At 70.4% G+C, this 57,671-nt stretch carries 37 protein-coding genes and 3 rRNA genes (2 of these 40 running past the window's edge); 12 read left to right on the top strand and 28 right to left on the bottom strand.

Annotated features, from left to right (window positions below):
* The 9 genes from PS467_RS17285 to mtnA all read right to left on the bottom strand — a co-directional run.
* Positions 1 to 416, bottom strand: partial view of an ABC transporter ATP-binding protein gene (locus tag PS467_RS17285; protein ID WP_311036049.1) — the beginning only. Its footprint begins 739 nt before the window's first position; only the first 416 of its 1,155 coding nucleotides appear in the window; its start codon is at positions 414 to 416; its stop codon lies beyond the left edge, outside the window.
* A gap of 6 nt (positions 417 to 422) precedes the next feature.
* Positions 423 to 2,150: an ABC transporter permease gene (locus PS467_RS17290; RefSeq protein ID WP_311036050.1), complete on the bottom strand. Its 1,728-nt coding sequence runs from the start codon at positions 2,148 to 2,150 to the stop codon at positions 423 to 425.
* An 88-nt stretch (positions 2,151 to 2,238) separates the two neighbouring features.
* A complete protein-coding gene (locus PS467_RS17295; RefSeq protein ID WP_311036051.1) occupies positions 2,239 to 3,327 on the bottom strand; it encodes an ABC transporter substrate-binding protein in 1,089 nt (362 codons plus the stop codon).
* A 5-nt stretch (positions 3,328 to 3,332) separates the two neighbouring features.
* Entirely contained in the window at positions 3,333 to 4,217 is an 885-nt protein-coding gene (locus PS467_RS17300; RefSeq protein WP_311036052.1) for an amidohydrolase family protein, read from the bottom strand.
* A gap of 42 nt (positions 4,218 to 4,259) precedes the next feature.
* The gene (locus PS467_RS17305) at positions 4,260 to 5,165 is read right to left on the bottom strand and encodes a substrate-binding domain-containing protein (protein WP_311036053.1); all 906 of its coding nucleotides are present in this window, start codon (positions 5,163 to 5,165) and stop codon (positions 4,260 to 4,262) included.
* 442 nt (positions 5,166 to 5,607) lie between these two features.
* Positions 5,608 to 7,485, bottom strand: a complete 1,878-nt coding sequence (locus PS467_RS17310; RefSeq protein WP_311036054.1) for an LpqB family beta-propeller domain-containing protein — start codon at positions 7,483 to 7,485, stop codon at positions 5,608 to 5,610.
* Entirely contained in the window at positions 7,475 to 9,529 is a 2,055-nt protein-coding gene (gene mtrB, locus PS467_RS17315) for an MtrAB system histidine kinase MtrB (RefSeq protein WP_432280595.1), read from the bottom strand. The genes PS467_RS17310 and mtrB overlap by 11 nt, the downstream gene beginning before the upstream one ends.
* Position 9,530: 1 nt before the next feature.
* Complete coding sequence (gene mtrA / locus PS467_RS17320; protein WP_014061181.1) at positions 9,531 to 10,208, bottom strand: two-component system response regulator MtrA; 678 nt, start codon at positions 10,206 to 10,208, stop codon at positions 9,531 to 9,533.
* Entirely contained in the window at positions 10,205 to 11,362 is a 1,158-nt protein-coding gene (mtnA, locus tag PS467_RS17325; RefSeq protein ID WP_311036056.1) for an S-methyl-5-thioribose-1-phosphate isomerase, read from the bottom strand. The genes mtrA and mtnA overlap by 4 nt, the downstream gene beginning before the upstream one ends.
* 149 nt (positions 11,363 to 11,511) lie before the next feature.
* Between mtnA and PS467_RS17330 the strand changes: the two genes are divergently transcribed.
* The gene (locus tag PS467_RS17330; RefSeq protein ID WP_311036057.1) at positions 11,512 to 12,783 is read left to right on the top strand and encodes a hypothetical protein; all 1,272 of its coding nucleotides are present in this window, start codon (positions 11,512 to 11,514) and stop codon (positions 12,781 to 12,783) included.
* Between the two features lie 295 nt (positions 12,784 to 13,078).
* Here PS467_RS17330 and rrf read toward each other — a convergent pair.
* The 5 genes from rrf to ahcY all read right to left on the bottom strand — a co-directional run bounded on the left by rrf (position 13,079) and on the right by ahcY (position 21,085).
* A 5S ribosomal RNA gene (rrf, locus tag PS467_RS17335) occupies positions 13,079 to 13,195 on the bottom strand.
* A 72-nt stretch (positions 13,196 to 13,267) separates the two neighbouring features.
* Positions 13,268 to 16,386, bottom strand: a 23S ribosomal RNA gene (locus tag PS467_RS17340).
* A gap of 288 nt (positions 16,387 to 16,674) precedes the next feature.
* Positions 16,675 to 18,201, bottom strand: a 16S ribosomal RNA gene (locus tag PS467_RS17345).
* Together the 16S, 23S and 5S rRNA genes form the textbook arrangement of a ribosomal RNA operon.
* 652 nt (positions 18,202 to 18,853) lie before the next feature.
* On the bottom strand, positions 18,854 to 19,471 hold the full coding sequence (locus tag PS467_RS17350) for a hypothetical protein (protein ID WP_311036058.1): 618 nt from the start codon (positions 19,469 to 19,471) through the stop codon (positions 18,854 to 18,856).
* A gap of 156 nt (positions 19,472 to 19,627) precedes the next feature.
* Positions 19,628 to 21,085: an adenosylhomocysteinase gene (gene ahcY / locus PS467_RS17355; protein WP_268972461.1), complete on the bottom strand. Its 1,458-nt coding sequence runs from the start codon at positions 21,083 to 21,085 to the stop codon at positions 19,628 to 19,630.
* Between the two features lie 409 nt (positions 21,086 to 21,494).
* Between ahcY and PS467_RS17360 the strand changes: the two genes are divergently transcribed.
* Positions 21,495 to 23,669, top strand: coding sequence for a fructose-specific PTS transporter subunit EIIC (locus PS467_RS17360; RefSeq protein WP_311036059.1), 2,175 nt, complete (start codon positions 21,495 to 21,497; stop codon positions 23,667 to 23,669).
* A 535-nt stretch (positions 23,670 to 24,204) separates the two neighbouring features.
* Here PS467_RS17360 and PS467_RS17365 read toward each other — a convergent pair.
* The 7 genes from PS467_RS17365 to PS467_RS17395 form a co-directional block, all read right to left on the bottom strand.
* Positions 24,205 to 25,140, bottom strand: a complete 936-nt coding sequence (locus tag PS467_RS17365) for a cation diffusion facilitator family transporter (protein ID WP_311036060.1) — start codon at positions 25,138 to 25,140, stop codon at positions 24,205 to 24,207.
* 126 nt (positions 25,141 to 25,266) lie between these two features.
* Positions 25,267 to 26,466, bottom strand: a complete 1,200-nt coding sequence (gene manA / locus PS467_RS17370) for a mannose-6-phosphate isomerase, class I (protein WP_311036061.1) — start codon at positions 26,464 to 26,466, stop codon at positions 25,267 to 25,269.
* A gap of 61 nt (positions 26,467 to 26,527) precedes the next feature.
* Positions 26,528 to 27,817, bottom strand: coding sequence for an SIS domain-containing protein (locus PS467_RS17375; RefSeq protein WP_311036062.1), 1,290 nt, complete (start codon positions 27,815 to 27,817; stop codon positions 26,528 to 26,530).
* A gap of 88 nt (positions 27,818 to 27,905) precedes the next feature.
* Positions 27,906 to 28,088 (bottom strand): Trm112 family protein, encoded by a 183-nt coding sequence (locus PS467_RS17380; RefSeq protein ID WP_268972466.1) that lies wholly within the window; start codon positions 28,086 to 28,088, stop codon positions 27,906 to 27,908.
* 697 nt (positions 28,089 to 28,785) lie between these two features.
* Complete coding sequence (locus PS467_RS17385) at positions 28,786 to 30,144, bottom strand: phosphomannomutase/phosphoglucomutase (protein WP_311036063.1); 1,359 nt, start codon at positions 30,142 to 30,144, stop codon at positions 28,786 to 28,788.
* Between the two features lie 136 nt (positions 30,145 to 30,280).
* Complete coding sequence (locus PS467_RS17390; protein ID WP_311036064.1) at positions 30,281 to 31,897, bottom strand: L-lactate permease; 1,617 nt, start codon at positions 31,895 to 31,897, stop codon at positions 30,281 to 30,283.
* Between the two features lie 216 nt (positions 31,898 to 32,113).
* The gene (locus tag PS467_RS17395; RefSeq protein ID WP_268972469.1) at positions 32,114 to 32,581 is read right to left on the bottom strand and encodes a DUF3499 domain-containing protein; all 468 of its coding nucleotides are present in this window, start codon (positions 32,579 to 32,581) and stop codon (positions 32,114 to 32,116) included.
* A gap of 341 nt (positions 32,582 to 32,922) precedes the next feature.
* Here PS467_RS17395 and PS467_RS17400 point away from each other — a divergent pair, with 341 nt between their 5' ends.
* Positions 32,923 to 33,342, top strand: coding sequence for a metallopeptidase family protein (locus PS467_RS17400; protein ID WP_268972470.1), 420 nt, complete (start codon positions 32,923 to 32,925; stop codon positions 33,340 to 33,342).
* 100 nt (positions 33,343 to 33,442) lie between these two features.
* Here PS467_RS17400 and PS467_RS17405 read toward each other — a convergent pair whose 3' ends face one another.
* The 3 genes from PS467_RS17405 to PS467_RS17415 all read right to left on the bottom strand — a co-directional run bounded on the left by PS467_RS17405 (position 33,443) and on the right by PS467_RS17415 (position 39,581).
* Positions 33,443 to 35,014, bottom strand: coding sequence for a DUF5719 family protein (locus PS467_RS17405; protein WP_311036065.1), 1,572 nt, complete (start codon positions 35,012 to 35,014; stop codon positions 33,443 to 33,445).
* Positions 35,011 to 39,030 carry a glycosyltransferase family 2 protein gene (locus tag PS467_RS17410; RefSeq protein ID WP_311036066.1) on the bottom strand — a complete coding sequence of 1,340 codons (4,020 nt, stop codon included), beginning with the start codon at positions 39,028 to 39,030 and terminating at the stop codon, positions 35,011 to 35,013. Before PS467_RS17410 ends, PS467_RS17405 begins: the two co-directional genes overlap by 4 nt.
* A gap of 287 nt (positions 39,031 to 39,317) precedes the next feature.
* Complete coding sequence (locus tag PS467_RS17415) at positions 39,318 to 39,581, bottom strand: WhiB family transcriptional regulator (RefSeq protein WP_004952403.1); 264 nt, start codon at positions 39,579 to 39,581, stop codon at positions 39,318 to 39,320.
* Positions 39,582 to 40,248: 667 nt separating this feature from the next.
* Between PS467_RS17415 and PS467_RS17420 the strand changes: the two genes are divergently transcribed.
* From PS467_RS17420 to PS467_RS17435, 4 genes are all read left to right on the top strand, one after another.
* The gene (locus PS467_RS17420) at positions 40,249 to 40,794 is read left to right on the top strand and encodes a cysteine dioxygenase (protein ID WP_311036067.1); all 546 of its coding nucleotides are present in this window, start codon (positions 40,249 to 40,251) and stop codon (positions 40,792 to 40,794) included.
* 57 nt (positions 40,795 to 40,851) lie between these two features.
* Positions 40,852 to 41,814, top strand: coding sequence for a 2-phospho-L-lactate transferase (gene cofD / locus PS467_RS17425; RefSeq protein WP_268972479.1), 963 nt, complete (start codon positions 40,852 to 40,854; stop codon positions 41,812 to 41,814).
* Positions 41,811 to 43,220: a coenzyme F420-0:L-glutamate ligase gene (locus tag PS467_RS17430; RefSeq protein WP_311036068.1), complete on the top strand. Its 1,410-nt coding sequence runs from the start codon at positions 41,811 to 41,813 to the stop codon at positions 43,218 to 43,220. The genes cofD and PS467_RS17430 overlap by 4 nt, the downstream gene beginning before the upstream one ends.
* A gap of 1,158 nt (positions 43,221 to 44,378) precedes the next feature.
* Positions 44,379 to 45,290, top strand: a complete 912-nt coding sequence (locus tag PS467_RS17435) for a DNA-3-methyladenine glycosylase family protein (RefSeq protein WP_311036069.1) — start codon at positions 44,379 to 44,381, stop codon at positions 45,288 to 45,290.
* A 476-nt stretch (positions 45,291 to 45,766) separates the two neighbouring features.
* Here PS467_RS17435 and manB read toward each other — a convergent pair whose 3' ends face one another.
* Together manB and PS467_RS17445 are read right to left on the bottom strand one after the other, a co-directional pair.
* The gene (gene manB, locus PS467_RS17440; protein WP_268972482.1) at positions 45,767 to 46,873 is read right to left on the bottom strand and encodes a mannose-1-phosphate guanylyltransferase; all 1,107 of its coding nucleotides are present in this window, start codon (positions 46,871 to 46,873) and stop codon (positions 45,767 to 45,769) included.
* Between the two features lie 72 nt (positions 46,874 to 46,945).
* Positions 46,946 to 48,685 (bottom strand): peptidoglycan recognition protein family protein, encoded by a 1,740-nt coding sequence (locus PS467_RS17445; protein WP_311036070.1) that lies wholly within the window; start codon positions 48,683 to 48,685, stop codon positions 46,946 to 46,948.
* 128 nt (positions 48,686 to 48,813) lie between these two features.
* Here PS467_RS17445 and PS467_RS17450 point away from each other — a divergent pair, with 128 nt between their 5' ends.
* From PS467_RS17450 to PS467_RS17465, 4 genes are all read left to right on the top strand, one after another.
* Positions 48,814 to 49,566: a TIGR03089 family protein gene (locus PS467_RS17450; RefSeq protein WP_268972484.1), complete on the top strand. Its 753-nt coding sequence runs from the start codon at positions 48,814 to 48,816 to the stop codon at positions 49,564 to 49,566.
* A gap of 324 nt (positions 49,567 to 49,890) precedes the next feature.
* A complete protein-coding gene (locus PS467_RS17455) occupies positions 49,891 to 51,060 on the top strand; it encodes an LCP family protein (RefSeq protein ID WP_432280596.1) in 1,170 nt (389 codons plus the stop codon).
* Positions 51,061 to 51,321: 261 nt separating this feature from the next.
* Positions 51,322 to 53,007: an LCP family protein gene (locus PS467_RS17460; RefSeq protein ID WP_311036071.1), complete on the top strand. Its 1,686-nt coding sequence runs from the start codon at positions 51,322 to 51,324 to the stop codon at positions 53,005 to 53,007.
* Between the two features lie 67 nt (positions 53,008 to 53,074).
* On the top strand, positions 53,075 to 54,727 hold the full coding sequence (locus PS467_RS17465) for an LCP family protein (RefSeq protein ID WP_311036072.1): 1,653 nt from the start codon (positions 53,075 to 53,077) through the stop codon (positions 54,725 to 54,727).
* 79 nt (positions 54,728 to 54,806) lie between these two features.
* Here the strand turns inward: PS467_RS17465 and PS467_RS17470 are convergent, their stop codons facing one another.
* Complete coding sequence (locus tag PS467_RS17470; protein WP_311036073.1) at positions 54,807 to 55,823, bottom strand: glycosyltransferase family 2 protein; 1,017 nt, start codon at positions 55,821 to 55,823, stop codon at positions 54,807 to 54,809.
* Between the two features lie 220 nt (positions 55,824 to 56,043).
* Between PS467_RS17470 and PS467_RS17475 the strand changes: the two genes are divergently transcribed.
* Positions 56,044 to 57,498, top strand: coding sequence for an LCP family protein (locus PS467_RS17475; RefSeq protein ID WP_311036074.1), 1,455 nt, complete (start codon positions 56,044 to 56,046; stop codon positions 57,496 to 57,498).
* A gap of 22 nt (positions 57,499 to 57,520) precedes the next feature.
* On the opposite strand, the gene PS467_RS17480 is transcribed toward PS467_RS17475, so the two are convergent.
* Positions 57,521 to 57,671 carry the end of an acyl-CoA thioesterase gene (locus tag PS467_RS17480; RefSeq protein ID WP_311036075.1) on the bottom strand. It continues 428 nt past the right edge of the window, so 151 of the gene's 579 nt are visible here — the last part of the coding sequence; its start codon lies off the right edge, out of view; it ends in the stop codon at positions 57,521 to 57,523.

Raw genomic sequence — 57,671 nt, forward strand, 5'->3', positions numbered from 1 at the left:
GCCAGGACACGCCGCTTGATCTCGGCCCGGGGATAGGTCGTGCGGCCGTACCGGAGCGGGAACGCGGCGTTTTCGAACACCTTCATATGCGGCCAGATCCCGTAGGACTGCGGCACCATCGCGATCGGCCGGTCCTCGGGAGAGACGTCGCGGCGCGCCGCGGCGGAGAAGACCGACTGGCCGTTCATCGAGATCTCGCCGCGGTCGGCCGTCTCGAGTCCGGCGAGGCAGCGCAGTGTGGTCGTCTTACCGCACCCGCTGGGCCCCAACAGGGTGAAGAAGCTGTTGCGCGGCACGGTGAAGCTGACGTCCGCGACAGCGAGGCTCATCTCGCCGCTCTGCTGGCGGTGGAATCGTTTCTCCAGGCCGGAGATCTCCACGGAGTGGTCGGAAGCAACGAGGTTCTGCACGGTCACGACACCTCACATGTGTTGTTGGAAGCCACGACGGTTGACCCACCAGACGGAGACGGCCGAGAGGGAGAGCAGGAGGACCGCGAGGGCGCTGGCCTCGGGATAATTCGCACTTTCGCCGATCATGTCCCACAGCAGCACCACGACGGTCCGGTTGTCGGAGCTGGACAGCAGCAGCGCGATGGGCAGTTCGCCCAGCGCGTTGGCGAACACCCACAGCCAGGTCCGCGACACCGCGGGCGCGGCGAGGGGGAAGATCACCCGGCGCAGCACGGTGCTGTTCGACGCCCCGGAGACGCGGGCCACCTCCTCCAGTCCGTTGTCGAGCTGCAACAGTGCCGTCTGGATCATGCGCGAGCCGCGCGGGATGTAGCGGGTGGTGAGCGCGATGATGATGATCCAGACCGTCCCGTAGACCGGGATGGGCAGGTACAGGTAGAGGAACAGCACCGCCACCCCCAGCACGATGCTGGGGATGGCGAAGACCAGGAAGGACAGGTCGAACAGGGCCCGGCCGATACGGCCGCCGCGCGTCGAGGCCAGCGCCAGCCAGAGGGCGAAGCCGGCGGTCAGCGTCGCGGTGACGAAGCTGATCACCAGGGTGTTGAAGAGCGCGTGGCTCAGGTTCGGGTCGCTGAAGATCGCGGTGTAGTTGTCGAGGCTGAGCGCGCCCAGGTTGTCGAAGCTGATCGGCTGGAGGTACGGGGTCAGGCTCGTCCAGACCAGGGTCAGGATGGGCACGAGGATCGCGACGAGCACGTAGAGCGTCACGATGGCGACGATCGGGATGCGCCACCGTCCCAGCCGCACCGGCATGGCCCGGTACCCCTTGCCCGCCACCACCCGGAACCGGTGCGACTCGCGCGTCTGGCGCCGGTAGACGGCGATCATCACCAGGGACAGCAGAACCAGGAGAATGCCGTGGGCGCTGGCCTGGCCGTAGTTGGGTATTCCCGACGGCGGCTGGAGCGCGGCCTGGACGTAGCTGCTGAACACGAAGATCTGGTCCGGCATCCCGAGCATGGCCGGGATCGCGAACTCCTCGATGGCGATGACGACCAGCAGCATGCTGGCCGCGGAGATCCCCGGCATCGTGAGGGGCAGTACCACCTTGCGGGTTCGCGTCAGCCACCCGGCGCCCGAGGTGGCCGCGGCCTCCTCGAACTCGAGGTTGAGCCGGGCGAACGTCGGCGCGAGCATGATGTACATGCCCGGTACGCCGAAGATGCCGGCCACCATGATCATGCCCGGCAGCGAGTAGATGTCGATCGAGTACCCGGAGATCCGCTCGACGGCGAGGGCGATCGGGCCGTTGGCGGGGTTGGCCGCCAGCACCCAGGCCACCGCCATGACCGCGGCCGGCACCGCCATGGGGGCCAGCGTGCTCGGCGCGAGGAAACGGCGTCCGGGGATGTCGGTCCGTTCGAACAGGTAAGCCAGACTGACGCTGATGACCAAGGCCACGGCCACGGTGCCGACCACGAAGATCAGCGAATTGAGAGCGACCTCCGCCAAGCGTTCCGAGGAGAAGATCCTGGTGAAGTTGGCGGACGTGAACCCGGGGATCTGGAAGGGCAGTTTGAACTCGCTGTCCTTGAGGCTGCTGTAGACCAGCATTCCCAGGGGAAAGAGCACGAGGTAGGCGAGGACGGCGCCGATGGCGATGTTGACGCCGGTCAGGACGCGGTCCCGGCGGTGAGGACGCCCGCCGGCGGGTAGTTCGGTGCCAGACTGCATCGCTGAAGTCTCCAAGGGTGGGCGGAAGAGCCCACTGCCCGCGGCTGCCGGCCGGAGGCCGCGGGCAGTGGTGCGTCAGTGACGGCCGTCAGTTGACATCGGTGCCCAAGGCGTCTTCGACCTTGGGAAAGAAAGCCGAGAACTGCTCGTACTGCTTGATGTCGGTTTCGCTGAACCACTCGACACCGGCGTCACACAGGGCGTCGATGACACGGTTCTTGGCGGCGTCCGTGCAGTCCGTGTTGGTGGGGATGATCGAGTTGTAGGTGTCGACCAGGGCGGATTGGCCTTCCTTGGAGGCGAGGAAGGCGGTGAGCAGGCGGCCCGCCGCCGGATGCGGGGCGCCGTCGGCCACGAAGAGATAGGACTTGTTGGCGTTCGTGGGGCCTACCGGTGCGACGGCGATCGGCGCGCCCTTGGCCTTGTCCTCCAGCACGAGGTTGATCAGGTCGGTGCCGACCGGTGTCTGGCCGGAGACGATGTTCGTGTGGGCCTGCGTGGTGTTCTCGGTGTAGTGGGGCCGCAGCCGGGCCAGCCGGGAGGCGTACGTGAGACCGGCGTCGGTGCCGAGCGAAGCGTCCCGGGCCCATACGGTCATGAAGGAACCGCGCGACTCGACGGTGAGCTTGCCCCCTTTCCACCGCGGAGCGAGCAGGTCGTCCCAGCTCGCGGGCGCGTCGCCGGCGGCGACGGCGTCGGTGTTGTACGCCCAGACCTTCGGTACGGCCCAGACGTAGACGAAGTTGTCGGCGAAGATCTGCCCGGCGGGCACCTCGTAGTCGGCCCAGTTCACCTTCGCCGCCATGTCCTGCGACGGCAGCACCGTGAGCCCGCCGGCGTTGGACACGTCGAAGCTCACGCGGTCCGCGGCCTGCTCCACATTGAGCTGTGTGACGAGGTCCGGAGCCTTCTTGTTCGTGTACTTGACCTTGATCCCGGGGTACTTCTTCTCGAAGGCGTCGATGGCCGGCCGCATCTGCGCCTCCGGTTTCGGCGCGAACCACACGACCTCCCCCTCGGCCTTGGCCTCCTGGTACAGCGCGTCCAGGTCCTTGGCCTTCGGAGCGGGCGGAGGACCGCCCCCGCACGCGGCCGTGACGAGGGCGAGCACCGTGCCCAAGGCGGCCGCGACGGCGGCGCGGCTCCGGCGACCGGCCCGTTGCCGCACTCCGTTCATGGCACTCACCGATCCTCGGCGCCAGGACCCGCACCGCGGCCGAGCCCGTACAGCCGGCCGGCGGTGCCGCCCGCGATCAGTTCCAGGTCGGTGGCGTCGAGCGTCGGCAGCTGCGCCCTGATGAGGTCGGCCAGCTCGGCCAACGACCCGGCCGAGGCGGGAAAGTTCGAACCCCACATCACGTGCGCCGCGCCGAACTCCTCGATCAGCGCGCGGACCACCGGCGCCGCGGATCCGGCCTCGCGTTGCGCGCGCAGCACGGCCGGCGGCGTGAGCTTGATGAAGACCCGGCCCGTCTCGCTGAGCCGGGGTACCCCGGCGGCACTCGGGTACAGCACCGTGTCGTCGCCCACCCGCGGCCGCCCCGCGTGGTCGAGGATCACGGTGAGGCCCGGGTACTGCTGGAGGAGCCCCGCGAGGATGGGGGCGTGCTGGGCGTGCATCTGGATGCAGACCGGCACCCGGCGGTCGGACAGGAACTGCCAGACCGGGGCCATGCGCTCGTCGTCGAGGCCGCGGCCGGGCGTCGGGACGGCCGTCGTCCCGTCGGCGGCGCGGATGCGGACTCCCGAGAAGCCCCGCTCGTCGATCCAGTGCTGGAGGTCGTCGACCGCCTTCGGAGAGAGGAAGTCCACCGAGCAGACCCCGCTGATGCGGTCGGCGTGCCGGGCGAGCTGATCGGCCACGTAACTGTTGTCGAACCCGTAGACCGTGGAGGCCTGGACGACGACGAGGTGGTCGACGCCGGCGGCGTCGGCCTGACGCAGGAGGCCGTCGATGTCGGTGGGCCGTTCCTGGGACCAGGTGGAGCGGTGGCCGCCGAGCGGAGCCGCGGGGTAGGAACCGGTGTCGGGCGAGATGATGTGGGTGTGCGTGTCGACGTTGAACATGTGCACCTCAGAACTGGTGGATGGCGCGGCGAGCGGGTGTGATCAGGCAGGCTCACCGAGGTGCCGGGTGAAGTCGTCGAGGAGCTCGGCCGCGGTGACCGGCGTACGGATGACGTTCTGCTGGAGGGCGTAGTCGATCGCGACCTGGAGGCCGGCGACGAGTTCCTCGGTCACCCCGAACCGCAGGGCGCGCACGCGGGGACCGGGCGCGGCCTCGGCCGCCTTACGGGCCTCGATCTGGGCGCCGAAAGCCTGGTAGAGCGCCGAAACCGTCCGGGGCTCGGCCTCCAGGAAATCCCGCCGGACGGTGAGCATGTGGTTGATCGGCACCGTCCCGTGCCGGGCGCCCCAGGCCTCCTCGGCCTCACGCCAGTTCGGGATGATCGGCACCAGCGGTCCCTGCGCCCCGTCCAGCGCCGGCGGGCCCAGCACAGCGGCCACGGCGTCACCGCGCTCCAGCACGTCGAGCACCCTGCCCGTCGTCCGTTCGACGTTCGGCGGCTCGACGTAGCTCGCGACGTGCGGCTCCTCGGTGGTGACCCAGGTGACGTCCTTGGCGTCGACGCCGAACTCCTCGTGCAGGATGCCGCGGACCCACAGGCCGGTCGTCTGGCTGTAGGCCCGGACACCGACCCGCTTGCCGGCCAGGTCCGACGGGCTGATCTCGGCCGAACCGGGCCAACGGGTGAGGGAGTGGTGGTGGAAGTCGCCGCTCAGTACCACCGGCAGCAGTGCGATCGGGGCACCGGCCTCGTGGGCCTGAAGGAAGGTCGCGATCGCGAGTTCGCTGACGTCGTAGCGGAGCTCACGCACCATCGGAGCGAACGCCTTGTAGATCGGATCAGCCGCCGCGAGCTCGATGCCGTACCCCCCGACGCTGAAGCCGGGATCGCCGAGGAACGCCGTGTGCGGGTAGGACTTCGCCGCGATGGACAGGGTTTTGGCCATGAAGCAACTCCTGCGTTACAGACGAATACAGAGAGTGCACTGGTGCCGTCACTCCACCGACGGTGAACACCAGTCCGTTGAACAGTCTTGGCGCACCGTACGCACGATTCACGCCTGGATCAACCCTCTGAGCGCCAGATCGTTTAACAATGCCACCCACGGATGGTCTGACGGACCACGACGGCACCCTGCCCGAACCGGCGAAGCCACCCAGACCGGCCGAGCGCGTCCGCGTTTTCTCGAAGCGACCACAGGGTGGCCACACCTCATGGATTGTTATACAAAGAAAGCTGTACCAAGCAGCGAACCGAGCACGGTCACATGGGCACGCGGTCGCCGGATCATGGACCGCTTCGCGCCTCCGCGCGCCCACGCCTGCCTCGACCCGGTCCGCGTGGTCCCCGTCGCCGCCCCGCCCCTCGCGTCGGGAAGCGACCCCCGCCTAACCCGGGTAGACCGGAGCCGTACCGTCCTGGTCCACGGTCTTCCAGTCGGTGTTCGGCAGCAGCCGCACGATGCCGTTCTCCCTGGTCTCGGCGATCAGCGGCCGGGTCTGGTCCTCCGAGGCGCCGATCGACTGCACACCGTTCGGCCCCGGCACCTCCGGGACGTTCGCCGGGGAACCGTCCGTCTCCACGTACTGGAGCTGCTGCACCCCGTCCGACTCCCGGCCCGCGACCACCAGCCTGCTGTCACCCGCCCAGGAGAAGGTGTCGACGTCCTCCAGCTTCGGCGCGATCGCCTGCAACGCCCGCACCGACAGCTTCGGGTCGGCCGCCGTGCCCCGCCGCTCGATCCGGCCGAGCCGCAGCGTGCTGTGGCCGGACCGCTCGACCAGCATCGCGATCCTGGAACCGTCCGCGGACACCCGCAACGCCGTGATCCGGCCACCGCCGAGCTTCGGCAGCTCCACCTCGTCCACCGGCCCGGTACCGTCCCGCAGCCGCAGCAGCCGCGGCCGCTGCGGATCCCGGTCGGCCACCCACAACCCGCCCAGACCGTCCCAGCTCGGCGCCGTCAGGCCGTGCGCCACGCTGCCGCCCTGGCTGCGCAGCCGCACCTTGCCGCGCTCGGCGTCGGACGCCAGCTCGGTGACGTACAGCGACTGGCCGTCGGCCGTGACCCCGGCCGCGTGCCGCTCGTCACGGGAGACCGCCACCAGGCCCAGACCCGCGTCATCGGCGCCGAACGGCCCCGGAACGGGCTGTGGCCGGTCCTCGTCGTCGGTCAGCCGGACCATCCGGTGCTGGGAGTCGACGAAATACTGGTGCAGCGGATGGCCCTCGACCCCCTCCGGGGCATACGCACGCGCCGCGTCCCTGGAGAGGGCACACAGCTCCGAGCCGTTCTGCCGCTCCAGACGCACCCCGCTGACCTGGGACGATCCCTCACCCAGATCCTGGACCGTGAACAGCGTCTGCGCCGCCATCCGGGCACAGCGCGCCCCGCTGACGCCGGCCGCCCGGTCGCTCAGCCGGACCTTCAGCGCCTTCGAGTCGTCCAGCGACAGCCGCTCGCCCCGGCTGCCGAGCGCCGTACCGCTCGGGAAGGAGCTGCTGACCACCGGCTCCAGCCACCCCGTCGGACCGTCCAGCAGCGCCTTGACGGTCGCGGTGACCGGGTCGATCCGGCGCCGCACATAGACCGGATCGGCCACCAGAACGTGGTTCGCGACCTTCGACTCCTCGGCATCCGGGCCCGGATCGGCGAAGTAGTACTTGTTGACCGAGCGATAGATGCGCTGGAAGTCGGACTCGCCGAGGATCAGCCCCCGCGGCGGCCCGTCGATCCGCCACTCCGAACCGCTCAGAGTGAGGTGGATGCGCTCCTCGTACGGCTGCTCATCGGGCTTGTAGGCGTGCGTGTCGTCCACGACCGCGATCCGCTTGCCCGACAGCACGACCGTCTTACCGTTGCCGTCCCGGTCGCCCGGGTCCGTCTCGACCCGGACGTCCGGCGCCTGCTCCAGCACGGTGGTGGCCGCGAACGGCTGCCACCGCTTGGCCGCGCTCTTGGTCAGGTACTCCTTCGCCGTGCCGAAGTTCTCCTCGTCGCTCGTGGTGGCCTCCAGGAAGCCGGAAACCAGCTCAGCGGGCTGCTCGCCCTTACCCGGACTCACCCCGTACACCCGGACCTGCGCATCGGCGTCGGAGCGCGGTGAGGAGTCCACCCGCCGCACATCGCCGCTGCCGGGCATCGAGGCGCAGCCCGACAGCAGCAGGGCGCCACAGGCCAGCAGCGTGGGCGTGCTCAGGGCCCGGCGGCCCGGCCGGCGCACCCGGCGGCGGAAACGGTGACGGTCGCCACGATCAGTGCCCACGAGGTCGGCCCTCCCCTTCGGTCGGTGTCGTCTGCCGGGCGGACGGCGCCCGGCCGCCCGACGGCCCGTCGGACGGCGTCTCCGGGGCGCCGCGCACCACCCGCGACCCATTGCCCGGCAGCGCCGTCGGACCGGCCGACGACGGCGACGGCGCCGCGGCGTCGGCGGACGGCAGCGCGGACCGCGGCTGCGCGGGAACCGCTGCCGCCGACCGCTCCGCCAGGGGCCGCGGGGCCTCGACGTCAGCCGGCCGGCGGTTGCGCCGGGAGTCCTCGGGCTCCAGCGGGATCGGCGAACCACGCAGCACATCGCCCGCCGTACGCGGCAGCGTCAGGCGGAACTGCGAACCGCCACCGGGCTCGCCCCACGCCTGTAGCCAGCCGCCGTGCAGCCGCGCGTCCTCCACCGCGATCGACAGCCCCAGACCGGTGCCGCCAGTGGTGCGCGCACGAGCCGGATCGGCCCGCCAGAAGCGGTTGAACACCCGGGTCGCCTCACCGGGCTTGAGCCCCACGCCGTAGTCCCGCACCGCGACGGCCACCGCACCGCCCGCCGCCGCGAGCCGCACGACCACATCGCGGCCCTCACCGTGCTCCACGGCGTTGACCACCAGATTGCGCAGCACCCGCTCGACGCGACGGGGGTCCGCCTCCGCGACCACAGGCGCCTCGGCGCCCCGCACCAGAATCCGGGTGCCCTTGGCTTCGGCGAGCGGCTCGGCACCGTCCACCACCCGGTGCACCACATCCCGCAGATCGATCGGCTCGGCCTCCAGCGCGGCCGCGCCCGCGTCGAACCGGCTGATCTCCAGCAGATCGCTGAGCAGCGACTCGAAGCGGTCGACCTGGCCCCACAGCAGCTCGGCGGAGCGCGCGGTGATCGGATCGAAGTCCTCACGCGCCTCATGGATGACGTCCGCCGCCATCCTTACGGTCGTCAGCGGGGTGCGCAGCTCATGGGAGACATCGGAGACGAAGCGGCGCTGCATCCGGGAGAGCTCCTCCAGCTGCTGGATCTTGAGCTGGAGGTTCTGCGCCATCTTGTTGAACGACTCGCCGAGACGGGCGATGTCGTCCTCCCCAGTGACCTTCATCCGCTCCTGGAGCAGACCGGCCGCCAGCCGCTCCGAGATCCCCGCCGCCATCCTTACGGGCGTCACGACCTGCCGGACCACCACCCAGGCGATGGCGCCGAGCAGCACCACCACGAACACCCCGGCCGTGGCCAAAGTGCCCTTCACCAGGCTCAGCGACTTCTCCTCCTGGGTGAAAGGGAAGAGGTAGTAGAGCTGGTAGGCGTCGCCGTTGTTGTCGTCCAGACGCTTGCCGATGATCAACGCGGACTCGGAATCGCCGGAGCCCGCGTGCACGATCCGCCCGTACCGCTCGTACGGCGCGGTCCGCCCCTCGTCCACCCGTCGGCGCAGATCCGCGGGCACACTGTCCGGCTGCACATCGCCGGAGGCCCGCGGCCCCCGGCTGGCCACATACGGCGTCTCACCCGAGTCGGAGCTGAGCGCCACCACCGAGTACGCGCCCTTACCGCCGCTGGCGAGCTGCTCCACCAGCGCGTTCAGCCAGGAACCGGAATCCTGGGCGCCGGCCCCCGCACCGTCCTGGCCACCGGCATCGCTCTTGCGGTCGGCCATCTGCTCGGCCACCTCGAACCCACCGACGGCCTGCCCCTGCGCCGCATGGCGCTTGGCGTCCAGCAGACCGTTGCGCACCTGCCCGATGACCACCAGACCCAGCAGCAGCACCACGCCGAGCGACATCAGCAGCGTGGTGGCGACCACCCGCAGCTGGATGTTCCGCCGCCACAGCCGGGCAGCGGGCACCAGCGGACGGCGCACCCACCGGCCGAACAACCGGACCAACGGATGGGCCGGCCCTACGGACGCCCCGTCGGGCAGCAGATGCCCACCGCTCCACAACCTGCGCAGCAGCGGTATCTCACCCGCCGGGTCGGGCCGCCCCATCCGGGCACCCTCCGGAGCCCCGCCTCCCGGCCCACCGGGCTGCGGCGCCGTACCGCCACCCGTCATCTCAGCTGGGCCCGGCCTTGTAGCCGACACCGCGCACGGTCACCACGATCTCCGGCCGCTCCGGGTCCTTCTCGACCTTCGACCGCAGTCGCTGCACATGCACATTCACCAGCCGGGTGTCGGCAGCGTGCCGATAGCCCCACACCTGCTCCAGCAGCACCTCCCGGGTGAACACCTGCCACGGCTTACGGGCCAGCGCCACCAGAAGGTCGAACTCCAGCGGCGTCAGCGCTATCGACTGCCCGTCCCGCTTCACCGAGTGCCCCGCCACGTCGATCACCAGATCGCCGATCGCGAGCTGCTCCGGCGCCGGCTCCTCGGAACGCCTCAGCCGCGCCCTGATCCGGGCCACCAGCTCCTTGGGCTTGAACGGCTTGACGATGTAGTCATCCGCCCCGGACTCGAGCCCGACCACCACGTCGACCGTGTCACTCTTGGCCGTGAGCATGACGATGGGCACCCCTGACTCGGCCCGGATCAGCCGGCAGACCTCGATGCCGTCCCGTCCGGGCAGCATCAAATCGAGCAGCACCAGATCGGGCTTGGTCTCGCGGAAGGCGGCAAGAGCCTTGTCGCCGTCCGACACGAACGACGGTTCAAAGCCTTCGCCGCGCAGCACAATGCCGAGCATCTCTGCCAGTGCGGTGTCGTCGTCGACGACAAGGACGCGTCCCTTCATGTCGACATCATCCCATTACCCGATCGTGACCTGGAGCACAGCTCGGCGATACCGTCCGCGGTGACCGGAGAGACCGCCCCGTGCTCGGTGACGATCGCCGTCACCAACTCCGGTGGTGTGACGTCGAAAGCCGGATTGTGGGCCTGTGTCCCCAGGGGAGCCACCGGCACTCCGGTGCCCGCCACATGTCCGACGGCGGGGACATATGGAATTGTGATGTCTGTCACCTCATGTCCGGGGCGCTGTTCGACCTCGATCGCGGCTCCATGGGGAGTGGCCGGGTCCACCGTGGTGGTCGGGGCGACCACCACGAACGGCACATGGTGATAGCGAGCCAGCACCGCGAGCGGATAGCTGCCCACCTTGTTGGCCACCGAGCCGTCCGCGGCGATCCGGTCCGCCCCGATCAGCACCGCGTCCACCTCGCCCGCCGCGAACAGGGAGCCCGCCGCGTTGTCGGTGAGCAGGGTGTACGCCATCCCGGCGCGCGCCGCCTCATACGCGGTCAACCGCGCCCCCTGGAGCAGGGGTCGGGTCTCGTCCACCCAGAGCCGTCGCAGCTGTCCCGCCCGGTGCACCGCCTTGACCACGGCGAGGGCGGTGCCCTCACCCCCGGAGACCAGGGCGCCGGTGTTGCAGTGGGTGAGGATCCGATGGCCGCCGGCCGGCAGCAACTCATCGAGGAGCGCCTGACCGTGGGCCGCCATGCGGTCACTGGCCTCGGCATCCTCCCGGTGCAGCGCGCGGGCCTCGGCGAGGGCGACCGCGGCGGCCTGCGCATCGTCCGCGCCCTCCCGGATCGCGGCCTGGTACGCGGCGGCGGCCCGGCGAACGCCATAGGCGAGGTTGACGGCCGTGGGACGGGCGTGGGCGAGCGCGTCGGCGGCCTCGTCCACATCGAAACCCCGGGCCGCGGCGAGCGCGACACCGTATGCCCCGGCGATGCCGAGCAGCGGGGCGCCGCGCACGGCGAGGGAGCGGATCGCCTCCACCAGCGCCGGCACATCGGTGCACACCAGGTCGACCTCTTCGGCGGGCAGCCGGGTCTGGTCGAGGAGTACCAATACGGGCCCCTCCGGGGGTTCCTCCCAGCGCAGCGCCAAAACAGCGGGAGGTATGGGGCCTTCCGGGGACAGCGGATGCTGATCAGCCATCCGCCCAGTCTGCCCTGTACGCCACCGACTATTGAAGTGCCGGACCGTCCCCAGTGGCCGGTACGGGGGAGAACGCACCGTGGCACGATGGCTGCCATCCGTCCGCCGCGGACGCCGCGGCCGGCCAACGAACGACCTACGGAGCGACGATGAATGACTCTCCGGGCTGGGCCCCGCCCGGATCGTCCCCTTCCGACGAACCGGACCGCGGCGCTCAGCAGCAGGGCGAGCCCGCCGACCAGCCCGCACCGGAGCAACCCGCCCGGGGCGCCACCTGGGCCCGCCGCCAGCCGCCGCCCGGTCACTGGACCGTATCGGGCAGAGGCCCCACGCCACCGCCGCCGGTCCGGCCCGCCGCGGCGCCCACCGGCGGATGGGGCACCGGCCGGCGTCAGCCGCCCGCTCCCCGACCCGGTGTCATCCCCCTGCGCCCGCTGGCCGTCAGCGAGATCCTGGACGGCGCGGTGGGCATCATGCGCGCCCACTGGCTCACGGTCCTCGGCATCTCGCTCGTCGTCTCGATCGTCATCCAGGGTCTGATCACGGCCGCCACGGGACTCTGGTTCAACAAGGCTCACGGGAACGAGACCCATGTCCTCGACGAACGGGACGTCACCGTCAGCGAGGCGATGCGCGCCGTCGGCAACGCCTTCGGAGACAGCGGAGTCGCCCTGCTGATGGGCGTCCTCGGAACGATCGTCACCACGGCCCTGATGACCGTGGTCGCCGCACGGGCGGTGCTGGGCCGATCCGTGACCATCCGGGAGGCCTGGGCCGGCGCCCGGCCGTACCTGCTTCAGCTGTGCGGGCTCCTGCTTCTGGTCCCCGCCATCGCCATGGCCGTCATCGCCGCCGGTATGACGCCGGGTCTGCTGCTGGCCGCGGCGGGCGTGCCCAGCGAAGGCGCCGCACTCGCCTCTCTGGGCGGACTCGCCGGAGCAGGTGTCGCCGCCTGGCTCTGGATCCGCTTCAGCCTCGCACCGGCCGCGCTGATGCTGGAGAAGCAGGGGATCATCCCATCCCTGCGACGCTCCTCCAAACTGGTGCGCGGTGCGTGGGGGCGCGTCTTCGGCGTTCAACTGCTGGCCGTCGTCCTGGTCTTCATCGTCGGCGCCATCGTGGAGATTCCCACCAGTCTGGTCGCCATGCTGATCGGCGGGGACAACGCCATGGACTGGCTGTCCGGTGAATCCGTCTCCGTCAGCTGGACCTTCCTGGCCGTGGTCGGTGTCGGCGGGGCGATCAGCTCGACCATCACCTTCCCGATCAGCGCGGGTGTGACGGCCCTTCTCTACATGGACCAGCGCATCCGGCGTGAGGCGCTCGACCTCGAGCTCGCCCGCGCCGCGGGGATGCGGGGAGACCATCCGGAAGGCCACGGCACGGACCAGCCGACCGTCGGCTCCACGTCCGGCAACTGATGGCACCACACACGGAGACGAACGGGGTGTCACCCTACGGGCCCTCACCACACGAGTCGTCACCATCACGGGCCATCACCTCCCCCATCGCCCGTTCGGCACAGCCCAGGGCCTGTTGACCAGACGTCAACGGGCCCACCGGACCGCCTCACTGACAACTCTGCGCGCCCTCCCCCTCGCCACGCCAGGGGCACTGATGCCTTTTCACTCGATCCGGTGGAACATCCGATCGAATGGGAACGCAAAAATGCCTCGGTCCCGAGCACAATATACTCGGGACCGAGGCTAAAAATTTGTTCGGCGGCGTCCTACTCTCCCACAGGGTCCCCCCTGCAGTACCATCGGCGCTGAAAGGCTTAGCTTCCGGGTTCGGAATGTAACCGGGCGTTTCCCTAACGCTATGACCACCGAAACACTATGAAGATAACAACCGGAAACAACACGGTTCATTACTTCAGAACCAACACAGTGGACGCGAGCAACTGAGGACAAGCCCTCGGCCTATTAGTACCAGTCAACTCCACCGGTCACCCGGCTTCCATATCTGGCCTATCAACCCAGTCGTCTACTGGGAGCCTTAACCCCTCAAGGAGGTGGGAGCCCTCATCTCGAAGCAGGCTTCCCGCTTAGATGCTTTCAGCGGTTATCCCTCCCGAACGTAGCCAACCAGCCATGCCCTTGGCAGAACAACTGGCACACCAGAGGTTCGTCCGTCCCGGTCCTCTCGTACTAGGGACAGCCCTTCTCAAGACTCCTACGCGCACAGCGGATAGGGACCGAACTGTCTCACGACGTTCTAAACCCAGCTCGCGTACCGCTTTAATGGGCGAACAGCCCAACCCTTGGGACCGACTCCAGCCCCAGGATGCGACGAGCCGACATCGAGGTGCCAAACCATCCCGTCGATATGGACTCTTGGGGAAGATCAGCCTGTTATCCCCGGGGTACCTTTTATCCGTTGAGCGACGGCGCTTCCACAAGCCACCGCCGGATCACTAGTCCCGACTTTCGTCCCTGCTCGACCCGTCGGTCTCACAGTCAAGCTCCCTTGTGCACTTACACTCAACACCTGATTGCCAACCAGGCTGAGGGAACCTTTGGGCGCCTCCGTTACCCTTTAGGAGGCAACCGCCCCAGTTAAACTACCCACCAGACACTGTCCCTGATCCGGATCACGGACCCAGGTTAGACATCCAGCACGACCAGAGTGGTATTTCAACAACGACTCCACCACAACTGGCGTTGCGGCTTCACAGTCTCCCACCTATCCTACACAAGCCGAACCGAACACCAATATCAAGCTGTAGTAAAGGTCCCGGGGTCTTTCCGTCCTGCTGCGCGAAACGAGCATCTTTACTCGTAGTGCAATTTCACCGGGCCTATGGTTGAGACAGTCGAGAAGTCGTTACGCCATTCGTGCAGGTCGGAACTTACCCGACAAGGAATTTCGCTACCTTAGGATGGTTATAGTTACCACCGCCGTTTACTGGCGCTTAAGTTCTCAGCTTCGCCACACCGAAATGTGACTAACCGGTCCCCTTAACGTTCCAGCACCGGGCAGGCGTCAGTCCGTATACATCGCCTTACGGCTTCGCACGGACCTGTGTTTTTAGTAAACAGTCGCTTCTCGCTGGTCTCTGCGGCCACCACCAGCTCCGAGTGCAAAACTCATCACCAGCAATGGCCCCCCTTCTCCCGAAGTTACGGGGGCATTTTGCCGAGTTCCTTAACCATAGTTCACCCGAACGCCTCGGTATTCTCTACCTGACCACCTGAGTCGGTTTAGGGTACGGGCCGCCATGAAACTCGCTAGAGGCTTTTCTCGACAGCATAGGATCATCCACTTCACCACAATCGGCTCGGCATCAGGTCTCAGACATAAGCAAGACGGATTTACCTACCTTGCGTCCTACACCCTTACCCCGGGACAACCACCGCCCGGGCTGGACTACCTTCCTGCGTCACCCCATCACTCACCTACTACAGGTCTGGACCGTCGGCTCCACCACTCCCCTTCACCCGAAGGATCCAGGGCGGCTTCACGGACTTAGCATCGCCTGGTTCAGCGTTGGCGCTTCAAAGCGGGTACCGGAATATCAACCGGTTGTCCATCGACTACGCCTGTCGGCCTCGCCTTAGGTCCCGACTTACCCTGGGCAGATCAGCTTGACCCAGGAACCCTTAGTCAATCGGCGCACACGTTTCCCACGTGTGAATCGCTACTCATGCCTGCATTCTCACTCGTGAACCATCCACAACTCGCTTACACGGCTGCTTCACCCGGCACACGACGCTCCCCTACCCATCACAACAGCCGTTAGGCCTTACGCTGCAATGACACGACTTCGGCGGTACGCTTGAGCCCCGCTACATTGTCGGCGCGGAATCACTTGACCAGTGAGCTATTACGCACTCTTTCAAGGATGGCTGCTTCTAAGCCAACCTCCTGGTTGTCTCTGCGACTCCACATCCTTTCCCACTTAGCGTACGCTTAGGGGCCTTAGTCGATGCTCTGGGCTGTTTCCCTCTCGACCATGGAGCTTATCCCCCACAGTCTCACTGCCGCGCTCTCACTTACCGGCATTCGGAGTTTGGCTAAGGTCAGTAACCCGGTAGGGCCCATCGCCTATCCAGTGCTCTACCTCCGGCAAGAAACACACGACGCTGCACCTAAATGCATTTCGGGGAGAACCAGCTATCACGGAGTTTGATTGGCCTTTCACCCCTAACCACAGGTCATCCCCCAGGTTTTCAACCCTGGTGGGTTCGGTCCTCCACGAAGTCTTACCTCCGCTTCAACCTGCCCATGGCTAGATCACTCCGCTTCGGGTCTTGAGCGCGCTACTCAAACGCCCTCTTCGGACTCGCTTTCGCTACGGCTCCCCCACACGGGTTAACCTCGCAACACACCGCAAACTCGCAGGCTCATTCTTCAAAAGGCACGCAGTCACGACGCAGAGACAAGTCTCTGCGCGACGCTCCCACGGCTTGTAGGCACACGGTTTCAGGTACTATTTCACTCCGCTCCCGCGGTACTTTTCACCATTCCCTCACGGTACTATCCGCTATCGGTCACCAGGGAATATTTAGGCTTAGCGGGTGGTCCCGCCAGATTCACACGGGATTTCTCGGGCCCCGTGCTACTTGGGAAACAAGCAAGCAAGCCACCACGATTTCAGCTACGGGGGTCTTACCCTCTACGCCGGGCCTTTCGCATGCCCTTCGCCTATCGCAATGGTTTCTGACTCACCCAGCCGCCGGCAGACGACTGAAGCTCACTCCCACAACCCCGCATGCGCAACCCCTGCCGGGTATCACACACATACGGTTTAGCCTCATCCAGTTTCGCTCGCCACTACTCCCGGAATCACGGTTGTTTTCTCTTCCTGCGGGTACTGAGATGTTTCACTTCCCCGCGTTCCCTCCACATACCCTATGTGTTCAGGTATGGGTGACAGCCCATGACGACTGCCGGGTTTCCCCATTCGGACACCCCCGGATCACAGCTCGGTTGACAGCTCCCCGGGGCCTATCGCGGCCTCCCACGTCCTTCATCGGTTCCTGGTGCCAAGGCATCCACCGTGCGCCCTTAAAAACTTGGCCACAGATGCTCGCGTCCACTGTGCAGTTCTCAAACAACGACCCGTACCCCGTCACCCACACTCACGTGCAGTACACCGAGACCGGCCGAAGGAACAAGCGAAACCCTCTCGCCCGTACCCTCAGACACCCAACAGCGTGCCCGACCCGACCGCACCCGATCATCCCGTTCCACGCCCCCGGAGAGGCAGTACTGAAGACACCAGGCCAACGGCCGTGCCGAATAGTCAACGTTCCACCCATGAGCAACCGTGCGAGACATCCGCTCGCAGTCGGCTATGTGCTCCTTAGAAAGGAGGTGATCCAGCCGCACCTTCCGGTACGGCTACCTTGTTACGACTTCGTCCCAATCGCCAGTCCCACCTTCGACGGCTCCCCCCACAAGGGTTGGGCCACCGGCTTCGGGTGTTACCGACTTTCGTGACGTGACGGGCGGTGTGTACAAGGCCCGGGAACGTATTCACCGCAGCAATGCTGATCTGCGATTACTAGCGACTCCGACTTCATGGGGTCGAGTTGCAGACCCCAATCCGAACTGAGACCGGCTTTTTGAGATTCGCTCCACCTCACGGCTTCGCAGCTCATTGTACCGGCCATTGTAGCACGTGTGCAGCCCAAGACATAAGGGGCATGATGACTTGACGTCGTCCCCACCTTCCTCCGAGTTGACCCCGGCAGTCTCCTGTGAGTCCCCATCACCCCGAAAGGCATGCTGGCAACACAGAACAAGGGTTGCGCTCGTTGCGGGACTTAACCCAACATCTCACGACACGAGCTGACGACAGCCATGCACCACCTGTACACCGACCACAAGGGGGCACCCATCTCTGAGTGTTTCCGATGTATGTCAAGCCTTGGTAAGGTTCTTCGCGTTGCGTCGAATTAAGCCACATGCTCCGCCGCTTGTGCGGGCCCCCGTCAATTCCTTTGAGTTTTAGCCTTGCGGCCGTACTCCCCAGGCGGGGAACTTAATGCGTTAGCTGCGGCACGGACAACGTGGAATGTCGCCCACACCTAGTTCCCAACGTTTACGGCGTGGACTACCAGGGTATCTAATCCTGTTCGCTCCCCACGCTTTCGCTCCTCAGCGTCAGTATCGGCCCAGAGATCCGCCTTCGCCACCGGTGTTCCTCCTGATATCTGCGCATTTCACCGCTACACCAGGAATTCCGATCTCCCCTACCGAACTCTAGCCTGCCCGTATCGAATGCAGACCCGGAGTTAAGCCCCGGGCTTTCACATCCGACGCGACAAGCCGCCTACGAGCTCTTTACGCCCAATAATTCCGGACAACGCTTGCGCCCTACGTATTACCGCGGCTGCTGGCACGTAGTTAGCCGGCGCTTCTTCTGCAGGTACCGTCACTTGCGCTTCTTCCCTGCTGAAAGAGGTTTACAACCCGAAGGCCGTCATCCCTCACGCGGCGTCGCTGCATCAGGCTTGCGCCCATTGTGCAATATTCCCCACTGCTGCCTCCCGTAGGAGTCTGGGCCGTGTCTCAGTCCCAGTGTGGCCGGTCGCCCTCTCAGGCCGGCTACCCGTCGTCGCCTTGGTAGGCCATCACCCCACCAACAAGCTGATAGGCCGCGGGCTCATCCTGCACCGCCGGAGCTTTCCACCACCAGACCATGCGGTCGGCGGTCATATCCGGTATTAGACCCCGTTTCCAGGGCTTGTCCCAGAGTGCAGGGCAGATTGCCCACGTGTTACTCACCCGTTCGCCACTAATCCCCGGCCGAAACCGGTTCATCGTTCGACTTGCATGTGTTAAGCACGCCGCCAGCGTTCGTCCTGAGCCAGGATCAAACTCTCCGTGAATGCTTCCGGGATATCCCGGCAAACACTGCACGAGAGCGGAACAGAACCGGAGGAATAATCCAGTCCCGTTCACAGCGTCCTCGCTGTGTTTTTCAAAGGAACCTCGTCCGAGATGGACGGGGTTATCAACATATCTGGCGTTGACTTTTGGCACACTGTTGAGTTCTCAAGGAACGGACGCTTCCTTCGAAACCCTTTCACCGGTTTCTCCGGGCGCTTCCCTTCGGTGTTTCCAACCTTACCAGATCCGATTTCCGGTCCGTTTCCGATCCGAATTCCGTTTCCGGTGGCCGTTGGAGGGCCTTGCCTTTCGGCGTGTTTTCGACTTTAGCAGACTCTCATCCGCCGAACCTAATCGGCTTCGCGTGATGCCTGCGGGGTGTCAAAGGTGCTCCGTTGGATTTCCATCCACATGCGGAGCGATTCAGATTCACCATCTGTCTGCGGCGGGCAGTCCCTGCTCACCACAACCGTTTAAACCTACCTCCCCCAGCGGACCCGGTCAAGGGATCTGGGGAAGATTCTTCGTGCGGCACCCCGGAGAGGCCACCCTCTCCGCTCACCGCGACCCTCTAACGTACGTACTCGCATGACCTGCGTCAAGGGGTCCGCGAAACTTTCCCAATGTCGCAGGTCAGAGGGGTGACAGAGGTCAGGCCGCGAAGGTCGACGGCGGGCTTTCCAGATCCTCCAGCTCGATGCCGGGGGCGGCGAGCACCACGTCTCCGGCGATGTGGACCGTCCGGACCTCTCCGGTGTCCACCTCGCTGACCTGGTATTCGTCCACAACCAGCGGTCCCGTGTCAGTGGCGTGTCCGGTTCTGTCGAGGAGTGCCCAGGATTGGTCCAGGGTGAGGGGGGCGAGGACCGGATCAGTGAAGGCCACGAGGCGGACCCGGACGGACCCGGCGCCCGGTTCCAGCCGCAGCAGGCGGGAGACGGCGACCAGGAAGGCCGGGGAGGCGCCGGTGAAGGAGTGGGCTCGGACATTGCCCTCGGTCGCGTGCTCCCCGGTGGGGTCGGTGCGGACCCAGGTCACCCCGTCCAGCGCGGCGCCCCTGACCTGCCAGCTCGCCGCGTGCAGTTCGACCCTGAGGGGCCGGCCGAGTTCGTCGAGGGTGAGGTCCACGGATCCGGTGTGATCGCCTGACGGTGAGGTCCGCTGTGCGACATAGCGCCAGCCGCTGGGTCCGGGCGCGCACTGGAAGTGCTCCTCACCCAGGGGGGTGTGATCGTGCGGGTCGTGGAGGGAGTAGCGGCCACGGGGCATGGTGAGGTCCTTGACGAGCGTGGGGCCCGCCCGGCCGGACGGCACGGACGGGCCCTGGGGCCCCGCCCGCGAGGGGCGGGGCCAGGTCAGCGGCCGCCGACGGTGCGGTCGGCGGCGCCGGTGCGATCAGCGGACGCGATCAGCAGCGGTACGCGATCAGTAGCGGTAGTGGTCGGGCTTGTACGGGCCCTCGACCGGGACGCCGATGTAGGCGGCCTGCTCGGGCCGGAGCGTGGTCAGCTTGGCCCCGAGCGCGTCCAGGTGGAGACGGGCGACCTTCTCGTCCAGGTGCTTGGGGAGCACATAGACGTCGGTCGGGTACGACTCCGGCTTGGTGAAGAGCTCGATCTGGGCGATGGTCTGGTTCGCGAAGGAGTTGGACATCACGAACGACGGGTGACCGGTCGCGTTGCCGAGGTTCAGCAGGCGGCCCTCGGAGAGCACGATGATCTTCTTGCCGTCAGGGAAGGTCCAGGTGTGGACCTGCGGCTTGACCTCGTCCTTCACGATGCCCGGGACGGCGGCGAGCCCGGCCATGTCGATCTCGTTGTCGAAGTGGCCGATGTTCCCGACGATCGCCTGGTGCTTCATCTTGGCCATGTCGGAGGCCAGGATGATGTCCTTGTTGCCGGTCGTGGTGACGAAGATGTCGGCGGTCTCCACCACGTCGTCCAGGGTGGCGACCTGGTAGCCGTCCATCGCCGCCTGAAGCGCGCAGATCGGGTCGATCTCGGTGACGATCACCCGGGCGCCCTGGCCGCGCAGCGACTCGGCGCAGCCCTTGCCCACGTCGCCGTAGCCGCAGACGACCGCGACCTTGCCGCCGATCAGCACGTCGGTGGCGCGGTTGATGCCGTCGACCAGGGAGTGGCGGCAGCCGTACTTGTTGTCGAACTTGGACTTGGTCACCGCGTCGTTGACGTTGATCGCCGGGAAGAGCAGCGTGCCGTCCCGCTGCATCTCGTAGAGGCGGTGCACGCCCGTGGTGGTCTCCTCGGTGACGCCGCGGATCTCGGACGCGAGCTGGGTCCACTTCTGCGGGCTCGCGGCGATGGTGCGGTTCAGCAGCTCGAGGATGACGCGGTGCTCGTCGTTCTCGGCGGTGGCGACGTCAGGGGCGGCGCCGGCCTTCTCGTACTCGACGCCCTTGTGGACGAGGAGGGTGGCGTCGCCACCGTCGTCCAGGATCATGTTGGGACCGCCGGTGGGGGTGCCGGGCCAGGTCAGCGCCTGCTCGGTGCACCACCAGTACTCCTCCAGCGTCTCGCCCTTCCAGGCGAAGACCGGGATGCCCTGCGGGTTCTCCGGAGTGCCCTGCGGGCCGACGGCGACCGCGGCCGCGGCGTGGTCCTGGGTGGAGAAGATGTTGCAGGAGGCCCACCGGACCTGGGCGCCGAGGGCGACCAGGGTCTCGATCAGAACGGCGGTCTGCACCGTCATGTGGAGCGAGCCGGTGATACGGGCGCCGGCCAGCGGCTGCTGCTCGGCGTACTCCTTGCGGATCGCCATCAGGCCGGGCATCTCATGCTCGGCGAGGGTGATCTCCTTACGGCCGAAGGCAGCCAGAGAGAGGTCCGCGACCTTGAAGTCCTGACCGGAGACGGCTGTCGTCATGAGTGCTGCTCCTCCTCGATCGTGTGCGAGCGAGAGTGGTTTCGGCTGGGCATGCGAGGCCTGGGCAGGGCCCCCGCACGGCGGACACACCTGTCCCCTTCTACCTCACAGTGCGCAGTCCGTCGGAGGCCCTCTCTCCCTCGGCCGGCCCGCGGTGCGGACCGCCCGACCGCCATCAGCAGCGACGTCTGGCTCGGTCACGAATCTACACCGATCGGCGCAGCGAACCCCAGCCCGCATCGGCCATCGTCGACCGCGACGCCTTGACCGGGGCCTACGGCCACGCCGCCGCGGGCACCGTGGCTCATCCGGGCGCTTTGATCCCGGCCGGATGTATTGCACGATGCCGCGAGCGCGGGGACGCTGGCAGCTTCCCGCGCCCGCTCAACGCGTTGTTAAGGAGAACCACGTGACCAGTCCAGCCGATCCCCCCAACGGTGCGGGGGCCAGCGGACCGGGGCTCAAGCTGCTCGCGGTGACCGCCTGTCCCACGGGCATCGCCCACACCTATATGGCCGCTGAGAAGCTGGCTCAGGCGGCGGAGTCGCTCGGCCACAGCATGAAGGTGGAGACCCAGGGCTCGATCGGGGCCGAGAACGTGCTGTCTGACAACGATGTCAGAAACGCGGACGGCATCATCATCGCCGCCGACAAGGACGTCGACCGCAGCCGCTTCATCGGTAAGAAGGTGCTTGTCGTCGGGGTCGCCGAGGGCATCCACCACCCGGAGCGGCTGATCGAGCAGGTCCGTGAAGCGCCGGTGTACCAGGGCGGCGGCCGGGACACCGAGGGCGGCGCCGCCCCGGCGGCTCCCGGCGGCGGCGGTAAGGGGCGCAGCGTCACCTATAAGGCGCTCATGAACGGCGTCTCGTACATGATCCCGTTCGTCGTGGTCGGCGGACTGCTGATCGCGGTCTCGCTCGCACTGGGCGGTGATACGACGTCCGAGGGCATCGTCATCCCCGACGACTCCTTCTGGAAGACGGTCAACGACATCGGGACCATCGGCTTCCAGCTGATGATCCCGGCCCTGTCCGGCTATATCGCCTACGCCATCGCGGACCGGCCCGCGCTGGTCCCCGGCATGGTGGGCGGCTGGATCGCGGCGCACGGCGAGTTGTACGACAGCGAGGCGGGCGCCGGCTTCATCGGGGCGATCGTCACCGGCTTCCTGGCCGGCTATCTGGTGCTGTGGATCAAGCAGGTCAGGGTTCCGAAGTTCGTCCAGCCGATCATGCCGATCATCGTGATTCCGATCGTGGCGACCTCGGCGCTCGGCCTCTTCTTCATCTATGTCCTCGGCGAGCCGATCTCCTGGGTCTTCGAGCACCTCACCGACTGGCTCGGCGGGCTGACCGGCACCAGCGCGGCGCTGCTCGGCGTTCTCCTCGGGTTGATGATCGCGTTCGACATGGGTGGGCCGGTCAACAAGACCGCGTTCCTCTTCGGGGCGGGACTGGTGTCCAAGAACCCCGAGGTCATGGGGGCGTGTGCGGCGGCCATTCCGGTTCCGCCGCTGGGGCAGGGGCTGGCCACGCTGCTGCGCCGCCGGATGTTCGACGACCAGGAGCGGGAGACCGGGCTCGCGGCGCTCTTCATGGGCTTCTTCGGCATCACCGAAGGGGCGATTCCGTTCGCCGCGGCCCGTCCGGCGCGGGTCATTCCGGCGAACATGCTGGGCGGCGCGGTCGCCGGGGCGATAGCCGGGGTGGCGTCGGTCGAGGACAACGTGCCGCACGGCGGTCCGATCGTCGCGGTGCTCGGCGCGGTCGGCGGGGTGCCGATGTTCTTCGTCGCCGTCGTCGTCGGTACGGCGGTCACCGCGCTGGGCACGATCGCGCTGATGTCGGTGGGCGGCGGCCGGGCCATGGCCGCGGAAGCCTCCTCCCCGGTTGCCCCGCCCGCGCCCGAGCCGGTCCCGGCCGGGGTGGGCGGCGGTGTCGGCGATATCGGCGATACGGGGGCGGCGAGCGGCGGCGCGGCGGTGTCGGTGGATTCGGCGGTGTCGGCGGCTTCGGCGGCGAGTAGTGGCGCGGCGGCCCCGGGGGCGGCCCGTACGGCGGTGTCCGTCGAGACCGCCGACGGCGAACCGGGAAGCGGGACCGCGTCCGAGTCAGGCGCGGTGGACCAGGTGCTGTCCGGCTATCTGACCGAGCGGACCGTGAAGGAGCGGCTGACGGCGAACCGTAAGGACGCCGCGATCCGCGAGATGGCCGAGCTGCTGGCCGCGACCGGCAGGGTGGCGGATACGGCGGAGCTGGTGCGGGCGGCGTTCGCCCGTGAGGACCAGGGCACCACCGGCCTCGGCGAGGAGATCGCGATTCCGCACGCCAAGACGGACGCGGTGACCGCTCCGGTCGTCGGCTTCGCGCGCGCCCCCGAGGGCATCGACTGGGGCGCGCCGGACGGGACGAAGGCCAGGTTGGTGTTCATGATCGCGGTGCCGGAGGCGGCCGCGGGCGATGAGCATTTGCGGATCCTGGCGCTGCTGTCGCGCACGCTGATGGCCGCGGAGTTCCGGGAGCGCTTGCTGGGGGCCGCGGATGTGGGGGCGATTCTGCGGGTGCTGGGGGAGATCGAGTAGGTCGGGGGCGGGGGCGGGGCGGACGGGTGCCTACCCTGTCCCGTCCCCGCGCCTTCCCGAGCCCGGAGCAAGCCACGGGCCCGGGACCGTTGGGGCTCCTCCCCCGGCCCCCGGCGCCAGCGAATCCGGTCCCAGCTCGGGAGCCCAACCCCGGCGCGCGGCGCCGGGCCCCCGGCGCCGGGACTCCAGCCCCGGCTCAGGAGCCCCAGTCCCCGGCTCGAGGACTTCCCGTCCCGGCGCGAGGGTCCCCCGATGCCAGGACTTCGGACCCGGCTCGGGGACCCGAGCCCAGATCGGGGCACTTCCAGTCCCGACTCAGGAGCCACAGCCCCAGCCGAGGACTCCGGCCCCCAGCTCGGGGACTTCCGCTCGGGGACTTCCGGTCCCGGCTCAGGAGCTTCAGCCCCCCAGCTCGCGGGTTTCGCCCCCGTCTCCGCCCAGGCGTTGGCCTGGAGCGCGCTCTTGCGACGGGGAAGGCGCTCCGGAGAGACGGAGGCCGGGGTGGTCGGGCGGGTCTGGGTGGCAGGCCGGTGGGTCAGGCCGACGGGGGCGTGGTGGGGGACGTCCGGAGGATGTCCGGCTCCAGGTAGATGACGCGGGCGATGGGCACCGCCTCGCGGATGCGCGCCTCCGCGGCGTCGATCGCGCGGGCGACCTCCGCCGCCGTGTCGTCGTGCTGCACCGCGATCTTGGCTGCGACCAGCAGCTCCTCGGGGCCGAGGTGGAGCGTACGCATGTGGATCACACTGGTGACGGTGTCGCCGTCCACGGCCGCCTCGCGGATCCTGGCGACCTGGGTGGCGTCGGCCGCCTCGCCGAGCAGCAGCGACTTGGTCTCGGCCGCGAGCACCAGGGCGATCAGCACCAGCAGGGCGCCGATGCAGAGGGTGCCGATGCCGTCCCAGATGCTGTCGCCGGTCAGCAGCGTGAGCCCGACGCCGCCGAGGGCGAGGACCAGACCGATGAGGGCGCCGAAGTCCTCCAGGAGGACGACCGGCAGCTCGGGGGCCTTGGCCCGGCGCACGAACTGCGCCCAGGTCAGCTGGCCGCGGAGCTCGTTGGACTCCTTGATGGCCGTGCGGAAGGAAAAGCCCTCGGCGATGACCGCGAAGACGAGGACCCCGACCGGCCAGTACCAGTGCTCCAGCTCATGCGGATGCTGGATCTTCTCGTAACCCTCGTACAGCGCGAAGACACCGCCGACGCTGAACAGCACGATGGAGACGAGGAAGCCGTAGATGTAGCGCTCGCGCCCGTAGCCGAAGGGGTGCTCGGGGGTGGCCTCGCGCTTGGCCTTCTTCCCGCCGAGCAGCAGCAGCCCCTGGTTGCCCGAGTCGGCGATCGAGTGCACGCCCTCGGCGAGCATCGACGACGAGCCGCTGAAGGCGAACGCCACGAACTTGGCTGCGGCGATGGCCAGGTTCGCGCCCAGCGCGGCAACAATCGCCTTGGTTCCGCCTGATGCACTCATATGTGCCGAATGTCCCTTCCGCTTTCATGACAAGCTCATGGCGGCTGATGCAGCTGATGGCAGCTTTGCCTGTGCTTTACCGCCTCACGGCGGGCCATTGTTCCAGCCCTTCGAACAGGCGGTACCTCAGGCGGTCACTGTGGCCCGGAACACAGTGCCGTCACCGGTCAGCGCGACCTGCTCGCCGGCCCGTACGAAGGCCGACTGCCCGCGCGTCAGCGGAAGTCCGCCGCCGTCCGCGCCCCGCAGGGAGACCTCGCCCGAGACGCACAGCAGGATCTGCGGGCCGGTCGCCGGCAGCGGGCGCGGCTCGGCCCCGTCCGCGAGAACGTGGCGGGAGAGCCGGAACTCGTCGATCGGGGTGGCGTACAGCTCCTCGCCGGAGGGGTCGGCCTCGGGCCGCAGCACGGCGGGGGCGGCGCTTTCGAAGCGGACGACGCGCAGCAGCTCGGGGACGTCCACGTGCTTGGGCGTCAGTCCGCAGCGCAGCACATTGTCGGAGTTGGCCATGATCTCGACGCCCAGCCCGTCGAGATAGGCGTGCGGAACGCCGGCGCCGAGGTAGAGCGCCTCGCCGGGCTGGAGGGTCACGAAGTTGAGCAGCATCGCGGCGATCACCCCGGGGTCGCCCGGGTAGTGCCGTGCGATGGAGGCGTACGCCGCGTACGCCGGGGCGTACGGACCGCCCAGCTCGCCGAGCCGCTCGGCGGCGGCAGCGGCCAGCCTTACGGTCTCCGCCATCGCCTCCCGGTCGGCGGTCAGCACGGCGGTCAGCACCTCGCGCAGGGCGTGCGACTCCGGGTGGGCGTGCAGGATGTCGACGTACGGTTTGAGCGAGTCGACCTCAAGAGCGGCCAGCAGTTCGGCCGCCTCATTCGGGTCGCGGAAGCCACACAGTCCGTTGAACGGCGTGAGCGCGCATATCAGCTCGGGCTTGTGGTTGGCGTCCTTGTAGTTGCGATGCGGGGCATCGGCCGGAACGCCGCGCTCAGCCTCGTCCGCGAAACCCTCCTTGGCCTGCGCGAGGTCGGGGTGGACCTGGAGCGACAGCGGCGAGGCGGCGGCCAGCACCTTCAGCAGGAACGGCAGCCGCGGTCCGAAGAGCCTTACGGCCTCCGCGCCCAGTTCGCCCTCGGGGTCCGCGGCGATCACCTCGGAGAGCGCGACGGACCCCGCGCCCCGGTCGATCCGGGACGGCGCCCCGGGGTGTGCCCCCATCCATATCTCGGCCTGCGGCTCGCCGCTCGGCCGGATGCCCAGGAACTCGGGGATGGCGGTGGTGGAGCCCCAGGCGTAGGGGCGCACGGTGTTGACGAGGCGGTCCATGCGGTGCGGTCCTGACTGTGCAGTGAGCGGACGTTCGGCGGGTGGTGCGCGGTTTACGGCCTCAAGTTCTATCCGCCGAAGCGAGCGCGAGGTAAACGGCGGTGAAATCCGTGATGGCGAGCAGTTCCGCGGCGCTCTCCAGCGGGCTGCCCTCGGCCGGTTCCAGCTCGCTGAACGCGGTGTCGTGCGCCAGCGCGAGCTCCCGCGCGGTCGGCACGGCCGAGACGGGGCCCACCGGCTCGTCGTGGAGCAACACGATCCGGGCGCGGAGCGCCTCGGGCTCCTCGACCCGGTCGCGGAAGAAGTCGTCCGGATCGGCCCCGCCCGCGAACGCCCCGCTCAGCAGCGTGCCGTGCGCGGCGAGCGCGCCGGGAAGCTCGGCGACCAGCGCGGGGCGCCCGGCGAGCGCCGCGAGCAGCCCCGCGAAACGCCGCCCGGCGGCGGCCGCGACCGGGCCCTCGGTCCACAGCAGCGGAAGCGCCCCGGCCAGCTCGGTCGCGAGCGTCTTGGCGGGGTTGGTGTACGTGGCGATGGCCGGGCCGCAGCGCTCGGCCACCTGGTCCAGCCGGTCGGCCACCTGCTGTAGCGCGGCGGGCGGCGCGGACACCAGCCCGATCCGGTCGACCAGCAGGAGCAGCGGGGTGAGCAGGGCCCACAGCGTGCCGGGCAGCGCGGGGCCGGTCATCTCGTCGGGAGCGGTGCCGGGCGGCTCGACGGGCTGCGGGACGGACGGCGTCCCGTGGGAGGCGGGGGCCGCGCCCAGGGCGCCCTCGGCCTCGCCCGCATCGGGTGCGTGCGGGCCCCTGGTGTACGGATCGGTGCCGTACCCGCCCGTGGCGTACGGGGCCGAGACGTACGGCGTCGTGGCCAGCGGCACCATCAGGCCGCGCGCCTGCGCGACCGCGCCGGTCAGCGGGGACTGGCCCGGGGCCACCGCGACGATCGCGCAGCCGCGGCGGTACGCCTGCTCGACAAGGCGCGGGAGGCCCGGTTCCGTACCGTCCGGTGTCGCGATGACCAGCAGGTCGAGCGGGCCCGCCCAGCCGGGCAGGGTCCAGCGCAGCGCGCCCGGCGCGGGAGCGACGCCGGTGGGCGCGATCAGGCTGACCGGGCAGTTGCCCCCGCTGAGCGCGCCGAGGAGGTCGGCGGTGCAGCTTCCGGCCGCCCCCGGGCCCGCGATCAGGACGGCGCGCGGCCGCCCGTCCGGCTTGAGATCGCCGATCCCCGCCTCGGCGGCATGCCGGGCAGCGGTGCGGATGCGGGCGCCGGATTCGGCGGCTGCCCGCAGCAGCCCGCGGGTATCGGCGCGGGCGAGGGCCTCGGGGGCGTCGAGGAGGGATTCGTCGAGCATCGTGCTTCGGCCTCCGATCGCCGTGGCGGGCGGTACGCGCGGGACCGCGCGGGACCGCGCGGGCTGGTACTCCGGCGGGGTCGCCGGGTCAGGCCGGGCGGCGCGCCTCGTCGACGAGCAGCACGGGGATGCCGTCCCGGACGGGGTACGCGAGACCGCACCCCTCACCCGTGCACACCAGCTCGGAGGCCTCACCGGACTGCTCCTCGCGCAGCGGGGCGTGACACGCCGGGCAGGCGAGGATCTCCAGAAGACCGGCTTCGAGCGGCATGGGGCGTCCCTTCGGGTATGGGTTCCAGCCGGACATCAGTCCGGCGTGGTCAGCGTACCGCCGGGCGAGGGCGCGGCGCGGCCAGTGGGGGCCGGAGCCCGGGGCTGCCCCGCGGCTCCGGAAACGCCGTGGGTCCTAGGGACGGAAAGACGGAAACGCCGTGGGGCCTGCACCCGGATGGCCGTGGGTCCTACGTGTCCTACGTGCGGGCGACCGTCCGCGCGGGCGACCGTAGGGACCGCGTGCCGCGCGGGCGGCCTTGGGGACCGCGTGTGGGCCCACACGCGCCCACCCACGGACACGGCCATGGACCCACCCGCGGGCCCACACGCTGACGCCCGCAGGGCCCGCACGCTGACGACCCATAGGGACCACGCTCGGCCGGCCGTGGAGACCACAGGCGGACGCCCGTAGGGCCCACACGCACCCACGTACGAGCCCCGCGCGCGGACGGTCATGGCCCTTCGCGCGGGCGGCCGTGGGACCCACACGCTGACGACCGTGGGCCCCACGCCATGACGGCCTTAAGGCAGCGGGCCTTCACCAGCCGCTTGCCGCCCGGACCCGCCGCCGACCAGTCGTACTGGCTGGGCGCGTCCGGGCGGAAGGGCATGACGTTCGACGTCCCGGTCGACCCGCGCCCCGTCCCATGCGCCCCGTCCCAGGGGTCGAGGGCCGCGCGGGCGGCCCGTAAGGGCTACGCGCGGACGAGGGAGAGGACCTCGTCGCGGACGCCGGCCACCGTCCCGGCGTCGCGCGCCTCCACGTTCAGGCGCAGCAGCGGCTCGGTGTTGGAGGGGCGGAGGTTGAACCACCAGTCGGCCGCGGTGACCGTAAGGCCGTCGAGTTCGTCGAGTTCGACGCCCTCGCGGCCTTCGTACGCCGCCTTGACCGCCGCCATCCGGCCGGTCTGGTCGTCGACGGTGCTGTTGATCTCCCCGGAGGCGGCGTACCGGTCGTACTGCCCGACCAGCCCCGACAGCGGACCCTCCTGGCCGCCGAGCGCGGCCAGCACGTGCAGGGCGGCCAGCATGCCGGTGTCGGCGTTCCAGAAGTCGCGGAAGTAGTAGTGCGCGGAGTGCTCACCGCCGAAGATCGCACCGGTGCGGGCCATCTCGGCCTTGATGAAGGAGTGGCCCACGCGGGTGCGGACGGGCGTGCCGCCGCTCTCCTTGACGACCTCGGGGACCGACCACGAGGTGATGCAGTTGTGGATGACCGTGCCGCCCGGGTGCTTGGCCAGCTCGCGGGCGGCGACCAGGGCGGTGATGGCGGAGGGGGACACCGGTTCGCCGCGCTCGTCCACGACGAAGCAGCGGTCGGCGTCGCCGTCGAAGGCGAGCCCGATGTCGGCCCCGGTCGCCCGGACCCGGGCCTGAAGGTCGACGATGTTCTTGGGGTCGAGCGGATTGGCCTCGTGGTGGGGGAAGGTGCCGTCCAGCTCGAAGTAGAGGGCGTCGAGCTCGAGCGGGAGCCCCTCGAAGACGCTCGGGACGGTGTGGCCGCCCATGCCGTTGCCCGCGTCCACGACGACCTTCAGCGGCCGGATGGCGGTCAGGTCCACCAGCGAGCGCAGATGGGCGCCGTAGTCGGCCAGGACGTCCCGCTGGGTGAGGGTGCCGGCCTGGGCGGCGGCCTCGGGCGCGCCGGTGGCGGCCCACTCCTCGACCAGGGCGCGGATCTCGGCGAGCCCGCTGTCCTGCCCGATGGGGGCGGCGCCCGCGCGGCACATCTTGATGCCGTTGTACCGCGCGGGGTTGTGGCTGGCGGTGAACATCGCGCCGGGCAGACCGAGATGTCCGCTCGCGAAGTACAGCTGATCGGTCGAGCACAGTCCGATCTCGGTCACGTCCGCTCCGAGCGAGGCGGCGCCGCGTGCGAAGGCCCGCGCCAGTCCGGGCGAGGAGGGGCGCATGTCATGACCGATGACGATCGCGTCCGCGCCGGTCACTCGGACGAAGGCGGCGCCGAAGAGTTCGGAGAGCGACTCGTCCCACTGGTCCGGGACCACACCGCGCACGTCGTAAGCCTTCACGATCTGCGACAAGTCGGGCACAGCCAACCCCTTCTGGAGGTCCTGGTGAGATGTCTCTACGGGCAGATGTCTCTACGGACTCCAAAACCTACCCGCAGGACCTTGCCGGGAACTGTGAGGCCCGTCGCGCGGCGTGCTGCGGGCTCCCCGGACCGGCTCACGGCAGCATCCAACGCAGCAGGGAGGACGACTGCGCGACGACGATGAGGCACATCACGAGCAGCAGCGCGAGGCTCCACGGCAGCACCTTACGGAGCAGATCCCCCTCGCGCCCCTTCAGTCCGACCGCCGCGCAGGCGATGGTGAGGTTCTGCGGGGAGATCATCTTGCCGAGCACCCCGCCCGAGCTGTTGGCGGCGGCGAGCAGATCCGGTGACAGCCCGGATTCCCGGGCGGCGGTCACCTGGAGGGCACCGAAGAGGGCGTTCGCGGAGGTGTCCGAGCCGGAGACGGCGACGCCGAACCAGCCGAGCACCGGGGAGAGGAAGGCCAGTCCGGCCCCGGCGGCCGCGACGAAGTGACCGATGCTGGCGGCCTGCCCGGAGAGGTTCATGACGTAGGCGAGGGCGAGCACCGAGGTGACCGTAAGGATCGCATGGCGCAGTTCCCGCACCGTGGCCGCCCACTCCCGCAGCGCGTCGCGCGCGGTCACCCGCAGCACGGCGGCGGTGGCCACCCCCGCCACCAGCACCAGGGTGCCGCCGGTGGCGAGCAGCGGAAGGGCGAAGACATTGCCGCCGACCGGCTTCCCGTCCGGGGCGGCGACGTCCAGGAAGGGCCAGTCGACGGTGCGGGTGGCCTTGGCCAGGAGCTCCTTGACCGGGCCGATCTGGGCGATGGAGAAGATCGCGACGATGAGCGCGTACGGGGCGTAGGCGCGCAGCACCTCAGGGCGCGGGTCCTCGCGGTCCAGGTCGTCGCTGCGTACGCCGGTGAGCACGGCGGTACGCACCCGCTGCTCGGCGGGGCGCCGGGCGGCGGGCACGGCCACCAGGGCGGCCGCGCCGATCAGCGCCGCGGCGATGTCGGCGAGCTGGACGGAGAGGTGGTTGGAGACGGTGAACTGGGCGACGGCGAAGGCGACTCCGCAGGCGAGCGCGGGCACCCAGGTCTCGCGCAGCCCGCGCCGCCCGTCGACGAGCGCGACCAGCAGCAGCGGGACGACGAGGGCGAGCAACGGGGTCTGGCGGCCCACTACGGAGGCCACGGAGTGCAGCGGCAGCCCGGTGACCTGAGCGAGCGTCACCACGGGGGTGGCCATGGCGCCGAAGGCGACCGGCGCGGTGTTGGCGACGAGCGCGACGACGGCGGCGCGCACCGGATCGAAGCCGAGCGCCACGAGCATGACCGAGCAGATCGCCACCGGCGCGCCGAACCCGGCGAGCGCCTCCAGGAGCGCGCCGAAGCAGAAGGCGATGACCAGGGCCTGGACGCGGGGGTCGTCCGAGAGCCGGCCGAAGGAGCGGCGCAGCACGTCGAAGTGGTCGGTGCGGACCGTCATCCGGTACACCCACAGGGCGTTGACGACGATCCACATGATGGGGAACAGGCCGAAGAGGGCTCCCTGGGCGGCGCTGGAGAGGGTCTGGCCGACGGGCATCCCGTACGGGAGCCAGGCGACGAGGGCGGCGACGACGAGCCCGATGGGGCCCGCGTAGTGAGCGCGCATCCGCACCCCGCCGAGCAGGACGAGGACGGTGACGAGGGGAAGCGCGGCGACGAGGGCGGACAGGGAGAGTGAATCGGCGACGGGCTCCAACTGCTGCACGAACACACGGGCCTCCCGGCATGAGCCATCCCTGGAAGGTCACATCCGCTATGCGGAAACGGAGGACCTGGGGTGCAGGCATGGTCGTGTCCGCGCCAAGTCGCAGTCAATGCTCCGTCAGCAAGTGATCCGCGCATATCTCCGAGGAGACGCAATGGAAGATCGCGGAGGGGAGATCACTGAGGGAAGATCGCTGAGGGAAGATCGCGGGAGGAAAACGGATCAGGGCTCGGGCGAGCGCAGGACCCGCAGATGACCACGGCGCGCGACCTCACGCGGATCGCCCTCACGGCCGCTGTGCCCGGGGCCGGCCCCGGGACCGGAACCGGGACTCCCCGGACCGGCCGCCGCCCCCGCCGCGCGCTCATGCGGACGGGCGGCCTCGCGCACCGCGTTGGCCAGCGCTTCCAGATCGTCACCGCTGGGCCGGGTCGGGCCGGTGTCGACGGCGAGCCGGACGACCTCCCAGCCGCGCGGAGCGGTCAGCCGCTCCGAGTGCTCCGAGCACAGGTCGTAGCAGTGGGGTTCGGCATAGGTGGCGAGCGGGCCGAGAACGGCGGTCGAGTCCGCGTAGACGTACGTCAGCGTCGCGACGGCGGGGCGGCCGCAGGCGGTGCGCGAACAGCGACGTACAGGGCTCACGACGTTGGACGGTACCGCACTCTTGAGCGGGCCGCGACGACTCTCCACCAGCTCACTCCGCCGTGTCGTCCCGGTTCGCCCCGTGCACCCGAAACGTGAACCTGCTCGCTGACCAGCGAAGACTCCCCACCCGAGGATAATCGTCGGCACCGCCGACGGTCAGCTCTCGAACCGCGAGGGATCATCTTGGGCCAGGGAAGCGACCCAAGAGACGTCTGTTTTTGGACCTAAGCGTGGCCGGAATGCTCATTTGGCGACATCCGGTCCGGCTGTCCGGTAAGCGCGTGAGAGCGGGCGGGCGACAGCTACCCTCGTGAGTGATGACCAGGCCCGTACCCCCCCATCAGTCCGAGCCGCGCCCCCGTCGTCGCGATCGTCACGGACGAGGTATGCGCGGCCCCATCGCGCCGCCCCAGGTGCCGCTCTCGGTCAGCCGGGCGGAATCCTTCGTCGACCTCGTGCAGGACTCGGCGGAGCGGCTGGAGAGACGCTGGCCACAGCTGTCCGCGGTCGACTTCACGGTGCTGGAGGTGCCCATGTCGGGCCTCGGCGGCCCGGGGTCCGGCGGGGGCCCGGACGGGCACGGCGGAGCCGACGGCTGGGACGGCGAGTCCGTACCGCTCGGGCGCTTCATCGCGGCTCGCGGGGACGCGCCGGACCGGATCGTGATCTACCGCCGCCCGGTCGAGATCCGGGCGAAGAACCGGGACGAGCGGGCACTGCTGGTGCACGAGGTCGTGGTCGAGCAGGTGGCGGAGCTGCTGGGGCTGGCCCCGGAGTCCGTGGACCCGCGGTACGGACAGGACTAGCGAGCAGCAGGAGAAACGGGCCCGGAGCGAGGAATTCCGGGGCGGCTACGGACCCCCCGTAGTGTCCGTAGCCGCCCCGGACGGGCTCGCCGCGACGCCGCTAGTCGCCGTTGAGCACGGACAGGTCCTGGTCCGCTTCGGGCACCGCGACCGTGCCCCGGTCGTCCGGCAGCGCCTGGATCGTGAACATCGGCACCCCGCCCTCCGGCAGCGCCAGCATCCGTGAGGCGTGCACCGGACCGCCCGAGAGCCGCTCGACCGTCACCGCGTACGAGCCCTTGCCCGAGGCCGGGTGCGGCGGCTCCAGGGCCTTGGTGGTGCCGCCCTTGATCTCGTACGTCTTGCTGACCGGGCTGCCGCCGCCGGCGCCCGCGGAGGCGGTGATCCGCACCTTCGTGGCCGCGCCCGGGGCCACCAGGGAGAGCGTCGAGCCCTTGGTGCGGTTGTCGGCCGCGGTGGCGCCGCGCTCGATCGCGCCGGTCGCGGGGATGAACGCCGTCTCCTGGTCGCCGCCCTTGCCTCGGGTTACCTGGAGGGCGGCCACGACCGGTGTGGCCGAGCCCTCGCCGCCCTCGGGGGTGAGCAGCAGCGAGCCCGGCTCGCCCTTGGTCACGTCGCCGAGGTCTATCGCGGCCGTCATCCCGCTCTTGACGTGCAGCGACTCATGTCCGGCCGGAGTGATCGAGTTGTTCGGCCCGGCCAGCCGCACCTTGAGGTCCGCGTCGTCGGACCCGGGCGCGAAGACGACCAGGCGCGCGGAGGTGACGTCCTCCGGGATGCCGGGGATCGTCACGCTCGCCGAGGGCAGGGCGGAGGCGGGGAGCCAGTCGCTGCCGGCCTTCTGGTCCACGGCCTGCACGGCCGCGCCGATCCGGCCGGTGCGGGCCGTCACACGCAGCGCGGCGCCCTCCGCCCGCTGGTCGGTGAGGGTCGAGAGCAGGACCGGAACCGTGGAGCGGGGCGGGACCGTGATCGACTCATCGGTCGAGGGCTTCAGCCGGCCGCTCGGTCCGTAGAGCTTCAGATCCACCTCGGCCGCGGCGTCGTCCGGGTTCGTCAGATGGACGAAGTCCTGGCGCTCCTTGTCGGTGCTGACGCCGGGGAACCAGAAGTCGGTGTCGGGCGCCGTGCACGCGGTGCCCAGAAGGCCGCGCCCGCTGCCCGCGTCCACCGTGGTGGTCTGCTGGACGGTCCAGCCGGGCGCGAAGCGGCCGTCGGCGGTCCCGATGAGCGCGGGCGCGTCCGCGCTGTCCTCCTCCACGGTGACGGGCTTACCGGGCTCCTTCAGGGGCAGCACGGCCTTGTCGCCGCCCTTGTCCTCATCGGCGTCCTTGGCGTCCTTGGCGTCCTTGCTGTCGCCGTCGTCCTTACTGTCGCCGTCGCCGGGGTCCGACACGTCGTCCGGGGGGCTCTGGGCGGGCAGCAGTTCGGCGGTGCCGTCCTTGGTGGCCACGTCGTCCCGCTCGGGGGTGTACGCGGTGTAGGTGGTGGTGCTCACGTCCGAGGAGGAGGGCGTCGGGCACAGCAGCGTCGAGCGCTGCACGGGCAGCCGGGTGGCGGCCTTCGCGGCGGGGTCCGGGTCATCGGACGAGCCCCCGGTGAGGGCGGCCACGCCCGTGACGGCGGCCAGCGCCGTGGCGGCGCCGATCAGGGACAGGGTGGTGCGGTTCATCGCTGCTGCTCGCTCCCGTCGCGGCGGTCCTCGGGGCCGGCGTCGCCGTACGTCGTATCGCCCTGCGGGGGGTGGCCGCCGTCGGCGTAGGGCTGCTGCCGGTCGTAGCCGTAAGGATCGGCGTACTGGCCGCCCGCGTACGGGTCCGCCGGGTACTGGCCCTCCTGGTAGCCGGCCGCATAGCCGGCGTCCTGATAGCCGGTGTCCTGATAGCCGCCCTGGTAGTCACCGGCCGGATACTGCCCGCCGGGGTAGTGCCCCCCGTAGTCCTCGCCCTGGTACTGCTCCCCTTGGTACTGCTCGCCCTGGTACTGACCGGCCGGGTACTGCCCGTATCCGGCGTCGGCGTACGTCTGCGCGTCCCACTGCTGCCCGTACTGCTGCTGGTGCGGCACCGCCGCATACGGGTCACCGGCGGCCGCGTGGTCGCCATACGGGTCACCGGCGGCCGCTGCTGTCTGGTCGCCGTACGGGGCGTTCGCCGCCGCCTGGTCGCCGTAAGAGGCGTTCGCGGCAACCTGATCGCCGTAAGGATCGTTCGCGGGGACCTGATCGCCGTACGGGTCGGCCATCGCGGCCGGCTCGGCGGGCGGATCCGCCGCCTCCGGCCGCCCCATGGCGGCCTCGGCCTGCGCGGCCTGCGCTGTCTGCGCCTCCGCGGCGGCCCGCAGTCGGCGCGCCCGGCGGCCGTCGCCCGCCAGGTCCTCGGCGGTGACGGCGGCGGCCGCGCCCTCCGCGTCCGGCAGGTCGTCGTCGACATCCCGGCGGCGGCCCGGCAGCGCGAGCACCAGCAGCACCACCGCGAGCAGTCCCTGCGCCCACATCCAGGCGGTGTGCGCGATGGGCGTGTCGTAGGTGAGGTCCAGCCGGCCGCCGCTCGCCGGGAGTTCGAAGCCCTGCGCCCAGCCGTCGACCGTCGTCGGCTTCAGCGGCTTGCCGTCGAGCGTGGCCTGCCAGTCGGGCACGGCCCGGTCGGCGATCCGCAGCACGCGCCCGGCCGCGCCGTCCGGCACGGTGGTGTGCGCCTCGACGGGGCCGGACGCCACATGCACCGGCTTGACCGCCGCCCCGTCCGCCGAGCGCGCCGAGGACTCGGCCGGGACGATGGAGACCCGCGAGACCCGCTGGTCGACCCGCCACAGCACGCCGCCGTCCTCCCGGCTGAGCTGGGTGAGGCCCGGGGTCGCGTTCAGCACCCGCTCCATCTCGCGCGGGGCGCCGTTCTGGACGTACACGTAGCGCACCGCGTAGCCGCCCAGCTGGCGGGTCTGGTCGGCGCCGGAGCCCGCGATCAGATTGGCCACGACGCCGTCGAGCCGGGTGTCGGAGCCGCCCGCCGCGGCGAGCTCGCCGTCACCGAGCCGGGCGCCGGAGCCGTGCACCAGGGCGTAGTCGGCGTGGGCGCCGCTGCTGCGGCCGCCGAGCACCAGGGTGCGGGCCTGGTCCTCGGTGGCGCTCTCGGCCGCCACGAACGCCGGGACCTGCGAGGGGTCGCGCCGTTCGACCGGGCCGTCCGCGCCGCTCACCATCCAGCTGACGGCGGCGTACAGCGGTGCGGCCACCGTGGCGACCGCGATCAGCAGCGCGACCGGCTGGCGCCAGCCGAAGCTCTGCGCCGCCACTCGCTCCCGTGCGCCCTCGGCGCCGACCACACCGGCGGTCAGCAGGGCCAGGCCGTAGACGAGGGTCGCGGGCCCGGCCCAGCCGGAGCCGTTGGCGAGCGCCGCGAAGAGGAAGCCGATGAGCGCCACGACCCACGCCGTGCGCACCACCATCTGCCGCTCACCGCGCATCAGGGCGGCGAGGGCGGCCAGGACGAAGCCGATCAGCAGCAGCGTGCCGCCGCCCTTGGGGCCGCCGGGGCTGAGCGCGAGCAGGTCAAGGGCGGACGCGGAGCCGGTGCCGCGGTCCAGCCCGGCCTCCTGGAGGAAGCGGGCCGGGTCGGTGAGGAGGTCCAGCGACCAGGGGGCGAGCACGACGAGCGGGGTGACGACCACGATCAGGAACCGCAGTCCGTGCCCCATGAGCTGCTCGGTGCCGCTCTGCCGGTACCGCAGCGCGAGTACGCCGAGGCCCAGCACGAGGGCCATCGGCCAGACGACCGGGGTGAAGGCCATGGTGAACGTCAGCAGCAGCGCGTACGCCCAGGCCGCCCGCCAGCTCGGCAGCCTCGCCCCATTGCTCGTGAACCCGCCCGCGGCGGCCGCGGCGCGGGCCATCAGCGGCAGCAGTATGGCGAGCACGGCGGTGCCGAGCCGCCCGCCCGCGAGCGCGCCGGTCGCGGCCGGCAGGAAGGCGTACGCGACGCTTCCCCAGGCGCGCAGCAGCCGCGACTCGACCAGCGGCCGGGAGGCGAAGTACGCGATGAACCCGGCCAGCGGCACCGAACAGACCAGCAGCAGGGTCAGCGTGAAGCCCGTGGAGCCCAGGAAGACCGTCGCCAGCGCGGCGAGGGCGGCCAGGTACGGCGGCGCGGACTGCGTCCCCCCGGTGCCGACCGGATGCCAGCCGTCCACATAGCTCGACCACAGCGCGGAGACATGAGCGGGCGCGGGCAGCAGGGCGCCGCCCGCGAGCGCGCCCGCGCCGAGCAGGTTCCGGCAGGCGACCAGCGAGACCACCAGCAGGACGAGGAAGAGCATCGGCCCCGGCTTGCGCGCGATCCGCTTGAGCCGGGCGAACTGCTCGATCTCCAGGAAGTCCGCGTCCTCGTCGCCGGGCCCGGACTCGACCGCGCCGTGCCGCCCGCCGGAGGACAGTTCGGGCTCGGAACGGCCGCCTATATTGCTGGCGACCTGCTCAACCGTCGCCCTTACGGTCGCACCGGGCGGCGGGAAGAGCGGCCGCAGCTCGCTCGGCTCCACGGCGGGCCGGCCTCTGCGCTTGCGCGCGGCGAGGATCCGCTCCGGCCGCAGCAGGGTGCCGAAGAGACCGGCGACCTCGTCCAGCGCCTGCCCCGGCACCTTGCCCACGAGATAGGCCAGGGTGCGCAGCAGCGTGCCGAACAGGAGCCGCAGCATCACATAGGGCAGCAGCGCGCCACGGGTGTTGACCAGCAGCGTGTAGACGGCGCCCGCCTTGTCCACGCGGTGCGGGTTCGCAACCGAGCGCCCTACGCAGTCGATGGGCCGCCGCTCGCGCGCCGACGCCTCCGCGTGCCGCAGTACGGCGTCCGGCGCGACCAGCACCTGGAGTCCGGCCGCCTGGGCGCGCCAGCACAGGTCGACGTCGTCGCGCATCAGGGGCAGCCGGGCGTCGAAACCGCCCAGCCGCTCCCACACGTCGCGGCGGACCAGCATGCCGGCGCTGGACACGGACAGTACGGGGCGCACCTGGTCGTGCTGGCCCTGGTCCTGTTCGCGCCGTTCGAGGCCGGTCCAACGGCGGCCGCTGCGGGCGATGCTGACGCCGACTTCGAGCAGCTGCCGGCGGTCGTACCAGCCACGCAGCTTGGGGCCGATGATCGCGGGCTCGCGGTTCGCGGTGAGCTCGGCGTCGGCGACCCGCAGCAGCTCGGCCAGGGCGTCGGGCTCGGGCGCGCAGTCGTCGTGCAGCAGCCACAGCCACTGGACGGGCTCGCCGTGCGGCAGCTCCGGCATGTCGTACGCGTCGTCGCGCCAGGTGCGGTTGACGGCATCCCAGCCGCTGGGGCGCTTGAGGTACGTCAGCTCCTCGGGGCCGAGCACCGGGGCCGTACGGACCGCTTCGGCGACGGCCGTGCCGAAGCCGCTGCGGCGCGCCATGTGCAGCACCCGGTCCTCGCCGAGGGCCTCGGTGAGCAGCCGGGCGGAGTCGTCGGCGCTGCCGGTGTCGGCGGCGACGACGCTCTGGACGGGGCGCTCCTGGCCGAGCAGGCCGGACAGCGCGTCGGGCAGCCAGCGGGCGCCGTCGTGGGCGACCAGCACGGCGGTGACGACATGGCGCGGGTAGGCCGGTGCGGGGACCGGTTCTTGAGCGGGCGCAAACGCGGCGGTGGCGGCCGGGTATTGGGCCGCCGGGTGGCTGTGCACGGACATCGAGGTACGGGCCCCGGTTCGCTGGACTGCGGTGGACGCGCGTGCCCCATGGGGGCGTTGGAGCGTCTCGGACGGGGCCCCACACTAACGGCTGTGTACGCGACCGGTCCGCCTCCCGTCGCCACGGGCGCGGGGGGCGGACCGGTCACGGCGACTCACTCGGCCGTGAACATGGGCTTGGCGGGTCTGGCGCGGAGGGCGGACCCGGCAGACCCGGCAGGTCTGGCGCGGCCCAGCAGGACCGGCGCGGAGGGCGGACCCGGCGGGACCGGCGGACCCGGCGGGCGTCAGACGGCGGCCTTCTTCAGCCGACGGCGCTCACGCTCGGACAGACCGCCCCAGATGCCGAAGCGCTCATCGTTGGCGAGGGCGTACTCGAGGCACTCGGAACGAACCTCACAGGCAAGGCAGACCTTCTTCGCCTCACGGGTGGATCCGCCCTTTTCCGGGAAGAACGATTCGGGATCGGTCTGGGCGCACAGCGCGCGCTCCTGCCAACCGAGCTCCTCGTCCGCCTCTTCGACCAGCAGTTGCTGGAACAACTCGGTCATGTGCGCCCCTCGTCTGTCTACACGTCCCCGCGCCCGCTGCCGTCGGTGAATCGGCAGAACGACACGAGTGAAATTACAAGTGTGCCGATCCGGGCCAGTCAAGCCGAGATCTGCTATTGGGCCTCTTATTCACTCTGCGGAACCAAGGTTGCGCGGAAAGTGTTCAAATCGTCCTAAACTCGACACCTTCCCCGTCCGTGCCTCAGGTCCCTCCTCTCACCTCACTGAGGAGGACGTCATCGGCGCGGGTCGCGTTGCGTGGCACGCGCGGTGTCACGGGGGCGACACGCGTTGATGCGCCGTGTCACCCGTACAACGCCCGCACAAACCTTTCTCCCTCCACAGAGACCGGATGAGGTGAACCTTGACCCGAAATGTGAGACCAAGTTGACAGCGGCGCGACGATCCGGGTCTCCTTGGTCGCATGTCAGTGACCCACGCGCCTTCGCCGACCCGTGACCACGGGTTCAGCTGCGCTGTGCGGGCTCGCTGTCGCTGTTCGAGCTGTTGATGCCTGCTGAGCTCCAGCTTTCTCCGCGTTTCTCTCGCGACGTCTCGTGCTGACAACCGTCGGACACCACCAGGTACCGCCTGATAGCGCCTGACGCCGCACCCCCCACCGCACTCCGCGTGCTTACCGCGCGCTTCCCGCCGAGGAACCCCCGTCATGAACAGCGACGTTCAGATCGCCGGTGACCCGCTCGCCATCCAGCATCTGCTGCCGCCCGTACCCGCGCACCCCTCCACCGTCTCCGGCTTCGCCGGTCTGGCCCGCACCATCGCGGCCGACCGCGACCGCTGGGCGCCCCTCGTCCAGTACGACGCCACCAGCCGCTGGTACCACCGGCTGCGCACCGGCCCCGGTTATGAGGTGTGGCTGCTCAGCTGGGTGCCCGGACAGGGCAGCGGCGCCCATGACCACGGCCGCTCCTCCGGGGTGCTGACCGTGCTCCAGGGCGAGCTCACCGAACGGGTGGGAGCGCGCGGCGCGCGGCATACGTTGCGCGCCGGCGCACAGCGCGTCTTCGCGCCCGGCTATGTGCACGACGTCGTCAACGACTCCCTCGAACCGGCCGTCAGTCTGCACATCTACTTCCCCGGGCTGACCGAGATGCCGCTCCACCCCACCCAGAACGCCGAGTTGTCCAGCGTCCCGGGGACCGGGGCGGGGTCCGGGGCGGGGTCCGAGACGCTGGACCTCCTGGGCGGCTGACTGGGCGGCTGAGCGGCCGCCCTCACCGGGACCGCCTCCGGCTGACAGACTGTCTTCATGCGCATTGTGGTTCTGGCAGGCGGTATCGGCGGCGCCCGTTTCCTCCGTGGTCTGATGTCGGCGGCTCCGGACGCCGACATCACCGTCATCGGGAACACCGGCGACGACATCCACCTCTTCGGCCTCAAGGTCTGCCCCGACCTCGACACCGTGATGTACACCCTCGGCGGTGGCATCCACGAGGAGCAGGGCTGGGGCCGGGCCGACGAGACCTTCGCCGTCAAGGAGGAGCTGGCGGCGTACGGAGTGGGGCCCGAGTGGTTCGGTCTCGGCGACCGCGACTTCGCCACACACATAGTCCGTACGCAGATGATCGGCGCGGGCTATCCGCTGAGCGCCGTCACCGAGGCGCTGTGCGCGCGGTGGCAGCCTGGGGTGCGGCTGCTGCCCATGACGGACGACCGCGTCGAGACCCACGTCCTGATCGACGATCCGGAAGGCGAAGGCCGTAAGGCCATCCACTTCCAGGAGTACTGGGTGCGCCTGCGCGCCTCCGTACCCGCCCACGCCGTCGTGCCCGTCGGCGCCGACCAGGCCAAACCGGCGCCCGGCGTCCTTGAGGCCATCGCCGACGCCGACGTCGTCCTCTTCCCGCCGTCCAACCCCGTCGTCAGCGTCGGCACGATCCTCGCCGTGCCCGGTGTGCGCGAGGCCATCGCCGACGCCGGCGTCCCGGTCGTGGGCCTGTCCCCCATCGTGGGCGACGCGCCGGTGCGCGGCATGGCCGACAAGGTGCTCGCCGCCGTCGGCGTCGAGTCCACCGCCGCCGCCGTCGCCAAGCACTACGGCTCCGGGCTGCTCGACGGATGGCTCGTCGACACCGTGGACGCGGGCGCGGTGGAGGAGGTCGAGGCCGCCGGGATCCGGTGCCGGGCGATCCCGCTGATGATGACGGACCTCGAGGCCACGGCGGCGATGGCGGCCGAGGCGCTGGCGCTGGCGGAAGAGGTGCGGGGATGAGCGGCCAGCCCTCGCGGGGCACGGGAGAACTGCCGTCGTATCAGGTGTGGGCCCTGCCCGGCATGCCCGAGGTGCGGCCCGGTGACGACCTCGCCAAGCTCATCGCCGACGCGGCGACCTCCGGCGGTCTGCCGGGGCTCGCGCACGGCGATGTGCTGCTGGTCACCTCCAAGATCGTCAGCAAGGCGGAGGGGCGGATCGTCGAGGCCACCGACCGGGAAGCGGCCATAGACGCCGAAACGGTGCGGGTCGTGGCGCGGCGCGGCCGCACCCGGATCGTCGAGACCCGCCACGGCCTGGTCATGGCCGCCGCCGGGGTCGACGCCTCCAACACCCCGTCCGGGACGGTCCTGTTGCTCCCCGAAGACCCCGACGCCTCGGCGCGGGCGATCCGGGCCGGGCTGCGGGACGTGCTCGGCGTGGAGGTCGGCGTCGTCGTCACCGACACCTTCGGGCGGCCGTGGCGGACCGGGGTCACCGATGTCGCCATCGGGGCCGCCGGGGTGCGGGTCCTGGACGACCTGCGGGGCGGAGTCGACGCGTACGGGAACCCGCTGAGCGCGACCATCGTCGCCACCGCCGATGAGCTGGCCGCCGCGGGTGACTTGGTCAAGGGCAAGGCCGCGGGGCTGCCGGTGGCTGTGGTGCGGGGGCTTCCGCAGGTGGTCAGGTTCGAAGGGCTGGACGAATCGGACGGGGCTGGTGGGGTTGGCCGGGCTGGCGGGGCTGGCGGGGCTGAAGGAGCTGATGAAGGTGCGCGGGCCCTGGTGCGTGGTGCCGCGGACGACATGTTCCGGCTGGGCACCTCCGAGGCCGTGCGGGAGGCCGTGAAGCTGCGCCGTACGGTCCGGAAGTTCACCGACGAGCCGGTGGACGGCGCGGCGGTGCGCCGCGCGGTCGCCGCCGCCGTCACCGCGCCGGCGCCGCACCACACGACGCCGTGGCGCTTCGTCCTGCTGGAGTCGGAGGAGTCGCGGACGCGGCTGCTGGACGCGATGCGGGATGCCTGGATCGCCGATCTGCGGGGGGACGGCTTCTCCGAGGAGAGCATCGCCAAGCGGGTGCGGCGCGGGGATGTGCTGCGCAAGGCGCCGTATCTGGTGGTCCCGTGCCTGGTCGCCGACGGCGCCCACACCTACCCCGACCCGCGGCGGAACGCGGCGGAGCGAGAGATGTTCGTGGTCGCGGCGGGGGCCGGGGTGCAGAACCTGCTGGTCGCGCTGGCGGGTGAGGGGCTGGGGTCGGCGTGGGTGTCGTCCACGATGTTCTGCCGCCCGGTGGTGCGTGAGGTCCTGGGCCTGGCGGACGACTGGGACCCGATGGGAGCAGTCGCGGTAGGCCGTGCGGCAACCGCCCCGCCGGCCCGGCCGGAACGCGGGGCCGAGGGGTTCGTGGTGGTGCGGTAGGGAGACGGGGGCCGGCGTTGGGTGACCGGGGCCGTGGGTTGTGCGGCGGGTTGTGCGGCGAGGTCGTGCGCGCGGGGACCGGGGGCGCGCGTTGCGCGGGGTGGGGGTGCGGGTGTGGTGGTGGTTGCTGGGGCGCGTGGTCGGTTGCGTGGGTGGGTGCGGGGGGGGCGGGGTTGCCCTGGGGTGCGCGGTCGGTTGCGTGAGTGGTCGGCCGGGAGCGGGGTTGCCCGGGGGCGCGGTCGGTTGTGTGGGGGGGTGCGGGTGCGGGGCCTCCGGGGCGGGGTCCTGGACCGTATATTTACGGCGCCGACGACAGTTGAGCGTGGGGTGGGCCGGAGATTGGCGCCACAAATACACGTAAGCGTCCAGGACCCCGCCCCTCCGACCCCGCCCCCTCCCGCCGTCTCGCGGCCACCCGCTGGTGGCCCCGCACACCTGCCCGGCGACGGGTACGCCCGGCGGCGCGGGCGCGACCCCGTCCCCTCCCGCCTCGTCGACAACCGCGCCCCGGCGGCCCCGGACACCTGCCCGGCGACGGGTACGCCCGGCGGCACGGGCGCGACCCCGTCCCCTCCCGCCTCGTCGACAACCGCATCCCGGCGGCCCCGGACACCTGCCCGGCGGCGGGTACGCCCGGCGGCACGGGCGCGACCCCGTCCCCTCCCGCCTCGTCGGCGACTCCGCACCGGTGACCCCGGGCACCTGCCCGGTGGCGGGTACGCCCAGCGGCGCGGGCGCTGGGCGGGGGTGGGTGCAACCCCGCACCCACCCGCCTCGTCGACAACCGCGCCCCGGCGGCCCCGGACATCTGCCCGGCCCCGGGTACGCCCGGCGGCACGAGTGCTGGGCAGGGGTGGGTGCGGCTCCGCCCCTCCCGCCTCGTCGACAACCGCGCCCCGGCGGCCCCGGACACCTGCCCGGCCCCGGACCTGCCCAGTGACACGGGTGCTGGACGGGGGTGGGCACGCCCCCGCATCCACCCACCTCGTCGACGCCCCCCGGTGGTCCGGACGCCTGCCCAGTGACGGGTACGCCCGGCGGCGCAGGTGCTGGGCCGAGAGTGGGTGCGACCCCGCGCCCTCCCGCCTCGTCGGCGACCGCACCCGTGGCGCCGGACGGGGGCGGAGGGCGGCTTGGGTGGGGTCGTAGGGTGGCGGCGTGTGTGTGAGACGTACCTGGAGCCCCTCGGGGCCCTACGACCTCGCGCGTAGCCTCGGCGTGCTGCAGCGCGGGCCGGGGGACCCCGCGTTTCAGGTCGGCGCGGACGGCGCGTTCTGGCGGGCGAGCCGGACGCCGGCCGGGCCCGGGACCATACGGATCGCGCGCAAGGGTGCGGAGATCGAGGGCCGGGCCTGGGGGCCGGGCGCCGAGTGGCTGCTGGACGGTCTGCCCGCCCTCCTCGGGGCGGACGACGACCCGTCCGCGTTCGTACCGCGCCACCGGCTCGTCCACGAGGCGCACCGTCGCCACCCTGGCCTTCGGCTCATCCGCACCGGGCTGGTCCTCGAATCCCTGATCCCCTCGATCCTGGAGCAGAAGGTCACCAGCACCGAGGCATACCGGGCCTGGCGGCTGCTGCTCCAGCGCCATGGCGAACCCGCGCCCGGTCCGGCCGAGCGGATGCGGATGCGGGTCATGCCCGACCCACGGGCCTGGGCTCTGATCCCCTCGTGGGAGTGGCACCGCGCGGGCGTGGACAGCAAGCGTTCCGCGACGGTCCTACGGGCCGTCCGGGTCGCCCGGCGGCTGGAAGAGGCCGCGTCCATGGGCCTCACCGCCGCCTCCGCCCGGTTGCAGCTGATCCCGGGCATCGGGCCCTGGACGGCGGCGGAGACCCTACAGCGCAGTAATGGCACCCCGGACGCGATCACGGTCGGCGATCTGCATCTGCCGCGCATCATCGGTTACGCGCTCACCGGAGAGCGGGGTGCGGACGACGAGACGATGCTCGGGCTCCTGGCCCCCTACCCGGGACAGCGCCACCGCGCGGCCCGGCTGATCCTCTTGTCCGGCCGCACCCCACCCCGTCGCGCCCCTCGTTTCGCGGTCAGGGACTTCCGGGCTATGTAGCCCCGGGGCCCGCCACCCAGGTGCGGCCGCCGACGAGACGGGTGGGCGGGTGCGGGGTCGTATCCACCCCCCAGGCACCCGCGCCGCCGGGCGGGTCCGGAGCCGGGCAGGCGTACGGACCCCCGGGCGCGGTCGCCTACGAGGCGGGAGGGGACGGGGTCGCGCCCGTGCCGCCGGGCGTACCTACCGCCGGGCAGGTGTCCGGGGTCACCGGCGGGTGGCCGCGAGACGGCGGGAGGGGGCGGGGTCGGAGGGGCGGGGTCCTGGACGCTTACGTGTATTTGTGGCGCCAATCTCCGGCCCACCCCACGCTCAACTGTCGTCGGCGCCGTAAATATACGGTCCAGGACCCCGCCCCGGAGGCCCCGCACCCGCACCCACCCACACAACCGACCGCGCACCCCAGGGCAACCCCGCCCCCGGCCGACCACTCACACAAACGACCGCGCGCCCCGGGCAACCCCGCCCCCCAGCGTTCACTGGTCCGACGAGAAGCGGACCGCACCCGCCGGGATGTCCGCCCCGCACCACACCCGTACGCCGTCCCGCAGTTCGTTGTCCGGTCCGACCAGCGCGCCGTCCCCGACCACCGCGCCCTGGAGCACCGTACGGGCGCCGATCCGTGCCCGCGCGCCGATGAGCGAGTCGCGCACCTGCGCGCCCTCCTCCACGACGGCGCCCTCCAGCACCGTGCTGCCGTCGATGCGCGCACCCGCGCCCACCCGGGCCTGCGGCCCGATGACCGTGCCGCCGGTCAGCTTGGCGTCGTCCGCGACCGAGGCGCTGTCCAGGACGAGGCGGTCGCCGCAGCGCCCCGGCACGGCCGGGGAGGGGGCGCGGCCCAGCACCAGGTCCGCGGAGCCGCGCACGAATGCCTGGGGGGTGCCGAGGTCGAGCCAGTACGTGGAGTCGACCATGCCCTGTAGATGCGCGCCCTCGGCGAGCAGACCGGGGAAGGTCTCGCGTTCGACGGAGACGGGGCGGTCGGCGGGGATGGTGTCGATGACCGAGCGGTTGAAGACGTACGCGCCCGCGTTGATCTGGTCGGTGACGATCTCCTCGGGGGTCTGCGGCTTCTCCAGGAAGGCGGTGACCCGGCCCTGTTCGTCGGTGGGGACCAGCCCGTACGCGCGGGGGTCGGGGACCCGCGTGAGGTGGAGGGAGACATCGGCCCCCGTCGTGCGGTGGTTGTCGACGAGGGCGCGGATGTCGAGGCCAGTGAGTATGTCGCCGTTGAAGATGAGCACCGGGTCGTCGGGGCCCGAACGCAGCCGGGAGGCCACGTTGCGGATGGCTCCGCCGGTGCCCAGCGGCTCCTCCTCCGTGACGTACTCCAAGTGCAGGCCGAGCGAGGAGCCGTCACCGAAGTACGGTTCGAAGACCTCCGCCAGGTAGGAGGTGGCGAGCACGATGTGCTCGACCCCTGCGGCGCGGGCGCGGGCGAGCTGGTGGGTCAGAAACGGAACGCCTGCCGCCGGGACCATCGGCTTGGGGGTGTGCACCGTCATCGGGCGCAACCGGGTTCCCTTGCCGCCGACCAGGAGGATCGCCTCTGGCGATAGCGTTGCTGGCGCTTTGGTCACGTATCGTCTCTGCTTCCTGCTGGGGCTCGCCGGTCGGCGGCCAGTGTAGGCAGATCCCCGGACCGCGCCTGATCAGCGCCCCTGTAGGCGGGCGGCGGTCTTCCGTACCGAACCGAGCTTCTTGTAAAGACGTTTCCCCGGGCACTCGGTGGCGAAGCCGTCGCGGTGACCGGCGATCACATGAAGCTTTACCTTGGCGCCCTTTTTGTACTTGTTACCGCCTCCGGACACCAGATGCGTGGTACCACGCGGATTTCGCTTGAAGAGGCCGAGTTTCCACGCGGTGAGTTTGGCGATGGCCTTCACGGCCTTGGCCGAGGGCTCCTTGGTGGAGAAAGTGCCGAGGACGGCGACGCCCATGCTGTTGGTGTTGAAGCCCAGAGTGTGCGCTCCGCGTACGGCTTTGGTCACACCCCCGGAGCGGCCTTCGTAAATCTTTCCGCACTTGTCGACGGTGAAGTTGTAGCCGTAGTCGCGCCATCCCAGGCTCTTCACGTGGTAGCGGTAGATACTGCGCAAAACGGAGGGCGCCTGGGAGCAGCTGTACGTATTGCCCGTGACGGTGTGATGGATGAAGGCCACCTTGACGGTCTTGCTGTAGACGTGGCCCTTTTCGCGGATCTTCTCGTCGGCGCCCCAGCCCGCGCGGGTGATGATGCGGGGCCGCGGCGCGGTGTGGCGGGCGGCGTTCGCCTTGGTTTCCACCTCCGCCGGGAGTGCGCCGGCGGGCTGGGTGGACCCGGCGGGCTCGGTGGACTCAGTGGGCTGGATGGAGGGCTTCGAGGACGGTTTCGGAGAGGGCTTCACCGAGGGCGGCTTCGAGGACGGCTTCGGAGAGAGCTTCACCGAGGGCGGCTTCGAGGACGGCTTCGAGGAGGGTTTCGGGGACGGCTTCCCGGGCCATCCGGACGACGGCGACGGGCTCACGGGCCGTCCCGACGACGGCTTCCCGGGCCGTCCCGCCGCCGGCTTCCCCGGCCCTCCCGCCGACGGTTTCGCGCCCGGCCCGGCGCCCCCCGGCGTCGGCGCGGGATGTGCCGGAAGGGCGCGAAGCGCGGCGCGGCCCGGAGGCGGCGGCGGAGCCTCGCCGGGGTCGACCAGCTCCAGCCGGAGTCCGGCGGGCAGGGCCGCCGGCCGCCCGCCCTCACCCGCGGTCGCCGCTGGAGCCTCCTCGCCCGGCTCCCGAGCTTCCTCGCCTGTCCCCCGAGCCCCCTCGCCCGCACTCGCCTCCCGAGCGCCCTCGCCCGCTGCCCGCGCCCCCTCGTCCGTCGCCGGCTCGCCCGTCGTCCCCTCGCCCGTCGCAGGCTCGTCCGTCGCCCCCTCGTCCGTCGTCCGCTCGGGCCGGATCCGCGCCTGGACGCCGTCCGAGGCGCCGACCCACAGCGGTGCCGTTCCGCCGCGGGCCCGTGTGCCGCGGTGTTCGGGCGAGTCGGGATCGGGGGCCTCGTCCCCGTATGGCAGCAGTTCGCGCCAGGGGGACCACTCGTCGCCGCCGACCGCGCGGGTGCGGACCTGCACCCGGGCGCGGAGGGCGGCGGCGGACTGGTCCCAGACGACGCCGACGAGCGAGAAGGGCCGCACGCTCGGCGCGGTGACGCCCCGGTCGCCCGCGTCGCCGCCTGGCGCGGCCACGCTCCGGTCGAGTCCGCCCGCCGCGAGCGGGAGGAGCGGCAGCGACTGCGTGGAGCCGGAGGTGGCGGTCCGTTCGGCCCGCTCGGCGCGGGCGTGGGCGGGGCCCGGATGCAGGGCGAGGGGGAGGGCGAGGGCGGCGGTGCACGCGACGCCGATCGAGGATGCCAGATACACACGCATGATTGAAATCGTCTACATAAGGGGACAAACATGTCCATTCGGAAGAGCCGCCACGTCGCGGACCGTTCGATGACCCGGGCCTCACCGACCCCATCCGCACCGCACCTTCGGCGCGTAGGCTTGCGCGGGTGAACGCCACCGATCGCACCCCCGCCGACCTGCTGGGATCCGCGCTCGCCGCGGATCCGTCCCGCCCGCTCGTGACCTTCTACGACGACGCCACGGGCGAACGCGTCGAACTGTCCGTGGCCACCTTCGCCAATTGGGTGGCGAAGACCGCCAATCTGCTCCAGGACGATCTGGCCGCCGCACCGGGTGACCGGTGCGCGCTGCTGCTGCCCGCGCACTGGCAGACCGCCGTGTGGCTGGTGGCCTGCTCCTCGGTCGGGGTCCTCGTCGACTTCGGGGGCGACCCGGCCTCCGCCGACCTCGTCATCAGCGGCCCGGACACCCTCGAGGAGGCGCGGGAGTGCTCCGGGGAGCGGGTGGCACTGTCGCTGCGGCCGCTGGGCGGCCGGTTCCCCCAGCTGCCGGAGGGGTTCGCGGACTACGCCGTGGAGGTGCCCAGCCAGGGCGACCGCTTCGCCCCGTACTCCCCGGTGGACCCGGAGACGCCCGCGCTGGCCGTCGGCGGTCTGGAGCTGACCAGCGCGGAGTTGGTGGAGCGGGCGCGCGCCGACGCCGCCGCGCGGGGGCTCGGGCCCGGTTCCCGGATCCTCTCGGGGCTTCCGTACGAGAGCTGGGAGGGGCTGTCGTACGGGCTGTACGCCCCGCTGGCCGCCGGTGGTTCGGTGGTGCTCTGCCGCAACCTGGACCGGCTGGACGAGAAGGGGCTGGCCGAGCGCACGGAGAGCGAGCGGGTCACCGCCACCGCACCCTGAAGCCGCCCCCCACCCGGAAACCACCGCCACACCCTGAAGCCGCCCCCCACCCCGAAAGCACCACCCCCACCCCAAAACCGCCCCACCCCGAAAGCACCACCCCCACCCCAAAACCGCCCCACCCCGAAACCGCCCCCACCCTCAAACCGCCCCACTCCCCGAGGCCTCGCCCTCATCCCCACCCTGACCCGTCCGGCGGACCGGAGGGCCGAGCCCACGGGCCAGGGCGCCTGCCCCGCGCGATGATGCACGGATACGTACAACCATGTGCGGGGTTCGCATGTCTGTTCCGTTAATCGGTATCCCGGTAATCGGCATCCCGGCATGCGAAGCCGCTCCGCCCCGCGGGCGGGAGACGGGTGGGAGGACGCGGACGTGACGACTGACGACCCTGAGCCCGCCCCGAGACGCAGGCGTCGCTGGCCGCGCGTCCTCGCCCTGGGCGGGGCCGTGCTGGTGCTGTCGGTCGCCGGGGCGGGGTGGTGGTTCTACGAGCACCTCGACGGCAATATCCGCACCGATACCCGGACCGCGAACGAGCTCAAGAAGTACGAGGCCGAGCGCCCGGTGTCGGTGGTGCGGGACGCGCAGAACATCCTGCTGATCGGCTCCGACAACCGGGGCGGCGAGGGCAACGGCGCATACGGCAGGGACACCGGCACCCAGCGTTCGGACACCACGATCCTGCTGCATCTCCAGGCCGGCGGAAAGAGCGCCACCGCCGTCTCCATCCCCCGCGATCTGATGGTGGACGTGCCGGCCTGCGACGGGCCGGACGGAAAGCGGACCCAGCCCCGGTTCGCCCAGTTCAACTGGGCATTCGAATTCGGTGGTGCGGCCTGCACGATCCGCACCGTGGAGAAACTGACCGGGATCCGCATCGACCACCACGTGATCGTGGACTTCAACGGCTTCAAGCGGCTGGTGAACGCGGTCGGCGGGGTGGAGATGTGCCTGAAGGAGCCCGTCGACGACGCCGACGCGCATCTGAAGCTGCCCGCGGGGCGTCAGGTCCTCCGCGGGGAACAGGCACTCGGTTATGTGCGCGCCCGGTACAGCATCGGCGACGGCAGCGACACGGAGCGTATCGGCAGGCAACAGGAGTTCATGGCTTCACTTGTGAAGAAAATGCAGAGTAATGGTGTGCTGCTCAATCCGGCGAAACTGTATCCGGTACTCAACGCGGCGACGTCCTCGCTGACCACCGATCCCGGGCTCGATTCGCTCAAAGATCTGTACGCTCTGGTGCGCGGTGTGCGGGACATCCCGCGGGAGAAGATCCACTTCCTCACGATTCCCCGTCAGCCGTATACGTACAACAAGAACCGCGACGAGCTGGTCCAGCCCGACGCCGACCGGCTGTTCCGGCAGTTGCGGCTGGATCGCCCGGTGTCGGTGGCCCGTACCGTCACGGCGTCGACGAGCGGCGACCCGAAGGCCGGCGACGGCAGCCCCTACCAAGGGACGACCGCGGCTCGCGGCATCTGCGAGTAGCGGCGTCCGGGAGCGGCGACATCTGCGAGTAAACGCACCATAAGAACGAGCTGTGAGTCGTGAAGGATCGGATAAGGATTGGGCAGATTGCCCAGTTGTAGGGAAGTGGAATCTGTCACCGGCGTCGCTTGACGCTGATCTGGACGGATAGTGTGAGCGATCCGGTGCGCTCTACGAGGTGGCCGCGCACTGCACAGGAAGACGGATGGAGCGCCTTGAGGGGGAGGCGCCGCGTGGCACCGACGGAGGACACAGGCGACCGTGGACGCGCAAGGCCCTGGCGGGGCGGGTGACTTCGACCCAGCCGATCAGTGGGTGTTCGACCCGAACACGGGCAACTACGAGCTGCGGCTGAACCCTGCCGAGACATCGGCGGACACCACCGAGCTGCGAGCTGTCTCCAGATCGTCGAGCGAGGACGAGGCCACCGACTCCGAGCCCCGAGGGCGCCGACGAGCGGCCAGGCGGGAGAAGGAGAAGGAAACCGGCCCGGTCAGCCGTCGCAAGCCGAAGCCGAAGAAGTCGAAGGCGAAGAAGGCGCTCTACTGGGGCAGCGGCACCCTGGCCTTTCTGCTGGTGGGCGGCTCGGCCGCGGCGTACTTCATCTATCAGCACCTCAACAACAACATCAGCAAGGTCGATGTCGGCGAGAACAACGCCGCGGTCTCCGACGGACCGATGAACATCCTGCTCATCGGCACCGACCGGCGCGACGGCAAGGGGAACGAGGGGTACGGCGACGCGGGGAGCGTCGGGCACGCCGACACCACGCTGCTCTTCCACGTCTCCGCGGACCGGTCCAACGCGACCGTGCTGTCCATCCCCCGCGACATGATCACCGACATCCCGGACTGCCGTACGAAACAGAAGGACGGCTCGTTCAAGACCATCCCGGGCGAGTCGGAGGTGCGCTTCAACACCAGCCTGGGCCAGGAGGGGCGCGACCCCGGCTGCACCTGGCAGACGGTCGAGAAGCTGACCGGGCTGGAGATCAACCACTTCATGATGGCCGACTTCAACGCCATCAAGGAGATGTCCACGGCGGTCGGCGGGGTCGAGGTGTGTCTCGCCAAGGACATCAACGACCCCAAGTCGCACCTGAACCTCACCAAGGGCCGCCACACCATCAAGGGTGAGGAGGCGCTGGCGTTCGTCCGGACCCGGCACGCCGTGGGCTTCGGCGGCGATCTGGACCGGATCAAGCTCCAGCAGCAGTTCCTGAGTGCGCTGATGCGCAAGATGAAGTCCAGCGGGACGCTCACCAGCCCCGGCAAGATGTGGGACCTGGCCCAGAGCGCCACCAAGGCGCTCACCGTGGACACCGGGATCGGCACCGTCTCCAAACTGGCCTCGCTGGGGAAGAACCTGAGCAAGGTCGACCTCAAGAACGTCACCTTCGCGACCGTCCCGGTGGTCGACAACACCGACGGTGCGACCGTGCTGCTCGACAAGACCAAGGCCGAGCCGCTGTTCGCCATGGTCCGTCAGGACGTGTCCCTGACCGAGGTCAAGAAGAAGGAGAAGGCGGAGAAGGACAAGCAGGCGGCGCGGCTGAAGGGGACGAAGGCCGACCCCGCCGATGTGCGGGTCAAGGTGCTCAACGGCAGCGGGCAGTTCGGCGCCGCCCAGGAGACCGTCGACTGGATGCAGAACACCGAGGGGATGATCCGCACCAGCAACGGCGGAAACGCTCCGTCGGAGCTGAAGAAGACGACCCTGGAGTACGCTCCCAACCAGGCCGACCAGGCGCGTCGGCTGGCCGACAGCATGGGGCTGCCCGCCTCCGCCATGAAGGAAGGCACGAAGGACGCCGAGCCGATGGCGGAGATGACCCTGACGCTCGGGGCGGACTTCAAGGGCGCCGGCACTCCGATCTCCGCTCCGAGCAAGGCGCCGAAGGACATTCAGAGGGTCGAGGCCGACGACAAGAACGTCTGCGCCAAGTGACCGTCATCGGCCGGCGGAACCACCCTCGTCCATCGGGCCGGACGACGAAGACAACGGGGAGGGCCCGATGCGGCAGAGCAGTGTGCGGGGGGAGAGAGACCGGCGGTCCGCCGTCCCCGAGCCCCGCGAGGACGGCGAGGACAGTGCGGACGGCGCGGACGGCGGACCGCCGGAGGGAGCGGGTCCCGCGGCGGGGAAGGCGGGGCGCGGCCAGGACGGCCCACGACGGCCGAAGCCGAAGAGGAGTCGCGGCGTGCGCATCCTGCGCTGGAGCGCGCTGACGCTGGCCGTACTGATACTCGGCGCGGCCGGGGCCGGCTACTTCTACTACCAGCACCTGAACGGCAATCTGCGGAAGGCGGAGCTGGACCTCGGCGACAGCAAGATCGGCAAGCCCGAGCCCAACGCCGCCGGCCAGACCCCCCTCAACATCCTGCTCATCGGCTCCGACAGCCGGAACACCGCGGAGAACGTCAAGCTCGGCGGCGCCAAGCAGGACGCGGACCGCAAGCCGCTGGCCGATGTGCAGATGCTGGTGCACGTCTCGGCCGACCGCAGCAATATGTCGGTGGTCAGCATTCCGCGCGACACCCGGGTGACCATCCCCCAGTGCACCGACCCGGACGACGGCACGGTGTACCCGAAGACCGAGGGGGCCATCAACCAGTCGCTCCAGCACGGCGGTCCGGGCTGCACGGTCGCCACCTGGAAGGAACTCACCGGCGTCTACATCGATCACTTCATGATGATCGACTTCTCCGGGGTGGTCTCGATGGCCGACGCCATCGGCGGCGTTCCGGTGTGCGTGGACGGCAACGTCTACTCCCACGACAGCAAGGGCCACGGCTCCGGGCTGAAGCTGACCAAGGGCACCCACAACGTCAAGGGCGTCCAGGCCCTCCAGTGGCTGCGCACCCGCTACGGCTTCGAGGACAACAGCGACATCGGCCGGGCCAAGGCCCAGCACATGTACATGACCTCGATGATCCGCCAGCTGAAGTCGGGCACCAAGCTCAGCGACCCGGGCAAGCTGATGGACCTCGCGGAGGCCGCCACCAACGCGCTGACCGTCGACCACGGCCTCGGCACCGTCAAGAAGCTGTACGACCTGGGCAACGACCTCAAGCGGGTGCCGACCAAGCGCACCACCATGATCACCATGCCCTGGGAGTACGGCGGCGGCGGGCAGTACGTCCTGCCCAAGCCGGGCGACGCCGAGCAGACCTTCGCGCTGCTGCGCAACGACACGGCGCTGGACGGCAAGGACAAGAAGAAGCCCGACGCGACCCCGGCGCCCACCGCGTCCAAGGAGGAGCTCCCGGTGGTGGTGCAGAACGGCACCGCCAGCACCGTCCTGGGGCCGGTCTCCGGCCGGGCCTCGGTCATCACCTCCGAGCTGGTGCGGCTGGGCTACGCCAAGGCCACCGCGAACACGGTGCTCGTCTCGCAGGCCGACACCACCGTCCTCTACCCGAGCGAGGCCGAGCAGGGCGACGCCCTGGCCGTGGCCAAGGCGCTGAAGCTGCCGACGTCCGCGGCGAAGTCGTCGAAGTCGGTGCAGGACGTCACCGTGGTGGTCGGCAACGACTGGCGCGAGGGCACCACCTATCCGAAGGCGGCGACGGACGACGGCGACAGCGACAAGGCGCCCAAGAGCGCGGACGCCCTCAACGGCGAGGAGAAGAGCTGTATGAAGGTCAACCCCAACTACACCTTCTGAGCCGTCACGGCACGGCGAAGGGGCCGGACCCGGCACGCGGCACGGGTCCGGCCCCTCGGCGTCCGGGCGGACGGGGCGGCTACGGGGCCATGACCGCCGGGCGGCGGCTGGCGATGACCTTCTTGGCGAGCGCCCGCGGGCTGGTCAGGAAGCCCCAGCCCCAGGACATGTGCATGGTCGCCAGCGCCACCGGGATCTGCAGCCGGGCCTTCACCGGCAGCCCCTTGCCCGCCGGGACCGAGCCCGCGACGATCGCGGCCAGATAGCCGCCCGGGATCACCAGGCCCCACGGGGTGACGGCCACGCCCACCACCAGGCCCGCCGCGATGGCGGCGACGGCGGTCGGCGGGGCGAGGTAGCGCATATTGATCGAGCCCTGGTGGAAGCGGGCGACGACATGGCGCCAGCGTCCGTAGTCCTTGTACTGCTTGGCCAGCGCCCGCACGTTCGGCCGCGGCCGGTAGGAGACCTTCAGCTCGGGCGAGAACCAGACCAGTCCGCCGGCCTCGCGGATCCGGAAGTTCAGCTCCCAGTCCTGGGCGCGGATGAACTCCTCGTTGTAGCCGCCCTGCCGCTCCAGCGCCTCGCGCCGGAAGACCCCCAGATAGACGGTTTCGGCGGGGGCCGCGGCACCGCCGGTATGGAAGGCCGCGTTGCCCACTCCGATCTTGGAGGTCATGGCGGCGGCGACGGCCTTCTCCCAGTCGTTCTCGCCCTCGGCGAACATGAGCCCGCCGACGTTCTGCGCGCCGGTCTCCTCCAGGAGCCGTACCGCGGTCGCGATGTAGTTCGGCGAGAGCATGCCGTGACCGTCGACCCGCACCACCACCGGGTGGCGGGACGCCTTGATCGCCGCGTTGAGGGCGGCGGGGGTGCGGCCCGTGGGGTTGGGCACCGTATGCACCCGGGGGTCCTCCGCCACCAGTTCGGCGGCGATCTCGTCGGTACGGTCCGTGGACGGGCCGAGCGCGATCACCACCTCCATCTCACCGGCGTACTCCTGCTCCAGGATGTGCCGCACGGCATTGCGCAGATGGCGTTCCTCATTGAGTACCGGCATGATCACGGAGACGGCCGGGAGCTGATGCGGGGGCATGGCACCTCGGGGTTCGGGGGCGGCCGGCCCCAGGAGACTGGGGTGGGGCCCCAAAGGACTGCGGTATCCCGCCCACGTTACCGCGAACGGTGGACACCGGAGCGCGCCGCCCGGGTGGCAGCGCGGGGCAGGGGCGGCGTGGGGCCGCCGGAGCGATCGTCGTATCGGCCTACGGTGAGGCGGTTCCGCCCAGCCCGCCCGCTCCCGGAGGTCTCCTCAAGTGAGTGCACCGGCCCGGCCACCGCGCCCGTCCCGCCCCCGCTCCCGCCGCCCCCGCTGGGGGCTGCGGCTGGCCACGGGCGGCGCCTGTCTGGTGCTGGCGGTCAGCGGCATCGGGCATCTGCTGGTCCGGGAGCTGGAGACCGGGATCCACCGGGTGGATGCCTTCGGCGGCCTGGACAACCGGCCGAAGAGCACCGGCGGCGGCGTCAACTTCCTCGTGGTCGGCACGGACGGACGGGAGAAGATCACGCCACGGGAGAAGGCGCTGTACCGGCTGGGCGGAGCCCCCTGTCACTGCACCGACACCTTGGTGCTGCTGCATCTGTCGGCCGACCACCGCCGGGTCAGCGCGGTCAGCCTGCCGCGCGACTCGTACGCCGAGATCCCCGCGTACACCGACGCCGCCGGCGTCCGCCATCCCCGGCATCCGCGCAAGCTCAACGCCGCGTACGCCGAGGGCGGGCCGAGCCTGACCGTGCGGACCGTGGAGCATCTGACCGGAGTGCGGGTCCACCACTACCTCGAGGTCGACTTCACCAGCTTCATGAAGACCGTCGATGTGATCGGCGGGGTGAAGATCTGCACCACGCGGCCGCTCAAGGACGACCACACCGGGCTGGACCTGCCCGCCGGCACCCATGTCCTGGACGGCGGCCAGGCCCTGCAATACGTCCGCTCCCGGCATGTCGACGGCACCTCCGACCTGGGCCGGATCAAGCGCCAGCAGCGCTTCCTGGCCGCCGTGGTCCACCGGACCACGACCGGTGGCATCCTGCTCAATCCGGTGCGGTTCAACCAGGTGACCGGGGCCCTGCTGGGCTCGGTCCGCGCCGACCACGGCCTCGAAGCGGCGGACCTGGTGGCGCTGGGCCGGGCGATGCACGGCGTCACCCCCGCGTCCTCGGAGTTCGCCTCGGTCCCGGTGATCCTGCCCGGCGTTCCCCTGAAGGGGGCCGGCTCCACGCTCCGCTGGGACCGGGCCAAGGCCAAGCGGCTCTTCACCGCCTTCCGCGAGGACCGGCCGCTCGTCGCCCGCCACCCGAAGCGGCCGGGGGCCACGACGGTCGAGGTGGCTCCGGGCCGGGTCCGGGTCCGGGTGTTCAACGGCACCGACACGCCGGGGCTCGCGGCCCGCGTGAACCGCGCGCTGCACGCCGCCGGCTTCGCCACCACCGGCTCCCCGGCGGACGCCGCGACCCCCGACGTCCGGCACACGGTGATCACGTACGACCCGGGCTGGGACCGCTCGGTGCGCTCGCTGGCGGCCGCGCTGCCCGGTGCCCAGCTGAAGCCGGTGACCGGGCAGGGGGCGGTGATGCGGGTCACGGTCGGCACGGACTACACGGGCGTACGGCCGGTCCGGGCCGAGCAGCCGCCGAGCGGCGAGAGCGGCTTCGGGGCCGTCACCGGCGACGAGGTCACCTGCCCCGAGGGGGCCGGCCGCTCGCTCTGAGCGCCGGTCGGGGCACGGTCCGCTACGGCCGGTCGGCGTCGTCGGCGGCCTCGGGGCCCTCGGGGCGCCGGGCGGCGCGCTGGGCGCGGAGCTCCTTGATCGCGCGGCGGCGGGCCAGCCGGTGGGTCCGCCGGATCTCGGCCTCCTGGTAGCGCCGCTTGTCCCGCTCGGTC

The organism is Streptomyces luomodiensis (assembly GCF_031679605.1).
GTDB lineage: Bacteria > Actinomycetota > Actinomycetes > Streptomycetales > Streptomycetaceae > Streptomyces > Streptomyces luomodiensis.

Excerpts from the sequence above, each read along its gene's own strand:
- PS467_RS17290 (WP_311036050.1), bottom strand. The coding sequence starts at position 2,150 with ATGCAGTCTGGCACCGAACTACCCGCCGGCGGGCGTCCTCACCGCCGG.
- PS467_RS17295 (WP_311036051.1), bottom strand. The coding sequence starts at position 3,327 with ATGAACGGAGTGCGGCAACGGGCCGGTCGCCGGAGCCGCGCCGCCGTC.
- PS467_RS17300 (WP_311036052.1), bottom strand. The coding sequence starts at position 4,217 with ATGTTCAACGTCGACACGCACACCCACATCATCTCGCCCGACACCGGT.
- PS467_RS17305 (WP_311036053.1), bottom strand. The coding sequence starts at position 5,165 with ATGGCCAAAACCCTGTCCATCGCGGCGAAGTCCTACCCGCACACGGCG.
- mtrB (WP_432280595.1), bottom strand. The coding sequence starts at position 9,529 with ATGACGGGTGGCGGTACGGCGCCGCAGCCCGGTGGGCCGGGAGGCGGG.
- mtrA (WP_014061181.1), bottom strand. The coding sequence starts at position 10,208 with ATGAAGGGACGCGTCCTTGTCGTCGACGACGACACCGCACTGGCAGAG.
- mtnA (WP_311036056.1), bottom strand. The coding sequence starts at position 11,362 with ATGGCTGATCAGCATCCGCTGTCCCCGGAAGGCCCCATACCTCCCGCT.
- PS467_RS17330 (WP_311036057.1), top strand. The coding sequence starts at position 11,512 with ATGAATGACTCTCCGGGCTGGGCCCCGCCCGGATCGTCCCCTTCCGAC.
- PS467_RS17350 (WP_311036058.1), bottom strand. The coding sequence starts at position 19,471 with ATGCCCCGTGGCCGCTACTCCCTCCACGACCCGCACGATCACACCCCC.
- ahcY (WP_268972461.1), bottom strand. The coding sequence starts at position 21,085 with ATGACGACAGCCGTCTCCGGTCAGGACTTCAAGGTCGCGGACCTCTCT.
- PS467_RS17365 (WP_311036060.1), bottom strand. The coding sequence starts at position 25,140 with ATGAGTGCATCAGGCGGAACCAAGGCGATTGTTGCCGCGCTGGGCGCG.
- manA (WP_311036061.1), bottom strand. The coding sequence starts at position 26,466 with ATGGACCGCCTCGTCAACACCGTGCGCCCCTACGCCTGGGGCTCCACC.
- PS467_RS17375 (WP_311036062.1), bottom strand. The coding sequence starts at position 27,817 with ATGCTCGACGAATCCCTCCTCGACGCCCCCGAGGCCCTCGCCCGCGCC.
- PS467_RS17380 (WP_268972466.1), bottom strand. The coding sequence starts at position 28,088 with ATGCCGCTCGAAGCCGGTCTTCTGGAGATCCTCGCCTGCCCGGCGTGT.
- PS467_RS17400 (WP_268972470.1), top strand. The coding sequence starts at position 32,923 with ATGCGCGGCCCCATCGCGCCGCCCCAGGTGCCGCTCTCGGTCAGCCGG.
- PS467_RS17405 (WP_311036065.1), bottom strand. The coding sequence starts at position 35,014 with ATGAACCGCACCACCCTGTCCCTGATCGGCGCCGCCACGGCGCTGGCC.
- PS467_RS17410 (WP_311036066.1), bottom strand. The coding sequence starts at position 39,030 with ATGTCCGTGCACAGCCACCCGGCGGCCCAATACCCGGCCGCCACCGCC.
- PS467_RS17415 (WP_004952403.1), bottom strand. The coding sequence starts at position 39,581 with ATGACCGAGTTGTTCCAGCAACTGCTGGTCGAAGAGGCGGACGAGGAG.
- PS467_RS17420 (WP_311036067.1), top strand. The coding sequence starts at position 40,249 with ATGAACAGCGACGTTCAGATCGCCGGTGACCCGCTCGCCATCCAGCAT.
- cofD (WP_268972479.1), top strand. The coding sequence starts at position 40,852 with ATGCGCATTGTGGTTCTGGCAGGCGGTATCGGCGGCGCCCGTTTCCTC.
- PS467_RS17430 (WP_311036068.1), top strand. The coding sequence starts at position 41,811 with ATGAGCGGCCAGCCCTCGCGGGGCACGGGAGAACTGCCGTCGTATCAG.
- PS467_RS17445 (WP_311036070.1), bottom strand. The coding sequence starts at position 48,685 with ATGCGTGTGTATCTGGCATCCTCGATCGGCGTCGCGTGCACCGCCGCC.
- PS467_RS17455 (WP_432280596.1), top strand. The coding sequence starts at position 49,891 with ATGCGAAGCCGCTCCGCCCCGCGGGCGGGAGACGGGTGGGAGGACGCG.
- PS467_RS17465 (WP_311036072.1), top strand. The coding sequence starts at position 53,075 with ATGCGGCAGAGCAGTGTGCGGGGGGAGAGAGACCGGCGGTCCGCCGTC.
- PS467_RS17470 (WP_311036073.1), bottom strand. The coding sequence starts at position 55,823 with ATGCCCCCGCATCAGCTCCCGGCCGTCTCCGTGATCATGCCGGTACTC.